The sequence below is a fragment of the Streptomyces sp. NPDC012888 genome (assembly GCF_042900645.1).
GTDB lineage: Bacteria > Actinomycetota > Actinomycetes > Streptomycetales > Streptomycetaceae > Streptomyces.
Genome location: NZ_JBIBBM010000009.1, coordinates 170,871 through 228,215, shown reverse-complemented (window position 1 = coordinate 228,215; position 57,345 = coordinate 170,871). Strand labels below are relative to the sequence as shown.

Here is a 57,345-nt window from a genome sequence, read left to right as displayed (position 1 = left end):
CTCGTGAGGGCCTTCACAAGGTGCCGGGATGCCTCTGCTACACTGCGCGGCCCACGTGACACAGGTCATGGCGCGCAACGGGAACCACGGTGTAACGGGAGTCGTTGTAGACCCGGCCTGAACTGGCCTGCAAGGCCGAAAGTGGACTGGACCACGGCCTTCGTCCTTACCTCCGACACGAAACCCGTGGCGTCCGCTATTCGCACAAGCGCGCGCCCGAGGGGGTTCCGGGGGCTCCGGAAGGGCCCCGCGGGCCCTCCGGAGACCCCCTTCCGAGGCTTTTCCTTGTGAAGAACTTCACGAACTTTCCTCGGGAGATGGCCGCCCCCACCCCCGGAATCCATGGTTCAGCCGGTCGTCAGGCGATCGACCAGGCGATTCCGTCCAGGATGTCGTGCTCGGAGACCACCACTTCACGGGCGCCGATGCGCTCCATCAGGGTCAGCAGGATGAGCGAACCGGCGCCGATCACGTCCACCCGGCCGGGGTGCATGACACCGATCGCCGCGCGCTCCTCGTGGCTGGAGGTCAGCATCCGCTCGGTGATCTCGCGGACCTGCTCGACGGAGATCCGGGCGTGGTGGATCCGCTCGGAGTCGTAGGCGTCCAGTCCCAGCGCGATCCCGGCCACCGTGGTGACCGAACCGGCCAGTCCCACCAGGGTCTTGGCCTCGCCCAGCGGCACCGTCTCCTGGGCGAGGTCGAGGGCGGCCTCGGCGTCCCGGTGCATGGCCGCCACCTCCTCCTCCGACGGCGGATCGCTGATGCCGCCGTCGTGGGCCAGGTGCCGTTCGGTGAGGCGTACGCAGCCGACGTCCACCGAGCGGGCGGCGACGACGTGCTCGTCGCCGAGGACCAGCTCGGTCGAGCCGCCGCCGATGTCGGCCACCAGGAACGGCTTGGCCAGGTGGTCGGTGCCCTTGAGCTCCCTGGTGGCACCGGTGAAGGAGAACTCCGCCTCCTGGTCGCCGGAGATCACCTCGGGCTCGACGCCGAGGATCTCCTTGACGCCCCGCACGAACTCCTCGCGGTTCTCGGCGTCCCGCGAGGCGGAGGTGGCGACGAAGCGGATCCGCTCCGCGCCCAGACCGGCGATGACCGCCGCGTAGTCCCGGCAGGCGGCGAAGGTGCGCTCCAGCGCCTCGGGCGCCAGCCGGCCCGTCCGGTCCACGCCCTGGCCGAGGCGGACCACCGTCATGCGGCGGTCCAGTTCGACCAGATCGCCCGTGGCCGGGTCGCAGTCGGCGACCAGCAGGCGGATGGAGTTCGTGCCGCAGTCGACGGCGGCGACCCGGGTCACGCGTTCCCCTCCACGTCCTCGGACGCCTCGTCACCGCAGACGGTGACGCAGGCTCCCTTGGCCCACCACTCGGGCAGCATGGCCAGTGCCTCGTCACCGAACGGGTTGACGCCCGGGCCGGCCGCTAGCGAGTGGCCGACCAGCACGTGCAGGCACTTCACCCGGTCCGGCATGCCGCCGGCGCTGGGGAAGCCCTGGAGCACCTCGATGGCGTCGCGGCGCCGGATGTAGTCCTCGTGCGCGGCCCGGTAGGCGGCGGCGAGTTCCGGGTCCTCGGCGAGCCGGGCCTGCATCTCCTTCATCACGCCGTTGGCCTCCAGCGTTCCGATCGCGGAGGCGGCGCGCGGGCAGGTCAGGTAGTAGAGGGTCGGGAAGGGCGTGCCGTCGGGGAGGCGGGGGGCCGTCTCGACCACGTCAGGCTGCCCGCAGGGGCAGCGGTGCGCGATGGCGCGCAGCCCGCGCGGGGGGCGGCCGAGCTGCTGCTCGAACGCCTCGATGTCCGCGGCGGTCGGCTCGGTCCGGTCGGTCTGGGGCGGGGGCGTCTGCATGCCTGGAAAGGTCTCTTCGTTCGGTCGGTGGTGTGTCGGTGGCGTGGCACTACTCGGTGTTCGGGCGGTCGGCCTTGTCCACGCCGTCCCAGACGTTCGAGTACCAGGGGCGGTCGGCCGCGCCCTGTTCGGTGCGGCGCCGTTCCTCGGCCTCGGCGTCCGGGTCGGCCATGGTGAAGCCGATCTCCCCGGGCTGCACGAAGTGCAGGTGTCTGCGGGCCTGCTGCCTGACGTAGGCCGGGTCCTGCCAGCGGGCCTTCTCGTCGCGCAGCTCCTCCAGGCGCTGGCGCGCCTCGTCGGCGGCCCGTTGCTGCTCGGTGATCTCCGAGCGCTGGGAGACGTACTGGCGCATGGGATAAGCGAGGGCGACGACCAGCGTACAGAGGACGAGCACCAGCAGGGCGGCCCGTCCGGTGAGCCGGCTGCGGCGCACCTGACGGCGCGACTGGGAGCGGTAGACGTGGGCCGCGGTGCGCTCGCCGAGCTGCCTGAGCCTGGTCGCGGTGGAGAACCGGTCCCGGTTCCCGGCCATGTCGCGCCTCCCCTTCATACGCAGTACGTCCCCGCCCACGGTACGGGACCGCGGGCGGGGACGTAGGGAGGCTCAGGCCGTGATCAGCCCTTGCTGTTTCTACTGGTTCGCAGGGCGGAAACGCGGGAAGGCGGAACGGCCCGCGTACACCGCGGCGTCGTCGAGGATCTCCTCGATGCGCAGCAGCTGGTTGTACTTGGCGACGCGCTCGGAGCGGGCCGGGGCGCCGGTCTTGATCTGGCCGCAGTTGGTGGCGACGGCGAGGTCGGCGATGGTGACGTCCTCGGTCTCGCCGGAGCGGTGCGACATCATGCACTTGAAGCCGTTGCGCTGGGCCAGCTCGACGGCGTCCAGGGTCTCGGTCAGCGAGCCGATCTGGTTGACCTTCACGAGCAGGGCGTTGGCGGTGCCCTCCTCGATGCCGCGGGCCAGGCGCTCCGGGTTGGTGACGAACAGGTCGTCGCCGACGAGCTGGACCTTGGCGCCGAGCTTCTCGGTGATGACCTTCCAGCCGGCCCAGTCGTCCTCGAACAGCGGGTCCTCGATGGAGACCAGCGGGTACGCGGAGACGAGCTCCTCGTAGTACTCGGTCATCTCGGCGGCCGAGCGGGACTGGCCCTCGAACTCGTACTTGCCGTCCTTGTAGAACTCGGACGCGGCGACGTCGAGCGCGAGCGCGATGTCCTTGCCGGGGGCGTAGCCGGCCTGCTTGATGGCCTCGAGGATGAGGTCCAGGGCCTCGCGGTTGGAGCCGAGGTTCGGGGCGAAGCCGCCCTCGTCGCCGAGGCCGGTGGAGAGGCCCTTGTCCTTCAGCACCTTCTTGAGGGTGTGGTAGACCTCGGTGCCCCAGCGCAGCGCCTCGGAGAAGGACTCCGCGCCGATCGGCGCGATCATGAACTCCTGGATGTCCACGTTGGAGTCGGCGTGCGAGCCGCCGTTGAGGATGTTCATCATCGGAACGGGCAGCAGGTGCGCGTTCGGTCCGCCGAGGTAGCGGAAGAGCGGCAGGTCCGAGGCCTCGGAGGCGGCGTGGGCCACGGCCAGGGAGACGCCGAGGATGGCGTTGGCGCCGAGGGAGCCCTTGTTGTCGGTGGCGTCCAGGTCGAACATGGCCTGGTCGATCAGGCGCTGCTCGGTGGCGTCGTAGCCGACCAGCTCGGGGCCGATCTGCTCGATGACGGCCAGGACGGCCTTCTCCACGCCCTTGCCCATGTAGCGGCTGGGGTCCCCGTCGCGGAGCTCAATGGCCTCGAAGGCACCCGTGGAGGCGCCGGAGGGAACTGCAGCACGGCCGGTGCTGCCGTCGTCGAGGCCTACCTCGACCTCGACCGTGGGATTGCCTCGGGAGTCCAGGATTTCCCGGGCTACGACGACGTCGATGGACGGCACGAGCATCTCCTTCTGGGATGTGACGCGAGATGTGCGGTGGCGCTCGGACCGTGGCACGGCCCTGCCGGACTAGAGCCTAACCGGCTTCGGGCGGTCGGCCAGCCGACCGCCCGGGTCCTGGGACGAAAAAGGGCCCGAATACCTGCCTTCCAGGACATACGACCCTTGCGGAGGGGTCCGCGGAGGGGTGCGGACGCACAGCCGCCCGGTGCGTCGGGGACGCACCGGGCGGGTGTGGGTGCCCGGAAGGGGCGGGGTCAGGAGAGGTTCAGCTTCTGGCCCGGGAAGATCAGGTCGGCGTCCGGCACGATGTCCTTGTTCAGGTCGTGCAGCTTCTCCCAGCCACCCTGGATCTGGTGGGCGTCGGCGATGGCACCGAGGGTGTCCCCGGCCTTCACCTCGTAGGACCCGTTGCCCGTCTTGGGGGCGGCCGGCTTGGCGGCGGGCTTCGACGGGGCCGGAGTCTGGGTGCGCTCGGACCGGGTGGTGGTCTCGGTGCGCTTGGTCTCCTTCTTGGACTCCGTCTTCCGGGTCTCGGTCTTGCCCTTGGAGGAGGACCCGTTCGAGGTGCCGGTGGAGCCGCCGCCGTTGTACGCGGCGTTGGTCAGGCCCTTGCCGCAGTGCGGCCAGGCGCCCTTGCCCTGGCCCTTGAGGACCTTCTCGGCGATGGCTATCTGCTGCGCCTTGCTGGCCTGGTTGGCCTGCGGGGCGTAGGACTTGCCGCCGAACGCGGCCCAGGTGGACGCGGAGAACTGGAGGCCGCCGTAGTAGCCGTTGCCGGTGTTGATGGACCAGTTGCCGCCGGACTCGCACTGGGCGACGGCGTCCCACTGCGAGGCCGTGGCGGCGTTGGCGGTGCCCGCGGCCATCAGCGGGGCGGCCGCGGCGGCGCCGACGACACCGGCGAGCGCGACGACGCGGGTGGCCTTGGAGGCGCGGCGGTGCTTGCCCTTGCCGGAAAGCAGCATGGAACTTCTCCTCACCGACGCCTGCGAGGTGAGCTGTCGGGTTCGGGCGAGTGAGTTGCCCGGTCACGCGTCCTAGCGCGTGGCTTAACCCCTAGCCGGTCGGTGACCGCCGGTCAGACGGCCGCCTTCCGGCGGAAACCTTGGTTCCCCCGCTCCTGCCTTCGGCGCTCGAAGCGACGACTGTTCCCTCCGTCCGCCGGCAGGATTCGGCGATGCGGTCGAAGGAGCCCACGGTGGCGGGCGATTCAGAAGGTAGACAGGTCCCGCCCGGATCTTCAACGTGCGTTTCGAGCGCGAAACGGCCCCTACTTGCGCTCCCCGGAGGGGTGTTTGCGCAGGTGAGGGGCCGGTTCCCGGAAGGTCACAGGTAGGACACGCCAGTTGGGCGGAAGAGACGCATGTCTCACTTACACGAAGCGGACATTAAGCGCTTTCCGGGGCACTGAACTCGCCCTATTCGTGGGTTACATCCAGATTCTGACCCGGCTTGATGAGGTCGGCGTCGCCACCGATGACCTGCTCGTTGGCCTTGTACAGGGCGCTCCAGCCGCCCTTGACCCCCTGCTGGTCCGCGATGCTCGACAGGTTGTCGCCCGGCTGGACCGTGTACTTCGACTCCGAAGTGGCGTCGGGGGCGGTCGGGGACTCCACCGCGGGCGCCCCGCGGTGCTTCCCGGTGCCCGACCCGGCGCCGGGGGCGGTGGGCTCCGTGGTGCCGCCGGGGGCGGTGGGCGCCGTGGGGTCGGCGGGGCCGATGGGTGCGGTGGGGTCAGCGGGGTTGCCGGGGGCGGAAGGTGACGTGGGATCGGTCGGTATGACCGGAGTGCCCGGCCCACCCGGAAGGCCCGGAGTGCCGGGTGTGGTCGGGTTGGTGGGAATGCCCGGGATGCCCGGGGCGTCCGTCACGGGCGGCGCGACCGGAGCGGTCGGGTCAGTCGGCGCGGTCGGCGTGGTGGGAGCCGTCGGCGTGGTCGGCGCCGTGGGCACCGTGGGCGCGGTCGGCGTCGTCGGCGCGGTCGGCGTCGTCGGTACGGTCGGCGCCGGCGTGACCGGGGCCGTCGGCCCGCTGGACGCCGGGGGCAGCGGTGCGGGCATGGTGCCGGGGGCGAACACCCCGCCGGGCGTGGCCGGGAGGTGGGTGTCCGGCCGGGCGAAGGTCTCCTCCGGGCGCTCCGGGGCCTTGGCGTCGGCCTCCGGCGCGCCCGGGTCCACCCCGGCGGACGGCCCGTTCAGGGTGAGCCCGGCGGACACGCCGCACTGGCCCCAGGCCGACGGGCCCTCGGCGGCCAGCACCCGTTCGGCCACGGTGATCTGCTGCGAGCGGCTGGCGAGGTCGGCGCGCGGGGCGTAGTCGAGCCCGCCGGCGTCCTTCCACTGCTCCTGGGTGAACTGGAGGCCGCCGTAAGCGCCGTTGCCGGTGTCGGCACTCCAACTGCCGCCGCTCTCGCACTCGGCGACCTTGTCCCAGGTACCCGCCTCGGCGGCGTTCGCGCCCGTGGCCGCGAGCAGCGGCAGGGCGAGCGCGGAGCCGGTGACTCCGGCGGTGACCACGATGGCGGGGGCCTGGCGGGGTCTTCTGTGACGGCCGTTCCCGGAACGCATGAGGGTGACCTTTCGCGTGACTGCGGGGAGGTGACGGAACCTAGCGCTCCTCGAACGTCTGTCACAAGTCGATGCAGCGCAGATCACGCGAAGGTCACATTGGCCGGTCAGGGGGCGACTGGTGGACTGACTCCGGGTCAGTGGGTTTGCTGGGTGTGAACCTCACCGGAAGGGTGCGCAGGCCACGCATGATCAGCCCGCCGCGCCAGCGCAGGTCCTCCGGGGGTACGGCCAGGGCCAGATCCGGAATCCGCGTCAGCAAAGTCGCGAGGGCGGTCTGGCCCTCCAGCCGGGCCAGCGGGGCACCCAGGCAGTAGTGGATCCCGTGGCCGTAGCCGAGGTGCTGGTTGTCACTCCGGGAGAGGTCCAGGGTGTCCGGTTCGGCGAACCGGGCGGGGTCGCGGTCGGCGGCGGCGAGGACCACGAGCACCGGGTCGCCGGCAGCGACGTCCTGGCCGCCGAGGGTCAGCGGGCGGGTGGCGAACCGCCAGGTGGCCAGCTCCACCGGGCCGTCGTAGCGGAGCAGTTCCTCCACCCCGGTGGCGAGCAGTCCGGTCTCTCCGGCGGCCAGGGAGGTCTGGAGGCGGGTCCGCTGGTCCGGGTTCATGAAGAGGGAGTGGATGCCGTTCCCGATGAGGTTCACGGTGGTCTCGAACCCGGCGAAGAGGAGGATGAAGGCCATGGCGGCGGCCTCGTTCTCGGTGAGGTGCTCGCCGTGGTCACTGGCCCGGATCAGACCCGAGATCAGGTCGTCGCCCAGGTCGTCCCTCTTGCGGTGGATCAGGTCGACGAGGTAGTTCCGCATCTGCTTCACGGAGCGGGCGACCCCGCCGCGCGGGCCGCCGCCGTGGCGGATCATCATGCCGGCCCAGTCGCGGAAGTCGTCCTGGTCCTCCCGCGGTACGCCGAGCATCTCGCAGATGGCGTAGATGGGGAGCGGGAACGCGAACTCGTGGATGAGGTCCGCCTCCCCCCGGCCGGCGAAGCCGTCGATCAGGTGGTCGGTGAGCTGCTGCACCCTCGGGGTGAACTCGGCGACCCGGCGCGGGGTGAACGCCTTCGACACCAGCCGGCGCAGCCGCGTGTGGTCCGGCGGGTCGATGTTGAGCAGGTGGGTCATCAGCTCGGCCTTGCGCTCGCCCGGGATCCCGGTCTTGCCCTTGGCGTGGGCCGGTTCGGCGTGGTGCGCCGGGTTCTTGCTCAGCCGCTGGTCGGCGAGGGCCTGCCGGGCGTCGGCGTAGCGGGTCACGAGCCATGCCTCCACCCCGCTGGGCAGCCGCGTGCGGTGCACCGGGGAGTGCTCGCGCAGCCAGGCGTACGCCGGGTAGGGGTCGGTCGCGAACTCCCAGTCGAAGAGAGTCGGCGCGGCGGGCGGGGTCGGGGCGCCGGGGGCGGTCGCGGGGTCCTCATGCACGGTCCGACCGTATCCCGGCGATCATCCCCCACCCCTTATGAGTGGTTCGCCGCGGCTGTCCGCAGATCGGACGGAGCTTGACCTCTGCCCCGCCGGTGTTCCTACTTTCCGTTCCGTGGACGTGAGGATCTTGAAGAGCAGTTTCGCGGTGGTGGAGAGACGGGCCGAGCACGCGGTCAAGTTCTTCTACTCCCACCTCTTCTGGCACGACCCGGCGCTCCGCGAGCTCTTCCCCACCTCCCACGAGGACATGGAACGACAGCGCGACCGGCTGTTCGCCGCCCTCACCCACGTGATCGCCCACCTGGAGGACGAGTCCGTCCTCCCCTACCTGCGGGACCTCGGGCGGGACCACCGCAAGTTCCTGGCCACGCCCGGGCAATACGCGGCGGTCGGCGCCAGCCTCCTCGCCGCCCTCGCCGAGGCCTCGGGCGAAGCGTGGACGCCCGCCGTGGAGAAGGCCTGGTCGGAGGCGTACCAGTGGATCGCCGACACCATGCAGGCGGGCGCGGCGCAGAGCGACCACCCGCCCTGGTGGGACGCGGAGATCGTCCGCCACCTCCAGTACGGGGAGGACATAGGGGTGCTCACCCTCCGGCCGCACGCCCCGCTCCCCCACCTCGCCGGCCAGTACGTCAGCGTGAGCAGCGAGCGGGTGCCGAGGACCTGGCGCACGTACTCCATAGGCAACGCCCCGCGCGCCGACCACACCCTGGACCTGCACGTCAGCCGGATCGACACGGGACGGCTGAGCACCGCCCTGGTCCGCGACGTCCAGCCCGGCGAGATCCTGCGGCTGGGTGCGGCGGGCGGGCGGATGACCCTGCGCCGGGACGGCCGCCCGATCAGCTTCGTCGCGGCCGGCACCGGCTGGGCGCCCGTGCTGGCGATGCTGGAGGAGCTGACCGGGCGTCCCCCCGACCAGGGCGTACGGCTGTTCGTCGCCGCCCGCGACCAGGCCCACCTCTACGACCGGCCGCTGATCGACGAGTACGCGGCGCGCTACCCCTGGCTGGCCGTCACCTACATCACGCCGGCCCCGGGCCGGCCCCGGGACGAGGCCACCGACCGGCTCGCCACCGCGCTCAGCGTCCGCGGCATGTGGCACGAGCAGGACGTGTACCTGAGCGGCCCTGCGATGTTCATCGCCGCGACCGCCCGGCTCGTGGAGGAGCTGGGCACCCCGCCCGACCGGATCTTCCACGACGCCGTGCCCGCCTCCGGCCGGGAGGAGGGCCGGCCCCTGGGCTTCGGCGAGTGGTTCCTGGGCCGCCCCGACCCGCACTGGCACGACCCCGCCGGCCGCGCACCGCGCCCGTAGCGGGATTCCGCCGCGCCGCGGTCTAGCCGGCGACGCCCTCGGCGGCGCGGATGGCGTCCCGGTAGGTGCGGGCCGCCGCGCGGAGCGCCGTCTCCGGGTCCACTCCCGCCGCCTCGGCGCGTGCGGCGAGCGCCAGCAGCTCGTACCCGATGCCCTCGCCCTCGGGCAGTGCCACGGCCACACCGCCCGCGCGGGCGCGGCCGGCGAGCTTCGCGGCCAGGGCGAGGCCCGGCTGGCCCAGCGGGATCCCGTCGGTGACCGACTCCCGCTGCTTCTCCTCGTCCTTGGTCCGCTGCCAGTGCTCGCGGACGTCCTCGGGGGTCTCGGCCTCGGCGTCGCCGAACACGTGCGGGTGGCGGTGGACCAGCTTCTCCACCAGGGCGCCGGCCACGTCGTCGACGGAGAACGGCTCCTCCTCGTCCTCCTCGGCGATCCGCGCGTGGAAGACCACCTGGAGCAGGACGTCGCCGAGTTCCTCCAGGAGCTCCGCGCGGTCGCCCGTCTCGATCGCCTCGACCAGCTCGTAGGCCTCCTCGATGGCGTACTTCGCGAGGCCCTCGTGGGTCTTGCGGGAGGTCCACGGGCACTCGCGGCGGACACGGTCCATGACCTGCACCAGGTCGAGCAGCCGGGCACCGGGCAGGTCGTACGAGCCGGGCAGCAGTTCCAGGTCCGGCATGGCGTACCGGCCGGAGCCGGCGAGCCGGGCCAGCCCGTCGGTCAGCCGCCGGTCGCCCTCACCGGTGGGCAGGACCACCACGGTGCGGCCGCCGGCGCACTCCTCGACCAGGGCGTGCGCGTCCGGGGCCTGGCGCACCACCTCGATCCCGGCCTCCCGCAGGTAGGGCAGCTGCGGGTGGTCCGGATCGGCGCACAGCACCTGGTCGGCTTCCCGCAGGACCTGCCAGGCCGACCAGGACAGCAGACCGGGGGCGACCCGGTGGCTGGTGGTCAGCAGCACGATGCGGCCGGTGGACTCCGCGGTGGCGGAGGGGCCGGCGGCGGGGGCGGAGTCCGGGGCGTGGTCGGTGCGGTCGGAGCGGTCGGTGTGCTCGGGGCGGTCGGTGTGCTCGGTCACCCCTCGAACCTACCCCTTCGGGGTCAGGCTCCGGCCGGGGCCTGCTCGGTGCGGGTGCGCTGGGTGATCCACGGGGTCTTGCCGTCCCCGACGGTGATCTGCTGGACGTCCCAGGAGCCGTAGCGGGGGTTCACCTCGATGTCGAGCTTCCGGGCGGCCGCGGCGAGCGGCTCCAGGACCTTCTCCTCGCCGAAGCGCTCGGAGAGCTTCGCGAAGAGCAGCTGGAAGCGGATCTCCTCGTCGAGCTGGCCGGGTGCGAGCGGCACCCGCTGCGCCAGCAGCAGTTCCTCCAGCTGCCGCTCGCCGCCGCTCTGCTCCAGCTGGCCCTTGCGGACGTCCTCGATCTCCTTGGGGGAGACGGTGATCCCGGCGTCCTCCGCGGCCCTCTCCAGCACCCGCAGCTGGATCATCTTGCTCAGCTTGACGCGTTCCAGCCTGCCGGAGTTGGCCACCAGCTGGGCGGCGTTGTCGGAGCGGCCCTGCGCTTCGCGCACGTCGTTCACCCGGGCCTGGAGCGCGGAGGTGGTGATGCGTTCGCCGCCGACGACGGCCGCGGTGCCGGGGCGCGTCTCGCCCGAGCAGGCGGAGAGCAGCGGTGCCGCGACGAGCAGGGCGGCGGAGACGGAGAGCGCAGTGCGACGGTGCAAAGGAGCCTCCAGGGCCGGGAGATTGTGCTTCGGTGCACAAGTCCGTGCGGTGATCGATGGTATGAGGTCAGAGTGGCGGCGGCCACCGGTTCGACCAACGATTCCCGCGCCGCCGGGGTGCGTGTTCACCCGGAGGACATCCCCGCGTCGTCCCGTGCTGCCAGGGTCGCGCCCACCATGGCCACACCGCTCCGTTCCGCGCGTCCCGCCCTCCGGCCCGCCGCGCGCAGCGCCCCGCGTCCCGCCGCGCACCGCCGCGCCTCGCTGTCCGGATCGGCGCTGGCCGCGCTGGTCGCCGCGGTGGCGGTGTGCGCCGGTGACGCGGTCGCGCGGGTCTTCCCGTACGGGGGCCGGCACCGCAGCGTCAACGATCTCGGCAACCAGTTCGTGCCCTTCCACGCGCACCTGTGGGACCTGCTCCACGGGCGGGCGGCGGGCGGGGTGCTGTTCAACTGGCAGTCCGGGTACGGCACGAGTTTCCTGCCGGACCTCGGGACCTACCTCGGCAGCCCGTTCTCGGTGCTGGTGGCGCTGTTCCCGCGGGAGGAGATCGACCTGGCGGTGTACGTGGTCACCGTGCTGCGGATCGCGGCGGCCGCGGCGGCGATGGCCTGGCTGCTGCGGACGGTGCGGCGCGGCCCGTGGTGGGCGGCCGGCCTGCTGGGGGCCTCGTACGCGCTGTGCGGCTGGTCGGTGATCGAGGCCTCGTACAACCCGATGTGGCTGGACGGGCTGATCGCCCTCCCGATGCTCTGCCTCACCGGGGAGTGGGCGCTGCGCGGCCGCCGGCCGGTGCTCGCGCCGCTGGTCGTCGCCGTGTGCTGGATGGCGAACTTCTACACCGCGTACATGGCGACGCTGGGCGCCGGGCTGGTCCTGCTGGTACGGGTGGTGCTGACGCGCCCGGAGTGGCGGGACCGGGTCCGGGTGCCGCTGCGGGCCGCCGGCCGCACCCTGCTCGGTGTCGCGCTGGCCGGGCCGGTGCTGCTGCCGGTGTTCCTGGGGTCCCGGCACGCCTACCCGGGGCTGGTGCGGGAGTTCGAACCGGTGGGCGCCGCCGATCTGCTGGCCCGGCTGCTCCCGGCCACGTACAGCTTCTCCTCGCCGGCGCTGTTCGTGGGCACCGGCACGCTGCTGCTCGCGGCCGCGCTGCCCTTCCACCGGGCGGTGCCGGCGCGTGCCCGGCTGTGGTGGACGGGGCTGGTCCTGGCCGTGCTGCTGTCGTTCCAGTGGACGCCGACCCATCTGGCCTGGCACGTGTTCGCGACGCCGAACGGCAGCCCGTACCGGCAGACCTTCGTGCTGGCCGGGGTGCTGGTGATCGCCGCCTGGACCGCGGTGGCGGCCGGGCGGCCGGGGCCGCGGGCGCTGGCCGCGGGGGCGGGGGTGCTGGCGGTGGCGGGGCTCGGCGCGGCCGGCAGCGCCCTGCCGACGGCCTGGTCGTACGGGCTGTTCCTGGGTGGGCTGGCGGTGGCCGGTACGGCCTGGGCGCTGCCGCACCACCGGCGCGGGGCCGCGGCCTGGGCGGCCGGGCTGCTCGCCCTGGTCCTGGCGGGGCAGGCGGCGGCCACCACGGCCTGGGGGCACCAGGGGAAGCTGGGCGGGCTGGACGACTACCCGTCGTGGGGGCCGGAGCACACCGCGCGGGCCCGTGCGCTGGCCGCGGCCGGCGGCTGGCCCGCGTACCGGACGGACCCGAGCCGGCCGGCGCTGTCCGGCAACGACCCGATGCTGCTGGGCGGGGAAGGCGGCGCGTACTACAGCAGCCACACCCCGGACGTGTTCACCCGGACCATGGTGGCGCTGGGCGCCGGGTGGACCTCGCGGGGCCGGAACGTGCAGAGCATCGACAACCCGGTGACCGACGCCCTGTTCGCGGTCGGCGCCCGGCTCCAGCCCGACGGTTCGGTGCTGCGCCGGGACGCCCTGCCGCTGGTCACGCTCCGCCCGTCGGCCGGGGAGCGGCCGGCCTACGGCGACTCCCCGTTCCGCAACCAGGAGCTGCTGCTGGGCGCCCGGGTGTACGAGGCGCCGGTGGCCCCGGGGGTGTGCCGGGCCGGGACGGAGGCGTACCTGTGGGCGCCGGAGTACAACGCCCGGGCGCGGCTGGCCGACGGCCGGTCCTTCCTGCTGCACGGCAACGCGCCGCGCAACCGGGCGGTGCTCCAGCCCCTGGGGGTGTCCCGCGGCCCGGCCTCGGCGCTGCTCCTCGAACGGCCGGCGCCGGCCCGCTGGGCGCTGGAGTGCCTGGACCGCGGCCGCCTGGCCGCGGCGGTCGCCGCGCTCCGGGCCACGGCGGCGGTCTCGGTGACGGTCACCTCGCACGGCGTCCGCGCGGAGCTCCCGCCGGGCAGTGCCGGTACGGCGGTACTGGCCGCGCCGCGCATCGCCGGCTGGACCTGCGGGGGCCGCCCCGCGGGGTCCTACCTGGGGCTGGTGGCCGCCCCCGTGTCCCCCGGCACCCCGGCCCTGTCCTGCGCGTTCCGGCCCCCGGGCCTCCGCGCGGGCCTCGGCCTGGCGGCCGCGTCCGCCCTCACCCTCGCGGCGCTCAGCCTCCGTGATGCCCGGCGATCCCGGCGACGTCCCTCAGCCACTGCCGGTAGGACACCCCGGCCGGAGGCGCGACCTGCCCCCCGAGCCTGATCACCGCCGCGCGCAGCTCGCCCCCGTCCCCGACCAGCGCCAGCAGTTCCACGATCTCCCGCACGAGCGCGGCCCGCCCGGCGGCGTCACTGTCCGCCAGGTAGTCGTCCACCGCCTCGCGGTGCGAGGAGTACTCCAGGTCGAAGTCCTGGTGGAAGTAGGCCCCGAGGAACTGCACGAGCACCGGGAACCGCGCCTCCCACTCCCAGGTCGTCTCCGGGACCTCGGCGGCCGTGCCCCGCGTATCCGCGGCGAACGCCCTCAGGTGGCCGAGCGCCACCTTCAGCGCTTCCTCCACGCTGCGCCCGCCGGTCGGCCGCACCTGGGGCAGCGTATCGACATCAGCGGCGATGCTCTCGGAGAACAGACCCACGGCGAGGAGTTCCTCGATCTCCGCGATCACCTTCTCCACCCGCTCTGGCGTGCGCGTCGCCTGCCGCAGATAGACCCTCAGCCCTTGGCCCGGCTGGTCCTCGGTGTCGTCGAACGTGTACCCGGCATCGGCGTAGGACCTGAGCAGGTCACGCAGTTCGGCGAACCTGTCTTCCGAATACGGCATGGTGGAACCTCCAAGAACTGTCAGGCCTGAGGGTATGCGGTGAGGATCCGGTAGCCGGCAGGAGCATCCGGATCCTTTTTGAGGATCACTTTCACTCCGTAGACCTCCTCGGCCGGTGTACCCCTCTTGAAGTTCTCGCGACTGAGGCTGAGGCCCGTGACGTCATCGAAGCGTTCGAGGGGCAACGCGAGCTTCTTGCCGCTGCCGTTCAACCACTCGGACACCGTCTTCTGGTTCCGCAGCAGGACGTCGTCGACGAAACGCTGGGCGGAGGACTCGTCCAGGAACCGTGAAGCGGCATCCATCCCGGGATTCGCCCGCAATCGGGCGCGCAGGTCTCGCGTGGTCATCTCGACGTGCCGGTCGAGGGTGTGGGAACCGTTCTTCCCCTCGTCGCCCTTCAGGTCGGCCCGGTGCTTGGGCTGCACCGCCCCCTTGCGCTTGGACCTCGGCCACGCGTTGTAGTCGCCCTGGCGGAGGAACACATGGGGGCCGACAGGAACCATGCCCCTCGGCAGGGCCAGAGGGGGCCCGGCGACGTGGAGGGGGATGCCCTGGAAGAGTTTCACGAAGCCGCCCGCGTCCGAGACGGCGCGCAGGGTCGACGCTCCGCCCCCGAGCAGCCCACCCGCGATTCCGCCGAACTTCGCCGCATCGTCGACCTGCGACAGGTCGAACCCGTCCTGAAGACCTGCGGCGATCTTCAGGGGCTGGGCGACGGCGAGTTCCACGGTGACGGATTCGATGCTGCCGAAGACCACTCCCGTGAGAGTGACGGCGGCGATGTTGGCCACCGTGGCCGAGACGGTGACACCGAGCCCCGCGGCGAGTTCGATGATCGCCGTGGCCGCGGCGGCGGAAGCCGCGGTGGAGAGGCCGAAGGTGAACACCGCGAGGCCGATTCCGGCCGCGATCGTCGCGGCCGCGATGCCTATCTGCGTCCAGAGCCTCTCGATGGCGTCGTCGACGACGTCGGCGAACTCCTCCAGGGCCGCCGCCATCTGCCGACTGCCGGCAGCGAGGTTGTCCAGCCAGCCCTTGCCACCGTCGGCGTGGTAGCGGCCCCAGAACACGGTGAACGCGTCAATCGCCTCGCCCGTGTTGTTCTTCATGAGCGTGCCGGCCGCACCGTTGGACGCACTGAGCACGTCGTCGACCGCGTCCGCGAAGGTACGCCAGTGTCCTGCCGCAGCCCGAAGACTGCCGGAGTTGGCGTCGGGCCACCACATCCCCATTTCGATGAGGACGTCCTTGACCTCGTCCTCGACGCTCACCGGGCGTTCTGTCCTCCGGCCGCTCCGTCACCGCCTTGAGGAGGGATCCTCGTGAACATCGATGCCACAAGTGCGTCGTTCTCTATGTGCCCGTCCGCCATGTCAGCCATCGCGACGTGGATGCTCGCCAGGCCCTCGACGAGGATGCCGGTCGACTTCTTGATCTTCTCCAGGGCCGGGGAGTAGACCGCGTCGAACTCCTCGCCCCGCTCGTCATCGCCCCAGGGCTTGCCGAGACCCTGCAGTGCCTTGTGGAGTTCGTCGGCCGCCTTGCGCAGTGCTTCGCTCTGCGCCGAGAAGGTCGGAGCCGAGGCCTTGAGATCCGCTGCCTTGATATCGAGGACCTTGTCGGTGCCGCCGCCCATTGCGGTTCCCCCTTGCGGTTGTCGATCTTCGAAGCCTATTTCAGCCCTCGATGTACGGGACAGCCGGGTTTGAGCCTCTTCGACACGACTTCGGGCGGGGCTAGTTGCGGACCTGGGTGAGCCAGTGGAGGGTGCGGCGGACTTCCGTGGGGAAGGGGTGGGCCGGGCCGTGGAGGCGTTCCGCGTCGAAGAGGAGCCGGGCCAGCGTCTCGTGCGCGGCCGGGCGGTCGCCCAGGGACAGCAGCAGGTGCGCGATGCGGCGGCGGACCTCCAGGGGGAGTTCCGGGTCCGGGTTGGCGTAGTGGTTCTCGAAGAGGGGCAGCAGCGAGCGGTACTCCGCCAGGGCGGCGGCCGGCTCGCCCAGCTGGTCCAGGCACTGGGCCGCGTCGTAGCGGAAGCGGAGCGACCGGGGGTCGCCGGGCGGGAGTTCGTCGGCGAGCCGGCGCAGTTCGGGCAGGGCGCGGCGGTACTGGCCGTCGTCCATCAGCGTGGCCGCGTACTGCTTGCGCAGGGAGCGGACGACGGGCGAGTTCTCCCCGTGCTGCGCGGCCGCGGCCGGCAGCAGGGAGCCGAGCATGTCCACGGCCTGGGTGAGCCGGCCCTGGTCGAGGAGGCGCTTGACCTCGTCCACGGAGGAGGCGATGTCCGGGCGCGGCGGGGACGCCGGCATCGGCGGGACCGCCGGTCCGGCCGTGGCGCGGTCCGGCCAGGGGGCCTGCGGGCGGAGGAACGGGCGGGTCGGGTCGAGCGGGCCGGCCGGCGTCCCGCGCGTGGGCAGGAGCGGGACGAGGCTCTCGTAGACCTCCTGCGCGGAGGCGGGGCGGTCCTGCGGGTCCTTGGCGAGGAGGTGCAGGAGCAGGGCCTCCAGCTGGGCGGGGATCTCCGGGCGCAGCTGGCGGACCGGCAGCGGCGGCTCGTACAGGTGCCGGTGGAGCACGCCGAGTGCGGTGGAGCCGGCGAACGGGACGCTGCCGCTGAGGAGTTCGTACAGCAGCACGCCGAGGGCGTAGAGGTCGGTGCGCGGGCCGACGGCCCCGCCCATGGCCTGCTCGGGCGCCATGTAGGCGGGGCTGCCGATGGGGGTGCCGGTGTTGGTGAGGCGGGTGGTGTCGGTGTCCATGACGGAGGCGACGCCGAGGTCGAGGACGAGGACGGTGCCGTCGGGGCGGACCATGACGTTCCGCGGCTTGAGGTCGCGGTGGACGATGGGCACGGCGTGCACGGCGGACAGCACCGAGCAGAGCTGCGCGGCGACGGACACCGCCCACGGCCACGGGTAGGGGTCGTGTTCGGCGAGGTGGTCGGCGAGGTCGGAGCCCTCGACGTACTGCATGACCAGGTAGAGGTCGTCGCCGTCGCTGCCGGCGTCGTGGACGGTGACCAGCCCGGGGTGGTCGACCTGGGCGGTGACCCGGCATTCGCGGACGAACCGGCGGCGCAGTTCCTCGGCGACGGTGCCGGGGCCGGCGACCTTGTCGGGGCGGAGCAGTTTGACGGCGACGCGGCGGTCGAGCCGCCGGTCGTACGCCGTCCAGACCTGGCCCATGCCGCCCTGGCCGAGGACGGTGGCGAGCTGGTACCGGTCCGCGATGACGCGTTCGGGTGCGGCCGCGGGCGCGGAGGTGGTGCTCAACGGTCCCGGTCCTGCCCTTCCTGCTTGCGCAGCAGCTCACTCAGCTCGTCGAGTTCGGCGCGGACCTGGCCGATCCGCTGGGCCGGCGGCGGGGTGTGGGCGGGCGGCTGGGTGTGGGCGGGCGGCTGGGCCGCCGCCTGGGGCGTTGCCTGCGGGGGCACGGCCGGGGTCTGCGGGGCCGCGGCCTGGTAGGGGTAGCCGGCGGGCTGCGGGTACCACGGGGCGGACGCGGAGGCCCGCAGGTCGGCGTAGTGCTGGATGTCGGCGTAGAGGTAGTACGCGACGACTCCGACGGCGAGGCCGAAGATGCCGACGGTGCCGGTGTTGCCCATCCAGGTGCTGGCGTCCTCCGTCGGGTCGGAGCCGATCAGCCACAGGAAGAACAGGCTCAGTACGAAACTGGCCACGCACAGCGCCCAGTCGCGGGCCCGCCGGGTGACGATCGCGAGCCGGATCATGGTGCCGAAGGCGAGCAGGCCGCAGGTGAGGACGGGCAGCAGGGAGAAGAGCACGCGCATGCCCGCCAGGTAGCCGTTGCTGGGCATCTGCTCCTGGTGGGGCGGCGGGTAGCCGGGGCCGTGCATCAATGCTCCTGACGGGCCGTACGGACGGAAGTTTTCGGTCTGAGCGTATAGGCGGACGGGGACGTCAGGTCAGGGGATGTACCCAACCGTTGCGGAGCCGTCTCACTCCGCGGAGACGGTGCCCTCGGTCAGGCCGTCGTAGAGGCCCTGGACGAGCTGCCCGCCGAGCCTTCCGGCCAGCGTCAGGGCGTCCTCGAACTCGGCGAGGGCGCGGAACCGGTCGCCGTGGCGGCGCTGCTCGGCGTGGGGCAGCCGGGGCAGCTGGAGGCGGCGCACGTCGAGCCGGGTCGCGGTGGACGCGTAGCTGCTGGCCTGCCGGGTGTTGGCCGTGCCGCGGAGGAATCCGGCCAGGAACCAGGGGTCGAGGGCGGCCGGGTCGGGGCGGAGCAGCTGGAGGTTGCGGCCGAGTACGGCGCCGGCGCTGCCGGGGCCGATGACGCGGGCGCGGGTGGTTCCGCCGAGGACGGGGACGACCACGTCGCCCTCCCGGGTGCGGACGGCGTCGTCGCCGGTGCCGGGGGCGAGTACGCCGGTGGGGCCGGTGCCGGCGCGGACGTCCTGTTCGGTGAGCACGGGCGGGGAGGGCGCCGCGGGCGTCGCGGCCGCCGCGGGGCGCGCGTCTGCTGCGGCGGTGCCGGTACGGAGCACCAGTGCGCCGGCGCGGGCGAGTTCGCCGACGGTGGTGAGGGGGAGGCGGACCGGGCCGGCGGCGGGGGCGGCGGGGGCCGGGGCCAGCCGGGCGGCGAGGTCGAGGGCGGCGTCGAGGCCCTCGCGCACGGCGGTCAGCCCGGCCGCGCCGCCGGCCGCGGCGGGGGCGGGCAGGTGCCGTGCGGGGGTGAGGTCGACGTCGTCGTCGAGGAGTTCGAGGACGGGCACGACCCGGGCGAGGCCGGGTACTTCCTCGGCGGCGCCGGTGCGCTCGTACGCGGTCCAGGTGTCGAGGACGGTGTCGTGCACGGCCTGCCAGGCGGAGCGGTCGCGGCCCTCGGGGGCGAGGGCGGCGGTGTCGAGGAGCAGCAGTCCGGGGACTGCGGCGGGGGTGGGCGCGGTGCCGGGCCTGCGCAGCACCCAGAGGTGGAGCGGGATGCCGTAGGGGGGTGCGGCTCCGGCGGGGAGGGCGACGACGGCCCGGAGGGCGCCGCGGCGCAGCAGGTCGGCGCGGATGCGGCGGCCGGAGCGGCGGGCGGCGGCGGCCGGCGGCATGAGGAGGACGGCGGTGCCGCCTTCGCGGAGGTGGGCGAGGGCGTGCTGGACCCAGGCGAGCTCGGACTCGGCGCGGGCGGGCAGGCCGTACTCCCAGCGGGGGTCGTAGGCCAGTTCGTCGTGGCCCCAGTTGCGTTCGTTGAACGGGGGGTGGCAGAGCACGGCGTCGGCGGCGAGGCCGGGAAAGCCGTCGGCGCGGAGGCTGTCGGCGGGGGCGGTGCGGACCTCGGCGTCGCCGTGCAGGGCGAGGCGGAGGGCGGTGAGTTCGGCGAGTTCGGGGCTGGCGTCCTGGCCGTGGAGGGCGGTGGCTCCGCGGACGGCCCGGAGCAGGGTGCCGGTGCCGCAGGCGGGGTCGAGGACGGTGCGGGCGGCGGGGCCGGCCAGGGCGGCCATCAGTTCGGCCGGGCCGGCGGGGGTGAGGGTGTACTGGCGGGGGTTGGCGTCCAGGTGGCGGCCGAGCAGGAACTCGAAGGCCTGGCGGGCGCCGAGTTCGGAGGCGAGTTCGGCGGCGGCGCGGGCCAGCGGCATGGTGGCGGGGTCCGGGCCGGAGGCGAGCACGGCGGCGGCCGCGGCGCCGATGCGGGCGGTGAGCACGTCGTGGGCCAGGGGGCCGAGCCGGTCGGCCATGCGGGCGTCGGAGACGGCGGCCAGGGCCAGCCAGTCGGTCGGCCGGTCGCGTACGACGAGCAGGGTGCGGCCGGCTTCGACGAGTCCGGCCACGGCTCCCCGGGGGTGGCCGGCGACCTGCTGCCAGACCCGTTCGCGCAGCGGTACCTCGGCGAGCTTGCCCTGGGCGCGGAGCCAGCGTTCGACCTGGGCGAGGGCGAAGGAGGGGCTGGTCTCGGTGCCGCCGACGGGCTTGGGGAAGTCGGGGTGGCGCCGGCGCCAGTTGCTGACGGCGGCGCGGCCGACGCCCGCCAGGCGCGCGATGCCGGCTGCGGTGACCTCGGCGGCCGCGCGGTCGGCGTGGGCGTCGTTCTCGTGGTCGTAGTCGTTCTGCGGCACTTGCTTCCCCCGGTGCACAGGCAAGGACGTGATCCGAGCATACACATCGTGAACCGATCCGACCGAGTTGACATGGTTGACTCGGTTCACAGGCTCTGCTCTGATTGCCCCCGTCGCCGGGCCGGCCGCTCGGCCGGAACGGCGAGCGGCCCACCCCGCCGCTCCTCCGGCTTTACGCCACCCCTACACTCACCCCGCACCGCTCGCCGGAATTACCCATTCCCCTTGGAGTCCCACGTGAGATCCACCGGCTCTGCCTCCGCCGCCGCCCTCGTCGCGGCGGCCCTGTTCACCCTCACGGCCTGCGGCGGTGCGTCCGGCGGAGGGGCGGAGTCCGGCGGCGGCGCCACCGCCGCCCCGGCGGCCGCCACCCCGAGCCCGAGCCCGAAGCACCGGTTCGACGGTCTGACCGGCGCGCAGATACTCCGGCAGTCGCTGACCGCCCAGCGGGCCGCCCGGTCCGTGACCGTCCAGGGCGAGATCGTGATGGACGGCAAGCCCATGTCCGTCAACCTGAGCATGGACAAGGGCGGCGACTGCACCGGCACCGTCGCCGGCCACGGCGAGGGCTCGGTCGAGCTCATCAAGAACGCCAAGTACCTCTACTTCAAGGCCGACGAGCAGTTCCTGCGGCACTCCATGAAGGACGAGTCCAAGGCCACCCGGAACGCGGCCGTCGAGCAGCTCGGCAACCGCTGGGTACGGACCAGGGCGTCCGGCCCCGAGGCCAGGGAGATGGCCGAGATCTGCGACCTGGACGAGGTGCTCACCGAGTTCGACGACACCCCGCCCGCCGTCATGGGCAAGGACACGCAGGTCGGCGGCGTCCCGGCCGTCATGCTCACGCACACCTCCGCCGAGGGCAACGAGACCTACTGGGTCGCCACCCAGGGCGAGCCCTACCTGCTCAAGACCACCGTCGTCGGCCAGGAGAACGGCAACCTCGCCTTCTCCCGGTTCAACGAGCCGGTCGTGGCCGAGGCGCCGAAGGCCTCCGACGTCTTCGACGCCGACGCCGCCTGACCGGCGACACCACGCGCCGGCCCGGGAAGCCGCCCCGCGAGGGGAGGGCGGGTTCCCGGGCCGGGGCGTCGTCATCCGTCGCACCCGGCGGGGTGCGTCAGCCGCCGCACTGGGCGAGCATCGCCGCCTTGTCCGGGGCCGTCACCGGCAGTTCGTACTTGAGCGCCACCTGGGCGAAGCGGACGGCGTAGGCGCAGCGGACGCCGCGGTGCGGCGGCAGCCAGGACGCCGGGCCGGAGTCGCCCTTGGCGGAGTTGGCCGGCCCGTCCACCGCCAGCAGGTTGAGGGTGTCGTTCGCGAGCCTGCGCCGCTTGGCCGCGTCCCAGCGGTCGGCGCCCAGCTGCCACGCGTAGGAGAGCGGGACGACGTGGTCTATCTGGACCTCCGCGGCCTTCTCCTTCTTCCAGGCGATGTCCTTGCCGGTGTACGGGTCGCGCAGGGTCATCGAGACCACCACGCAGTCGGAGCCGGCCCGGAAGCGGACCTGGCCGCCGTCGCGCCGCAGGACGTCGTTGCGGGTGTCGCAGCCGTTGCGGGCCATCGGCACCCCGTCGGCCGTGTCCGTCCAGGCCGGGCCGAACTCCTTCCGGTCGTAGCCGGTTCGGGGGCCGCGGCCGCGCGTGCCGAGCCGGTCGAGCAGCGCCCGCGCCGCCGCCCGGTCGGCGGCCGGGTCGATGGGCGCCAGCCCCGGGCGCACGCCTTCCGGGTTGGTGAGCGGACCCTGCACGGCTCCGTTCGGTCCACCGGTCCCGCCGCCCGCCGGGTCCGGGGCGGGGGTGCAGCCGGCGAGGGCGACGGCCGGGAGCAGCAGCAGGGCGGTGGGCACGGGGCGTGAGCGCATGGAGCCAGATCCTAAGCCGCCCCCGACGAGCGAACGGGTGAAAACCGGCGTACCGTCACATACGGGACACGGAAGGAGCCCTCGCATGGGGATTTTCGACAAGTTCAGGGACCAGGCCAAGACCAGGGGCAAGCAGATGTCCGATCGGGCCGAGCAAGAGGCCAACGAGCGGACCGGGAACAAGCACGCCGACAAGGTCGACCAGGCCCAGCAGCAGGCGGAACGCAGACTGGGCATCGACGAGGACCCGAACAAGTAGTCCGTGCGCGGGGACGGCGGCGGCCGGGGCGGAAGGCCCCGGCCGCCGCCGGTCCGTGCGTCACCGCGTCACCGCGTCACCGCGGCAACGCGTCAACGCACCACCGCGGCAACGCGTCACCGCGTCCGCGTCACGAGCCCAGGATCTGGGTGAGGAACTCCCCGGTCCAGGCGAGCAGTTCGCGGCCGACCAGCGGCTTGCCGCCGATCTTCCCGGTCTTCGGCCGGGGCACCAGCACCTGCGAGGTGGCCGGCTTGAGGACCGAACCCGGGTAGAGCCGCTTCAGCCGGAGCTCCTGCGACTCCCGCAACTCCACCGGCCCGAAGCGGATGTTGCCGCCCTGCAGGGTGATGTCCCCGACGCCGCAGGCCCGGGCCAGCATCCGCAGCCCGGCCACCAGCAGCAGGTTCTCCACCGGCTCCGGCAACTTGCCGTACCGGTCGGTGAGTTCCTCGCGGACCGCCCTGACGTCCTCCTCGGAGTTGGCGGCGGCGATGGCCCGGTACGCCTGGAGGCGCAGCCGCTCCCCCGGCGCGTAGTCGTGCGGGACGTGCGCGTCGACCGGCAGCTCGATCTTCACCTCCAGCGGCGGCTCCTCCTCCACCCCGCCGGACTCCAGCGACTTGCGGTAGTCGGCCACCGCCTCGCCGACCATCCGCACGTACAGGTCGAAGCCGACGCCCGCGATGTGGCCGGACTGCTCGCCGCCCAGCAGGTTGCCCGCGCCGCGGATCTCCAGGTCCTTCATGGCCACGTACATGCCCGCGCCCATCTCGGTGTGCTGGGCGATGGTGGCCAGGCGCTCGTGCGCGGTCTCCGTGAGCGGCTTCTCCGGCGGGTACAGGAAGTAGGCGTACCCGCGTTCCCGGCCGCGGCCGACCCGGCCGCGCAGCTGGTGCAGCTGGCTCAGGCCGAAGTTGTCGCCCCGCTCCACGATCAGGGTGTTGGCGTTGGAGATGTCGATGCCGGACTCCACGATCGTGGTGGAGACCAGCACGTCGAACTTCTTCTCCCAGAAGTCGACGACGACCTGCTCCAGCTGGCTCTCGCCCATCTGCCCGTGCGCGGTGGCGATCCGCGCCTCCGGCACGATCTCGCGGAGCTTGGCGGCCGCCCGGTCGATGGACTCGACCCGGTTGTGGATGTAGAAGACCTGGCCCTCGCGCAGCAGTTCGCGGCGGATGGCCGCGCCGATCTGCTTCTCCTCGTACGGGCCGACGAAGGTCAGCACCGGGTGGCGCTCCTCCGGCGGGGTGGTGATGGTGGACATCTCGCGGATGCCGGTGACCGCCATCTCCAGGGTGCGCGGGATCGGCGTCGCGGACATGGTCAGCACGTCGACGTTGGCGCGCAGCTTCTTCAGCTGCTCCTTGTGCTCGACGCCGAACCGCTGCTCCTCGTCGACGATGACCAGGCCGAGGTCCTTGAACTTGGTCTCCTGCGAGAACAGCCGGTGGGTGCCGATGACGACGTCGACCGACCCCTCCTTGAGGCCCTCCAGGGTGGCCTTGGCCTCGGTGTCCGTCTGGAACCTGGACAGCGCCCGCACGTTGACGGGGAACTGCGCGTACCGCTCGGAGAAGGTGCCGAAGTGCTGCTGGACGAGCAGGGTGGTCGGGACGAGGACGGCGACCTGCTTGCCGTCCTGCACCGCCTTGAAGGCCGCCCGGACCGCGATCTCGGTCTTGCCGTAGCCGACGTCGCCGCAGATCAGCCGGTCCATCGGGACCGACTTCTCCATGTCCTCCTTGACCTCGGCGATGGTGGTGAGCTGGTCGAGCGTCTCCGCGTACGGGAAGGCGTCCTCCAGCTCCCGCTGCCAGGGGGTGTCCGGGCCGAAGGTGTGGCCGGGGGCGGCCATCCGCGCGCTGTACAGCCTGATCAGGTCGGCGGCGATCTCCTTGACCGCCTTCTTCGCCCGCTGCTTGGTCTTGGTCCAGTCGGCGCCGCCCAGCCGGTGCAGGGTGGGGGCCTCTCCGCCGACGTACTTGGTGACCTGCTCCAGCTGGTCGGTGGGGATGTAGAGGCGGTCGCCGGGCTGGCCGCGCTTGGCGGGCGCGTACTCCACGAGCAGGTACTCGCGGGTGGCGCCCTGGACGGTGCGCTGCACCATCTCGATGTAGCGGCCCACGCCGTGCTGTTCGTGGACGATGTAGTCGCCCACCTCCAGGGTGAGCGGGTCGATCGTCTTGCGGCGCCGGGTGGGCATCCGCCCGAGGTCCTTGGTGGCGGTGCGCTGCCCGGTGAGGTCGGTCTCGGTCAGTACGGCGATCTTCAGGCCGGGGTGGACGAAGCCGTTGTCGAGTGAGCCGCAGGCCACGTGGACCAGCGCGGGCTCGATCCCGTCCAGGTCGGCCTCCAGGCGGGCCGGGATGCCCTCGCCGCCGAGCACCTCGACGGTGCGGGCGGCGGGGCCGTGGCCCTCGGTGACGAAGACCGTGCGCCAGCCGTCGGCCAGCCAGCCCTTGGTGTCGGCCAGGGCGCGGGCGGTGTCGCCGCGGTACGCCTCGGGGGCGTGCATGCCCAGGGTGAGGGTGTCGCCCCCGACCTCCTCGTCCACGGCGAAGGGCGAGACCGACCACCACATCATGCCGAGTTCGCGGGCCCGGTCCCGCACGTCGGCGATGCCCCAGAGGCTGGCGGCGCCGACGTCGATGGGCGCCTCGCCGCCGCCGGCGGTGGCGGCCCAGGAGGCCTGGAGGAACTCCTGGCTGGTGGCGACCAGGTCGGCGGCGCGGGTGCGGACCCGTTCCGGGTCGCAGACCACCGTCATGGCGCCGGCCGGGAGCACGTCCAGCAGCAGCTCCATGTCGTCGACCAGGACCGGCGCCAGGGACTCCATGCCCTCGACGGCGATCCCCTCGGCGATCTTGCCGAGGAGTTCTCCCAGCTCGGGGTGGCGTTCGGCGAGCTCGGCGGCGCGCGACCTGACGTCGTCGGTCAGCAGCAGCTCGCGGCAGGGCGGGGCCCACAGGCCGTGTTCGGCGATCTCCAGGGACCGCTGGTCGGCGACCTTGAAGAAGCGGATCTCCTCGACCTCGTCGCCCCAGAACTCGATGCGCAGGGGGTGTTCCTCGGTGGGCGGGAACACGTCGAGGATGCCGCCGCGGACGGCGAACTCGCCGCGCTTCTCCACCAGCTCGACCCGGGCGTACGCGGCGGCCGCGAGCGCTTCGGTGACCTCGCCGAGGTCGGCGCTCTGGCCCTGCCGCAGTGCCACCGGCACCAGGTCCCCGAGCCCCTTGACCTGCGGCTGGAGCACGGACCGGACCGGCGCGACGACGATGCTGACCGGGCCGGCCGCCGGGTCGTCCTTGCCGGGGTGGGTGAGCCTGCGGAGCACGGCCAGGCGCCGGCCCACGGTGTCGGAGCGGGGGGAGAGCCGCTCGTGCGGCAGGGTCTCCCAGGACGGGTAGTCCACGACCGCGTGCGCGAGCTCCGGCGGCATCAGCGACCGCAGGGCGGCGGCGAGGTCCTCGGCCTCCCGCCCGGTGGCGGTGACGGCGAGCACCGTGCGCTCCGTACGCCGGGCCAGCGCGGCGATCGCGAACGGCCGGGCGGCGGGCGGACCGACGAGGTCGACGTGCATCCGGTTACCGTCGGCGGCCGCCGTGACCGCCTCGCCGAGGGCTGGGTCCGCGGTGACGGCGTCGAGCAGTCCGTGCAGGCTCATGAGGAGGCTTTCCGTCCGTGGAGTCGTGGTTCGGGGCAACACGAGTGACCCGACACGTCTCACGGGCCGGGGGTTCCCAGATTACGCCCGCCCGTCGCCGCACCGCCGCCCCGGCGCCCCGGCACCCGGACGGGCCGGTGGCCCCGGTCCCTCCCCGAGGGGAACCGGGGCCACCGGCCCTGCCGCCGCCGCCCGCTACTCGCTGGCGATGGCGTTCAGGACGTTCATCCGGCCGGCCCGGAAGGCCGGGACCAGGGCGGCGAACAGGCCGACCAGCGCGGAGCCGGCGAACACCCCGAGGATCGTCGGCCAGGGGATCTCCAGCACCTTCATGCCCTCCAGGGCGAGCAGCTGCTGGGCGGTCGCCCCCCAGCCCATGCCGAGGCCCAGTCCGAGCAGGGCGCCGAAGAGGGCGATGACGACGGACTCCAGCCGGATCATGCGGCGCAGCTGGCGGCGGGAGAGGCCGATCGCGCGCATCAGGCCGATCTCGCGGGTCCGCTCGACCACCGAGAGGGCCAGGGTGTTCACCACGCCCAGGACCGCCACGATGATCGCGAGGGCGAGCAGGCCGTAGACCATGTTCAGCAGGGTGCCGACCTGGTCCTTGAGGGCCTGCTTGTAGTCGGTCTGGTTGCGCACCTTGTACTGCGGGTACTCGGCCATCGACGCCTTGAGCGCGGTGTACGCGGCTTCGGAGCGCCCCTCGTCGGCCTTGCCCAGCAGCATGAAGGGGCGCGGCATCAGTTCGGCGGGCAGGTTGGCCTCGGCGGTGGCGGTGCTGACGTACATCACGCCCTTGTCGAGGTTGCCCTCGTCGCTGGTGATGGCGGCGACCTTCAGCTTGACGGTCTTGCCGCCGGTGAAGGCGACGGTCATCTCGTCGCCGAGCTTGATGCCGTGCTCGTCGGCGTAGAGGGAGCCGACGGACATGCTGCCGGGCCGGTAGGCGTCCCGGTGGTCGCCGGCGACCATCTTGCGGCGGACGTCCTGGGCGTAGGTGGGGTCGGTGACGCTCAGGTCGGTCTCGGTGGTGGAGCCGTTCGGGGCGGTGAGCCTGGCCTTGACGCCCCGGTAGGCGGTGACGTGCGCGATGCCCTCGGTGCGGCGCATCACCTGCTCGGCCTGCGGCATGACCGGCTGGCCGTTCTCGGAGGCCACGATGTAGTCGGCGCCGACGGACCGGTCGAGCTCGTCAGTGGCGGAGGCGACCATGGAGGAGCCGACCACCGACAGGCAGGCGACCAGCGCCAGGCCGATCATCAGCGCGGCGGCGGTGGCTCCGGTGCGGCGCGGGTTGCGGAGCGCGTTCCGCTCGGCGAGCCGGCCGACCGGCCCGAAGGGGCGCAGGACGACGCCGGACAGGACGCGGACCACTCCGCCGGCGAGCAGCGGGCCGATGACGATGAAGCCGATCAGGCTGAGGACGATGCCCACGCCCAGCCACAGGGAGCCGGTGGCGGCCTTGTCGGCGCCGGCGGCGAGCAGCAGCCCGGCCGCGCCGGCGCCGGTCAGGAGCAGGCCGAGGACGGCACGGACGGCTCCGGCCTTGCGGTCGCCGGGCGTTCCGGCGTCGCGCAGGGCGGCCATCGGGGAGATCTTGCCGGCGCGGCGGGCCGGGACGTAGGCGGCGACGACGGTGACGACGATGCCGAGGACGAGACCGATGACGGGGGTGGTCCACAGGACGGTCAGGTCCTCGGTGGAGAGGTTCATGCCCATCTGGCCCATGAGCTTCATCAGCCCGACGGCCAGGCCGACGCCCGCGCCGATGCCGAGGACCGAACCGATGAGGCCGAGCAGGAACGCCTCGGTGAGCACGGAGCGGTTGATCTGGGAACGGTCGGAGCCGATGGCGCGCATCAGGCCGATCTCGCGGGTGCGCTGGGCGACCAGCATGGAGAAGGTGTTGAAGATCAGGAAGATGCCGACCAGGAAGGCGATGCCGGCGAAGCCGAGCATCACGTACTTCATGATGTCGAGGAAGGCGCCGACGTCCTTGCGGCCCTCGTCGGCGGCCTCGGCGGCGGTCTGCACCTTGTAGGTGCCCTCGCCGACGGCGGTGATGACGGAGCGCTTGAGCTGCTCGTGGGTCACGCCGTCCTTGGCGGTGACGCTGATGTTGGTGAACAGGCCCGGGGCGCCGAGCAGTTCGGCCTGCGCGGTGGCGGTGTCGAAGTAGACGACGGTGGCACCGGGGTTGGTGGCCTTGAAGGCGGCGATCCCGGAGACGCGGGCCCGGAAGTCTCCGTTGAAGGAGATGGTGCGCAGCTCGTCACCGAGCTTGATCTTGTGCTTCTTGGCGGTGTCGGCGTCGACCATCACGTCGGTGGGGCCGCGCGGTTCGTGGCCGGAGGCCACCTTCATCGACTTGAGCTCGTTGTCGTTCCAGCTGGCGGCGATGGTGGGCGCCCCGCTGGTCGGGCCGATGTTCTCGTTGCGGGCGTCGGTGACGGTGACGGACAGGGACACGACGTAGCCCTCGGCGGACCGGACGCCCTCGGCACCGGCCACCTTGCGGACGGCGTCGGCGGGCAGGGTGGCGGGCCGGCCGCGCTGCGGGGCGTCCCCGCCCTCCGCATCCTTGGCGCCGACGGTGACGTCGGCGGTGGTGCTGGCGAACAGCTTGTCGAAGGTGGTGTTCATGGTGTCGGTGAACACCAGCGTGCCGCAGACGAACGCGACGGAGAGCAGGACGGCGACGGCGGACAGCGCCATGCGCCCCTTGTGGGCGACGACGTTGCGCAGGGAGGTCTTCAGGACGGTCACGAGGTCCGCCCGCGCGCGTCGAAGTCCTTCATCCGGTCGAGCACCTGGTCGGCGGTCGGGCTGGTCATCTCGTCCACGATCCGGCCGTCGGCGAGGTACAGGACGCGGTCGGCGTAGCTGGCGGCCACCGGGTCGTGGGTGACCATCACGATGGTCTGGCCGAGCTCGTCCACGGAGCGGCGGAGGAAGCCGAGGACCTCGGCTCCGGCCCGGGAGTCCAGGTTCCCGGTGGGCTCGTCACCGAAGATGATCTCGGGACGGGCGGCCAGCGCCCGGGCAACGGCCACGCGCTGCTGCTGGCCGCCCGACAGCTGGGTGGGGCGGTGCTTCAGGCGCCCGGCCAGGCCGACCGTCTCGACGACCCGGTCCAGCCACGCGGCGTCGGGCTTGCGGCCGGCGATGTCCATGGGGAGGGTGATGTTCTCCAGCGCGTTGAGCGTGGGGAGCAGGTTGAAGGCCTGGAAGATGAAGCCGATCCGGTCGCGTCGCAGCTGGGTGAGCTTCTTGTCCTTCAGTCCGGTGATCTCGGTCTCGTCCAGGTAGATCTGACCGCCGGTCACCGTGTCCAGGCCGGCCAGGCAGTGCATCAGGGTGGACTTGCCGGAGCCCGAGGGTCCCATGATCGCGGTGAACCGGCCGCGGTGGATGTCCACGTCGACGTGGTCGAGGGCGACCACCCGGGTCTCCCCCGTGCCGTACGCCTTGACGACCTGCCGCGCTCGCGCCGCGACGGCCGTACGCCCTCCAGTACCCCCGTGCCTGGTTTCGGTCACAGCCGTTGTCACGCTCGTTCTCCTCGTTCGCGGTGTGTGTGGCGAGTCTGCGGCCCCGGGGCCTCCCGGCGCGCTGGTGCGGGTCGCCGTATGCGGCGGGGGGTTAACCCCACCCCCCGCCGCCCGCCGCCCCCGTATGGACCAGTTAAGGACCGGCCACCGCCTTCCTCGTCCTCCGCCGGGACGAAAGACCCCTGGACCCAAGTGAGGAGCTCCCCCTAGGGGTCCTCCCCCTCAGGGGGGAGGGGCGGTAGGGGATTCCGCCCGCCGGGAGCGGATGAGATGGTGTTCCGCACGATTGCGTGCACGGTGAAAGGACCTTCGTGGCAGCGGGTGGGACGACCGGGGACGGCCCCGGCGGCGGCGCGGGCTCCGGCGCGGGCCGGGGCCGCGAGTTGCCGGAGACCCCGCGGGCGGCGCCCCGTGCGGCGGCGGCCGGCGCCCTGCCGCCGGACGGCCGGCGCGGCGACGCGCTGCGAACCGGCGGGCGGGCGGACGGGCGGCCCGGACGGGCGGTGGTCGCCGCGCTGATGCTGGGCATGGCGCTCGTCGCCCTCGAAGGCACCATCGTCTCCACCGCCGTCCCCCAGATCGTCGGGGACCTCGGCGGCTTCTCCGTCTTCTCCTGGCTGTTCTCCGGCTACCTGCTGGCCGTCACCGTCACCCTTCCGGTGTACGGCAAGCTCGCCGACACCTTCGGCCGCAAACCCGTGCTGCTGGCCGGCACCACCCTGTTCCTGATCGGCTCGCTGCTCTGCGCCGGCGCCTGGGACATGGGGGCCCTGATCGCCTTCCGGGTCGTCCAGGGCCTGGGCGGCGGCGCCATCCAGGGCACCGTGCAGACGCTCGCCGCCGACCTCTATCCGCTCGAGGAGCGGCCCAGGATCCAGGCCCGCATGTCCACCGTGTGGGCGACCTCCTCCATCGCCGGACCCGCCCTCGGCGGGCTCCTCGCCGGCTACGCCGACTGGCGCCTGATCTTCCTGGTCAACCTGCCGGTCGGCGGACTGGCCCTCTGGCTGACCGCCCGCCACCTGGTCGAACCGTCCCGCTCGCCCGCCCCGCCCGGCCGCGGTACCGCGGCGGCCCGGCTGCGGAGCATCGACTGGGCCGGCGCGGCGGGCGTCTTCGCCTGCGGTGCGCTGCTGCTGTTCGCCCTGGTGCAGGGCGGGGTGGCCTGGCCCTGGCTGTCGGCGCCCTCGCTGGCGCTGCTGGCGGCGAGCGCCGTGCTCGCCGTACTCGTGGCGTACGTCGAGCGGCGCGCCGCCGAACCGATTCTGCCGGGGTGGGTGTGGCGCCGCCGCACCATCGCCTCCGTCAACCTGGCCATGGGCGCGCTGGGACTGCTGATGGTCGCGCCGATGGTCTTCCTGCCCACCTACGCGCAGTCCGCGCTGGGCCTCGGCCCGGTCGGCGCCGGCTTCGTGATGTCCGCGATGACCCTGAGCTGGCCGCTGTCCGCCGCGTTCAGCCAGCACGTCTACCGGCGCCTCGGGTTCCGCGACACCGCCGCCCTGGGCATGGCGCTGGCCGTGCTCTGCCTCGCCGCGTTCCCCCTGCTCCCCCACCCGGCCCGGCCCTGGCAGCCGGCCCTGCTGATGCTGGCCCTCGGCGCCGCCCTCGGCCTGTTCCAGCTGCCGCTGATCGTCGGGGTCCAGTCGACGGTGGGCTGGTCGGAACGGGGCGTCACCACGGCCTCCGTACTGTTCTGCCGGCAGGTCGGGCAGAGCGTGGGCGCCGCGCTGTTCGGGGCGGTCGCCAACGCCACGATCGCCGCCCGGCTGGCCGACGCGCCCGTGCCGGGGCTGCCGGGGCACCTCGACGAGGTCTCCCGGGCGCTGGAGGACCCGGCGTCGCTGCCCGCCGCCGCGGTGTCCTACCTGCGGGCGGCCGTCACCGCCGCGGTGGACCACGTCTACGCCGGCGCGGCCGTCGCGGCCGTCCTGGCGCTGACCGTGCTGCTGGTGGCAGCGCCGCGCCGCTTCCCGGTCCTGCCGGACCAGCGCGACGAGTAGCCGGGTACGGCCGTATCCCGCCGGGCGCGGCTTGGGCGGCTTGTCATGACCCCGGCCGCGCGGTACACCTGGCGCGGAGCACCTACCGGGGGGACCACATGCTTTCCGCCATCCTCGCGCTGCTGGCGCTGGCCGCGCTGGCCGGGCCGGTGGCCGTACGGCTGCGCAGGCGGCCCGCGACCGTCACCGGCCGCGACGGCCGGCTGTCCACCTCCACCACCCTCGCCCTGGCCTGGACGGTGGTGCTGGTGTGGCTGCTGCTGGTGGTCCTCGGCTACGGGGTGCTCAGCGGCGGCGGCCTCGCCTACTTCCAGGGCCCCGACGGCCCCCTGTCCGCCCTCACCACCGTCTACCTGCCCCTGCTCGGCGGCCCGTACGTCGCCCTGATCGCCGCCAAGGCGGTCGTCGGGACGCGGGTCCAGCACGGCACCCTGGCCAAGCCCGGCCCGGGCCCCGGTCCCGGGCCCGGCCCCGGCGCGGCTCCGGCGGGCGGCTCCCGCCCGGTCCGCGACCTGATCGCCAACGACAGCGGCCGCACGGACCTGGTCGACCTCCAGTACGTGGCGCTCAGCGGCGTGGCCATGGCCTACGTCGTGGTCCTCTTCCTGAGTGACGTCGGCGCGGGACTACCCCGGCTGCCCGGGGAGATCTGGGCGCTGACGGGGGCGCCGGCCGGCGCCTACCTGCTGAACAAGATGGCGGGCCGGGCCAACCCGGTCGTCACGGACGTCCGCCAGGACCGCGCCGGCGGCCCCGTCACGGTGACGGGGGGCGGTTTCCAGCCGACCTCGGCGGTGCTGTTCGACGAGGTGGAGGCGCCGGCGCGGTACGAGGGCGGCCGCCTGGTGGTGGACCACCTGCCGCCGGGGCCGGCGGGGCCCCGGCGGGTGGTGGTGACGACGACGAACCTCCGCAGCGACCCCCACGTCTTCACCCCGCCGGAGGCCGCGCCCCCCGCCCCGGCGGCGCCGGCCCCGTCGGTGACTCCGCCGGTGGACCTTCCGACGCCCGCGGCGGTGGTGGCTCCGACACCAGTCCCGGCGGTGGAGGCCCCGGCACCTGTCCCGGCGGTGGAGGCTCCGGCACCTGTCCCGGCGGTGGAGGCCCCGGCGCCGGTCCCGGCGGTGGAGGCCCCGACACCAGTCCCGGCGGTCGCCCCGGCGGAGGCACCCGTGCCGCTCCCGGTCGGCGCCTCAGCCGACGCCCCTGCCATCGCCCCGGAGCGGAAGGCGCCGAGCGCCGGCTGACGGTGCGGCCCTGGCTTCGTGCGGTAGCCCGGCATCTCCAGCCCCGCCGGCACCACCAGCCTCGCCGGCGATTGAGGCGCGGGGTGTGGGGCAGCGCCCCACGAGCCCGGGCGGAGCCCCCGCCGAGCCCGCTCAAACGCCGCTCGGGCTTGGGGCGCGCCCCCGGGGCCGGCGTGCAAAGCCGGGCCAGCCAGCCCCGCCGGCATCACCAGCCCCTCCGGCATCTCCAGCGTCGCCGGCATCTCCAGCCTCGCCGGCGATTGAGGCGCGGGGTGTGGGGCAGCGCCCCACGAGCCCGGGCGGAGCACCCGCCGAGCCCGCTCAAACGCCGCTCGGGCTTGGGGGCGCGCCCCCGGCCGGGGTGCGAAGCCGGGCCAGCCGGCCCCACCGGCACTTCCAGCCCCGCCGGCATCTCCAGCCCCGCCGGCATCTCCAGCCTCGCCGGCGATTGAGGCGCGGGGTGTGGGGCGGCGCCCCACGAGCCCGGGCGGAGTCCCCGCCGGACCCGCTCAAACGCCGCTCGGGCTTGGGGGCGCGCCCCGGCTGGGGTGCGAAGCCGACGCGCCGGCCCCGCCGGCACTCCAGCCCCGCCGGCGATTGAGGCGCGGGGTGTGGGGCAGCGCCCCACGAGCCCGGGCGGAACCCCGCCGGACCCGCTCAAACGCCGCCCAGGCTGCGGGGGTACCCCCGCACCGGGGTGCGGAGCCGGGTCGGCCGGCCCCGCCGGCGGTTGAGGGGCGGGGTCAGTTGGGTTCTTCCGCGGGGGCACGGCCCGTCAGGGCCGCCAGGCTGGAGCGGACGTGGTTCATGTGCGCCCGCATCTCGTCCTGCAACTCCGCGTGCTCCCGCAGGACCCGCTCCGTCTCCCGCCCGATCCGCTCCTCCCGCACCCGCGCCTCCGCGATCAGCCCCGCCGCCCGCGCCTCCGCGTCCTCCTGACCGTGCCGCGCCGACTCCTCCGCCTCCGCGTACGCCCGGCGCGCCTCCGCCAGCCGGGCCTGCGCGTACTCCTCCAGCTCGGCGTTCCGCGCCTCCGCCTCGGCCGTCCGGTGCGCCAGTTCGCGCTGTGCCGCCTCCCACCGCTCCGCCTGCTCCGCCTCGAGGTCGGCCAGCAGTCCCGCGCACCGCCGGTCCATCTCCGCCAGCGCCTCCCGCGCCTCCGCGCGCCACGTCCCGGCGTCGCCCCGCGCGGCCACGCGCAGCTCGTCCGCCTCCTGCTGGGCCCGGATGAGCCCCTGCCGGGCCCGGACCTCCGTCTGTTCGCGCACGGCCGCCGCGTCCTGCCGGGCCAGCGCGGACACCCGCTCCGCGTGCGCCTGCGCCGCGTCCATCGCGGCCGCCCCGTCGGCGTGCGCCTCCGCCCGCAGGGTCCGCGCCTCCTCCTCGGCCAGCGCCAGGATCCGCCGGGCCCGCTCGCTGAGGTCCTCGTACGTCTGCGGGGCGAGCTGCGCGACCACCTGACGGAGCCTCAGCGCCTCCGCCTCCATCTGCTTGGCCAGCAGGGTCAGCCGCGCCACCCGTTCCCACGCCTCGTCCCGCCCGGCCGACAGCCGGGCCAGGTAGCGGTCCACCTGCTCCACGCGGTAGCCGCGCCCCCGCACGATCGCGAAGCCCTGAGGCCGCGGTGACATCGGTGCACTCATCCTGAAAGCGCCTCTCTCCCGGTGGTCCCCCCAAGGATGCGCCATTTCCGGGCAGAAGCCCTCAATGGCCGGGCCGGGACCCCTCCTTATGGATCCCGTCCCGGCCATTCGGATCAGGTACGACCCGCCCGGCCGCCCCGCCGGCTCAGAGCAGGCCGTCCCACATCTGCTCCAGCAGCACCGACCACCAGCTCTCCGGCGATGCCAGCGCCGCGCTGTCCAGGCCGGCCAGGTTCACCTGGAAGTCGGCCGTCCAGCGCCCCGCCTGTTCCGGCGTCAGGTGCTGCCGCAGCCGCCACATGTGACCCAGCATCGCCAGCGACCGGACGAACTGCGGCAGGCTGGAGTTGACGAACTGCGGCGGCACCGGCTCGCCGCCGGGCCCGCCCTCCACCGGCACCGCCACGATGTGCGCGGTGCCGTACTGCACGCACAGCGCCTTCCCGAAGTCGCTGCCCACGACCAGGTACGAGCCCGCGTCCGACGCCGGCTGGACCTGCCGCTGCGCCGCCAGCTCCGCCAGCGTCGGCACCGGCTGGCCGGGCACCGCCTGCGCCCAGAAGAACGGCCCGAAGTCGACCGGCAGGCCCGCCCACATGAGGGTCTGCGCCACGATCTCGGGCACCCCCTGACGGGACACCGCGCGCTGGTCGAAGCGGAACACGCCCTGCGGCCCGAACGCGCCGAGGACCTCCTGCCCGATCGCCTCGATCGGGATGGCCGGCTGCAGCGGGACCTGCGGCAGCGGCGCACGGACCGGCGCCGGGCGGGCCGGACCGTCCGCGACCTGGTGCAGCTCGCCCTGGTGGGTGAGCAGGTGCCGCATGCCGGCCTGCCGGCCGGCGTGGTCCTTGCCGTACGGGGCCACGCTGGTGATCCGCACCTGCGGCCAGGTCTCGCGGATCATCCGGGCGCAGTAACCGCCGGGCAGCTCGCAGGACTCCAGCTCGGTGTGCAGCTCCAGCACCTGCTGCGGCGGCACGTTCATGGCGCGCAGCTCGTGCAGGATCTGCCACTCGGGGTGCGGGGTACCGGGCGCCGAGCGGCGGATCAGCTGCTGCTCGGAGCCGTCGGGCGCGCGGTAGCGCAGTACGGCCTGGTAGCCGGGGCCGACCGTGGGCACACCGCCGGGCACCGGCCCGGGCGCCGGGGCCTGCGGTACGGGACCGGCGTGCGGTGCGGGACCGGCGTGCGGCACGGGGCCGGGCGGCGCCGGGGGCCCGGGCGGGGCCGGCGGCCGGCCCACCGGCGGGGCGGCCAGCATGGTCGCGGCATGGTCGAGCCCGTCACCGGCGGAGCCCCCTCCGGGCACACCGGGCGGACCGGGCGGCGCGGGCGGCTGCCCCGCACCCGGAACACCGGGCGGACCCGGCGGCAGCGGCACACCCGGACCCGCCGGACCGGCGAGCATCGTCGGCGCGTGGTCGATCCCCGCACCCAGGGACCCACCACCGGGCACACCGGGCGGACCGGGGGGCGCGGGCGGCTGCCCCGCACCCGGAACACCGGGCGGACCCGGCGGCAGCGGCACACCCGGACCCGCCGGACCCGCGAGCATCGTCGGCGCGTGGTCGATCCCCGCACCCAGCGACCCACCACCGGGCACACCGGGCGGACCGGGGGGCGCGGGCGGAGCCGGCGGCTGGTGCCCGGCCCCTCCGCCGGCCGGACCGCCGGGCCCGCCGGGGCCGGGGTGCGCCAGCATGGTGGCGGCGTAATGCGGGTCGGGGCCGGACGCCGGGGCCTTGCCGGTCGGCGCTTCCGCGAGCTCCTCGGCGGTCGGACGACCGGACCCACCCGGCACACCGGACCCGCCGGACGCACCGGGCGTGCCCGGGCCGTCCAGCGCCCCGGGCAGGTCGAGGGCCGGCGCGACCGCGGTCCGCGGCAGCCGGCTGCCCCCGGGGATCAGCGCGGTGGCCGCCTCCGGGGCCACGCCCGAGGACGGCGCCGCGTCGTCCAGGTCGGACCCGGACAGCGGGGGCGCGAACACCGTCGCGGGCAGCGGCACGGACGCGTCGTCCGCCTGGGCGGTCACGTCCGTCCCGGCCCACGGCGTCGCGTCGGCCCGCACCCCGTCCGAGGCGGTCGGCTCGGGGTCCACCCCGCCCGGCCCGGGTGACGGCGACGCCGACGGCACCCCGGCGGGGGGCGTACCCGCGCCCGGCAGGTCCGCGCCGGGCAGGTCCGCGCCCGGCAGGTCCCGGCCCAGGGAACCGGAGCCCGGACCGGAGCCCGCACCCGCGCCCGCACCCGCGCCCGTATCCACATCCGTGCCCGCGCCCAGCGCCTCCGGCGCCTCCGGCGCGGGTACCGACGTGCCCGACCCCGGCGTACCCGACCCCGGCGTCGCCGACGCCTCCCGCAGCCACTCCGGCGGGCTCAGCATGAACGAGGTCTGCTCCGAGTCGATCCGCGGCGGCGGCACCGAGGCCTCGGCCCCCGCACCCCCCGCGGCCGCCCCGTACTCCTCCTCGTACCGGCGGATCACCTCACCCACCGGCAGCCCGGGCCACAGCGTGACCTCGCCGCTGTCCCGCGCGATCACCAGCCGCTGCCGGCCACCGCCCGATACCGGACCGGCCGGACGGTCCTCCGCCCACACCACGAAGCCCAGGCCGAACTCCCGCACCCGCACCTCCCGGTGCTGGTACGCGGGCACGTCCCCGTTGATCCACTCTTCGGCGCGCTCCTGCGCCTGCGCGAACGTCACCACGCCGCGATCACCCTTCCACCGACGGACCCGGCGGAACCGAACCCGCCACGGGAACCGAGCGTGCGAAACCGCCGTCCACCATCAGACCGGCCACCGTCTCCAACTCCGGCGGATTCCCCGCCAGCCGCTCCAGGAAGGAGTCGAAATCCGCACCGCACGGCAGCAACAGCCGCTCCACCCGCTCCTGGACCGACCAGCCGTCCCGGTCCCGGGCGTCGTCGTACGGCGAGAACCACACCGAACCCGGCGCCTCGCCCCGGACCTTCACCGCGAGCAGGCCGCCCTGCACGAAGCCCACGCACAGGTAGTCCTTCGTGAGGTGGTCGCGCAGGCACTTGTTGACGTACACCAGGTCGTTGACCGCCGCCTCCTCACGCACCGTGAGGAACGGCTGGTCCACCAGCATTCCCAGCTCCACGTCCAGGCCCGCGCCGACCGGCGCGCAACCGCCCGCCGCCTTCAGGAACGACCGGTACGCCTCCGGGAGCCGGTAGCCGAGGTCCTCCTCGACCCCCTGGACCTGCGCCTCCGACACCGACACCACCGACTTCGGCAGCCCCAGGTGCACCGGGCGCAGCTCCTGCAGCGGCCGGGTCCCCCGCTTTTCGTGGTCGACCGGCGCGGTCGCGAGGCCCGCGTGGTGCCGCAGCAGCGCCTTCACCTCGACGGGCACCAGCTCCAGCCGGCGCGTCCCGGCCACGTGGTGCCAGGTCCAGCCGTGCGGGGTCGACACCGGGCCGACGGTGTCCCACAGCTCGTGCCCGGCCGCGCGCATCGCCGCGTTCGCCGACACGTAGTCCGTCAGCCGCAGCTCGTCCACGCCGAAGCCGTCCGGCGGCTCGGCGATCTCCACGGCGGCCCGCGCGTACGGGGCGAAGTCCGGACGCCCGTCGCCGTCCATCCGGACGCCCTGGGGATGCCGGGCGGCCCGGACCGGGTCCGGGAAGTGCACGACCTGCTCGGCGTACGCGGCGTTGGGTGGCGCGGCCTGCTGCCCGAGCCGACCTGTCGTCATGGCGTTGGCCCCCTGCTGGATCTGGCTGGTTCAGCACAGCCTATGCGGTACCGCCACGGGCACACCCACCCCCGAGCCCCACCCTCCACGACCGCCCCGGAACATCCGAATTGATACGAATATTCGACCCCGCTTCCGCACCCATGAGGACATTTGGCAGGCTGTCCCCGCAGCACGGGGGCGTGCGCGAACGCGGCACCGGCCGCCGCCACGGGAGGGAAAAGCCACATGCAGAACACGGCAACACGCACCGGACCGCCGGACGGCACCACCGGCGACCCCCGCCTGCGCTGGAGCTCCGCCGACGGACCGGGAGCCCCCACCCTCCGTTTCCGCCGCGACGGCATCCTCCCCACCATCGCCGCGGCCCTCTCCGTCCGCGGCGAGACCCTCACCGGCACCGCCGGCAAGGGCGACCGGCCCCCCGCCCTCCACCCGCTCGTGCAGGACTTCCTCGACACCCTCACCAGCAGCCAGCGCGAACGGTTCACCGGACGCTGCCCCGAGGCGATCCTGCTCTCCCGGCACCTGACCACCGTCGAGGGCAGCCGCAGCAGGCGCGCCTCCCGCAAGCCGCTCACCCACGGCGAAGCCCGCCGCGCCCTCAAGCACGCCAAGATCACCGCCCGCCGCATCCGCGAGGACGGCGATCCCCTCCACGGCAGCTACGCCCCGCCCTGCCGCTCCTGCGACGCCCTCCTCGCCCACTTCGGCGTACGACCCGTCGACCTCAGCACCCCCGAGAAGCCATGACCACGACCACCGCCTCCGCCTCGTACGACCGCTCCTCGGCCGCCCGTTTCCCGGCCGCCGTGGACACCGCCCTGCGCACCGCCGGCTGGCACCCCGGCCGCTGGGACATCAAGCAGGCCGAGTACTGGGCCGACACCCTCCGCGACCACACCACCCCCGCGGGACACCGCCACACCGTCTTCCCGGCCGCCGTGGAGGCCTGGGCGGAGTTCGGGGGCCTCACCGTCACCGCCCCCGGACCCGGCCGCCAGACGGCGCCCACCCCCGTGCGCATCGACCCGCTCACCGGGCTGCACCTCGCCCGCACCTTCGCCGACCTCGGCCGGGCCCTGTCCACCCAGCTCTGCCCGCTCGGCACCGAGGGCCAGGACAGCTCCCACCTCGCCGTCGACGCCGAGGGCCGCGTCTACTCCGTCGACCACACCGGTGACTGGTACCTCGGCGGCAGCGTCGACGAAGCCCTCACCGTGCTCCTCACCGGCCTCCAGCCGGCCCGCCTCACCACCGGCCCCCACCCGGCCCACCCGTAGGCGGGGCCCGGCGCTCGTCAGGTGGCGTCCCCCAGGGACGCCGCCCGGCCCGCGCCGTCCGGCACCGCCGAGTGCGTCGCCGGGCCCGTCGCGGGGCGCGTCGTCGGGCGCGTCGCGGGACACGGCGCGCCCGGGAGGACCGCCGACACCCGCCAGCCGCCGGCCTCCGTGGCCCCCGACACGAACACCCCGCCCAGCGCCACGACCCGCTCCCGCATGCCGACCAGCCCGTTCCCGCCGCTCGGCAGCCCGGCGCCCTGGACCGCGCCGTCACTGGGGCCGTTCTCCACCTGCATGGCGACCTCCGCGTCCCGGTGGGCCAGCCGCACCACCACGCGCGCGCCCGGCGCGTGCTTGTGGCAGTTGGTCAGCGCCTCCTGCACCACCCGGTACGCCGTCTGCTCCACCTCGGCGGCGTACGCGCCACCGTCGCCCTGTACGAGCAGTTCCACGGCCATCCCGGCCGCCCGCGACTGCCCCACGAGCGCCTCCAGCTCGGCCAGGCAGGGCCCGTCCTCAGCCTGCGCCGCCACCGCGGCGGGCACCGCCGGGGGCGCCGCCGCGGGCCGCTCCTGCGCCCGCAGCACCCCGAGCATCTCCCGCAGCTCGGTCAGCGCCTGCCGGCCCATGTCCCCCACCAGCGCCGCGTTCCGCGCCGCCTTCTCCGGGTCCTTGCGGGCCACCGCCTGTACGGCCGCCGCGTGCACCACCATCAGCGACACCCGGTGCGCCACCACGTCGTGCATCTCCCGGGCGATCCGCGTCCGCTCCTCCTGGCGGGCCCACTCGGCCCGCTCCTCGGCACGGTCGGCGAGCAGCCCCAGCTCCCGCTCCAGCGAGTCGGCCCGCTCCCGCAGGCTCTCCATGAGCCGCCGCCGGGCCCCCATGTACAGGCCGAACAGCACGGGCGGCACGTTCAGCGCCACCGCGATGAACACGGCCAGCGCGGTGACGAAGCCGTTGCCGACGTCGGCCTCGACGTCGGCCCGGGTCCGCACGTAGATCACCGCGTAGGTAGCGGCCAGGGACATCGCCCCCAGGCCGACGGTGATCCGCCGCGGCACCTCCGAGGCGGCCAGGGTGTACAGCCCCACCACGCCGAGCAGCACTCCGACGGCCGTCGGCGACACGGCGATCCCGACCAGCACCACGGCGACCGGCCACCGCCGCCGCAGCACCAGCACGGACCCGACGACGACGCCGAACAGCACCCCCGCCCAAACCGGCAGGCCCGCCTCCCGGGCGAACGGCACCCCCTCGACCGCGCACTCCAGCGCCGACGCGGCCGCGAGTCCCACGTCGAAGGCGGCCTGCCCCCGCCGCCCCCACCACAGCGGCCCGTCGCGGCCCGCCCCGCCCTGCTCTTCCCCCGTACTGGTCATGGCACCCACCCTACGATCGCCCCCCTGGACCCCCACGACCGGAATTCCGCTCGAACCACCGCCGCGCGGTCCCCCCGGGATCCGCGGCGAGTGGGCTTTACCGTCGCATCGAGGGCACCTGGTGCGGCATAGTTGGGTCCGTCAGCTCGACCGAGTCGGCGGAATGTCCGTTTTAGTCGGGTTAACAATCCCCTGTGGTGTAATCGGCAGCACTGAGGCCTTTGGAGCCTTATGTCAAGGTTCGAATCCTTGCGGGGGAGCCAGTCGCACGCGGGTCCCGGCCGTCACGGTCGGGACCCGCGCTCGTTTCGCGGCCGTGACCCCCCGGTATCCTTCGTGCGTCCACCCCCGAAGCCGAAGGGCACACCCGTGAGCGCCAACCGCCCGGCAGCCGTCGTCGTACTCGCAGCGGGTGAGGGCACCCGCATGAAGTCGGCCACTCCCAAGGTCCTCCACGAGATCTGCGGGCGGTCGCTCGTCGGTCACGTCGTCGCCGCCTCCCGTGAGCTGGACCCCGAAAACCTCGTCGTGGTCGTCGGGCACGCCCGTGAGCAGGTCGTCGCGCACCTCGGTGCGATCGACGCCGAGGTGCGCACGGCCGTGCAGTACGAGCAGAACGGCACCGGGCACGCCGTCCGGATGGCCCTGGAGGAGCTCGGCGGGACGGTCGACGGGACCGTCGTCGTGGTCTGCGGTGACACGCCGCTGCTGACCGGCCACACCCTGGCGAAGCTGGTCGCCACCCACGCGGCGGACGGCAACGCCGTCACCGTGCTGACCGCCGAGGTGCCGGACTCCACCGGCTACGGCCGGATCGTGCGGGACGCCGAGTCCGGCGCGGTCAAGGCGATCGTGGAGCACAAGGACGCCACCGACGCCCAGCGCGCCATCCGGGAGATCAACTCCGGGGTGTTCGCGTTCGACGGCGCGCTGCTGGCCGACGCGCTGGGCAAGGTGCGCACGGACAACAGCCAGGGCGAGGAGTACCTCACCGACGTGCTCGGGATCCTGCGCGAGGCCGGACACCGCGTGGGGGCCTCGGTCGGCGGGGACCACCGGGAGATCCTGGGGATCAACAACCGGGCGCAACTGGCGGAGGCCCGGGCGCTGCTGAACGCGCGGCTGCTGGAGCGGGCCATGCTGGGCGGGGTGACGGTGGTCGATCCGGGCAGTACGTTCGTGGACGTGACGGTGACCTTCGGGCAGGACGCGACGGTGCACCCGGGTACGCAGCTGCTGGGCACCACGCACGTCGGCGAGGGCGCCGAGGTCGGCCCGAACTCGCGACTGAAGGACACCCGGGTGGGTGCGGGCGCGCGGGTGGACAACACGGTGGCGGACGGCGCCGTGGTCGGCGACGGGGCGAGCGTGGGTCCCTTCGCGTACCTGCGTCCGCTGACGGTGCTGGGCCCGAAGGCCAAGGCCGGCACGTACGTGGAGATGAAGAACGCGACGATCGGCGAGGGTACGAAGGTCCCGCACCTGTCGTACGTCGGGGACGCGACGATCGGCGAGTACACGAACATCGGCGCGGCGAGCGTGTTCGTGAACTACGACGGTGAGCACAAGCACCACACGACCGTCGGCTCGCACTGCAAGACGGGCTCGGACAACATGTTTGTGGCTCCCGTCACGATCGGGGACGGCGCCTACACGGCCGCCGGCTCCGTGATCACGAAGGACGTGCCGCCCGGCGCGCTGGCCGTGGCCCGTGGCCAGCAGCGGAATATCGAGGGTTGGGTGGCGCGGAAGCGCCCGGGAAGCGCGGCGGCGCAGGCCGCCCAGTCGGCTGCGGTTACGGACGCGTCCGACAACTGACCGGAAACAGGTACGTCTGGGACGGCGTACCGTGGTAGGTGCACGCAATTCGGCTGGCTCATCGTGTGCGGGACGGACGCACGCGGGGTCGAGTGCTTTCAACACGTCTGAGGAGACTGTGCTGTGACCGGGATCAAGACGACCGGCGAGAAGAAGCTGATGCTGTTCTCCGGCCGCGCCCACCCCGAGCTGGCCGAGGAGGTCGCGCACCAGCTGGGTGTCGACCTCGTGCCGACCAAGGCTTTCGACTTCGCGAACGGTGAGATCTACGTCCGTTTCGAGGAGTCCGCTCGCGGCGCCGACTGCTTCGTGATCCAGAGCCACACGGCTCCGATCAACAAGTGGGTCATGGAGCAGCTGATCATGATCGACGCGCTGAAGCGCGCGTCGGCCCGCTCCATCACGGTGATCGTGCCGTCGTACGGGTACGCGCGCCAGGACAAGAAGCACAAGGGTCGCGAGCCGATCTCGGCGCGCCTGGTGGCGGACCTGCTGAAGACGGCGGGTGCGGACCGGATCCTGACGGTGGACCTGCACACGGACCAGATCCAGGGCTTCTTCGACGGTCCGGTGGACCACCTGTCGGCGCTGAACGTCCTGGCCGACTACGTGGGCGCCAAGGTGGACCGCTCGAAGCTGACGGTCGTCTCCCCGGACGCCGGCCGCGTGCGGGTGGCGGACCGCTGGTGCGACCGCCTGGACGCGCCGCTGGCGATCGTGCACAAGCGCCGCGACAAGGACGTCGCCAACCAGGTGACCGTCCACGAGGTCGTCGGTGAGGTCAAGGGCCGCGTCTGCGTGCTGGTGGACGACATGATCGACACCGGTGGCACGATCTGCGCCGCGGCCGAGGCGCTGTTCGCGCACGGTGCGGAGGACGTGATCGTGACGGCGACGCACGGCATCCTGTCCGGGCCGGCGGCGGACCGCCTGAAGAACTCCAAGGTCAGCGAGTTCGTGTTCACGAACACGCTGCCGGACCCGTCGGACCTGGAGCTGGACAAGATCACGGTGCTGTCGATCGCCCCGATGATCGCCCGCGCGGTGCGGGAGGTCTTCGAGGACGGTTCGGTGACCTCGCTGTTCGAGGAGCAGCAGTAGGCACCGGCTGATCCTTTTGGGTGCGGCCTCCCGGCCGGGTAGACTCTTCGAGTTGCTCGGCGAGGGAGGCCGCACCTTTTTGGGTGCCGGTTCCTCCGTTATCGACGCGCTCTTCGTAGCAGGCCGTATCTGGCCGGGTGACCTCGTCCGTTCCCGTCACCCCACGAGGAGTGAGCATGTCCGAGATCAAGCTTTCCGCCGAGCTCCGCACCAGCTTCGGCAAGGGCTCCGCCCGCCAGGCCCGTCGTGCCGCCCAGACCCCCGCGGTCATCTACGGCCACGGCCAGGACCCGAAGCACGTCAACGTCGAGGCCCACGGCCTGATGATGGCGCTCAAGACCCCGAACGCCCTGATCTCCCTGGACATCGCGGGCGACGGCACCGAGCTGGTCCTCCCGAAGGCCGTGCAGCGCCACCCGCTGAAGCCGGTCATCAACCACGTCGACTTCCTGATCGTCAAGAAGGGCGAGAAGGTCACGGTCGAGGTTCCGGTCGTCGCCGAGGGCGAGCTGGCCGCGGGCGGCAACCTGCTGGAGCACGTCCTGAACACCCTGTCCGTCGAGGCCGAGGCCACCCACCTGCCCGAGTCCCTGACCGTGTCGGTCGAGGGCCTGGAGGCCGGTGCCTCGATCCACGCCAAGGACATCACCCTGCCGGCCGGCGTGACCCTGGCCGCCGACGCCGACGCCGTGGTGCTGCAGGTCCTGGCCGCGCAGGCCGAGGAGCCGGCCGCCGGTGGCGAGGAGTCCGCGGAGGCCTGAGCCTTCCCGGTTCCCGGTTTTGCCTGACGGACCGCCGTCCTGCTCCACTGGAGCGGGACGGCGGTCGTCTCATGTGGAGGAGTTCTTCTGATGGCGGATGACGCGGCGACGCCCTGGCTGGTCGTGGGCCTGGGCAACCCGGGTGGTGAGTACGCGGGCAACCGCCACAACATCGGGTTCATGGTGGTGGACCTGCTCGCGGAGCGGATGGGCGGGAAGTTCAAGGCGCACAAGGCCGGCCGGGCACACGTGCTGGAGGGCCGGATGGGTGCTCCCGGGCCGGCGAGCCGGCGGGTGGTGCTGGCGAAGCCGATGTCGTTCATGAACCTGTCCGGTGGCCCGGTGAACGCGCTGCGGGACTTCTACAAGGTCCCGCTGGAGCGGATCGTGGCCGTCCACGACGAGCTGGACATCGACTACGCGACGCTGCGGCTGAAGCTGGGCGGCGGGGACAACGGCCACAACGGCCTGAAGTCGATGACGAAGGCGATGGGCGCCGACTACCACCGGGTGCGGTGCGGGATCGGGCGTCCGCCGGGCCGCATGCAGGTGGCCGACTTCGTGTTGAAGGACTTCTCCTCGACGGAGCGCAAGGAGCTGGACTGGTTCGTGGACCGGTCGGCGGACGCGGTGGAGTGCCTGGTGCTGGAGGGCCTGGAGCGGGCCCAGTCGGCCTACAACTCCTGATCGTTACCGGGAACAATCGGAACGGTTGGTTCCAACTCCCTCCCAACGGTGACGAGTACCTCTTGACCGGGGTGGGCGGCACTCACGATGCTGGGCCGCCACCACCCCCCACGGCTCATTCCGCTCATCCGTGTCAGAGGTACCACCATGCCTTCTTCCCCTCAGCGATGGGCCGCCGCCGCGGCCTCCCTCCTCCTCGCCGCGAGCGCCGGGCCGGCGTTCGCCGCCGACGGTCCGGCCGTCGGCATCCATCAGCCGCTGCCCCTCACGGCGACGTCCCAGGGCGTGTCGAACGAGTCCAAGTGCGCGGACATACCCGCGACCAAGGACGGCTGGCACTTCGTGCTGCCGGGCAACGGGACGGTCTTCACCAGACTGACGGTCACCTTCGAGCCGGGCGGGCAGCAGGTGATCACGGACTTCGGTCCGCCGTCCGGCAAGCACGCGTACGCGGCCTCGGAGGTGGGCGCGAAGCTGGTGTCGGCGACCGCCGAGGTCGAGGGCGACCCGGTGAAGTGGTTCAACCTGTCCCACACCTGCCCGGGCAAGGCCCCTTCGGGTTCCCCGAGCGGCAGCCCGTCCGGCTCCCCGTCCGGCTCCCCCTCCGGTACGCCGAGCGGCACGCCGACCCGGGCCCCGTCCGGTTCCGCCTCGTCGTCCGGCAGCCCGTCGGCCTCCGTGTCCGGGTCGGCTTCGCCGGGCGCCGGTTCCTCCGTGGCCCCGACCGGTTCGCCGTCCTCCGCGGCGCCGGCGCCTTCCGGTTCGTCTGCTCCGGCGGACGGTGACCTGGCGGAGACCGGCTCCAGTGCGCCGGTCGGTCTGATCGCGACGCTGGCCGCGGGCCTGGTGGGTGCGGGCGCTCTGCTGGTGGTGCGCCGCCGTCGGGCGCAGTAGTCCGGCGGACCGCGGTACGACGAAGCCCCCTCGCCGTGCGGCGAGGGGGCTTTCCGCTGCCCGGGCGGCTGTTGCCGGAGGGCGTCAGCCGGTGTTGCGCAGGCCCGCCGCCACGCCGTTGACGGTGAGCAGCAGCGCCCGGGAGAGCACCGGGTCGGGGGCCTCGCCGCGGGCGGCGGCGGCGCGCTGGCGGGCCAGCAGGGAGACCTGGAGGTAGGAGATGGGGTCCAGGTAGGCGTCGCGGACGGCGAAGGTCTGCTGGAGGACCTTGTTGGAGTCCAGGAGCTTCTCGCCGCCGGTGATGCGCAGGACTTCGGCGACGGTGAGGGCGTGTTCGGCCTCGATGAGCTCGAAGACGTGCTTGAGCTCGTCGGGGACGAGGGTGTCGACGTAGTGGCGGGCGATCCGCAGGTCGGTTTTGGCCAGCGTCATCTCGACGTTGGAGAGGAAGTTGCGGAAGAAGTGCCAGCGCTCGCCCATCTCCACGAGCACGTCTTCCTGGCCGGCCTCGCGGAGGGCCTTGAGGCCGGAGCCGACGCCGTACCAGCCGGGGACGATCTGGCGGGACTGGGTCCAGCCGAACACCCAGGGGATGGCGCGCAGGCCGTCGAGGCCGGCTCCGGAGTCGGGGCGGCGGGAGGGCCGGGAGCCGAGGTGGAGGTCGGCGAGCTGGTCGACGGGGGTCGCGGCGAAGAAGTACGCGGGCAGGTCGGGGTCCTCGACGAGCCGGCGGTAGGCGGCGTGGGCGGCGTCGGAGACGGTGTCCATGGCCGCGTCCCAGCGGGCGAGGGCGTCGCTGGACTGGCGGGGCGCGGTGTGCAGGGCGGAGGCCTGCAGCGTGGCCGCGACGGTCAGTTCGAGGTTCTCGCGGGCCAGGGAGGGGACGAGGTACTTGTCGGAGATGACCTCGCCCTGCTCGGTGACCTTGATCTCGCCTTCGAGGGTGCCCCAGGGCTGGGCCAGGATGGCGTCGTGGGAGGGGCCGCCGCCGCGGCCGACGGTGCCGCCGCGGCCGTGGAAGAGGCGCAGGCGCACGCCGTGCCGGTGGGCGACGTCGCGGAGCCGGCGCTGGGCGCGGTGGATCTCCCACTGGCTGGTGGTGATGCCGCCGAACTTGGAGGAGTCGGAGTAGCCGAGCATGACCTCCTGGACGTCGCCGCGGAGGGAGACCAGGCGCCGGTAGGAGGGGTCGGACAGCATGTCGCCGAGGATGACGTCGGCGGCGCGGAGTTCGTCGGTGGTCTCCAGCAGCGGGACGATGCCGATCTTGGCCCAGCCCGCGTGGAGGTCGACGAGGCCGGCCTCGCGGGCGAGGACGGCGGCGGCGAAGACGTCGTCGGCGCCCTGGCACATCGAGATGATGTAGGACTCGATGACCTCGGGGCCGAACTTCTCGAAGGCGTCCTTGATGGTGAAGAAGACACCGAGGGTCTTGGCGCCGGCGGCGTCGAGGGGGGCGGGGGTCGGCGCCAGCGGCCGGCGGGAGCGGAGCTCCTTGGCGAGGAGCTTCTGCCGGTAGTCGCGGGGCATGTCCGCGTACCGCCAGGATTCCTCGCCGAGCCGGTCGAAGAGCTGGCCGAGGGCGTGGTGGTGGGCGTCGGCGTGCTCGCGCACGTCCATGGTGGCGAGCTGGAGGCCGAAGGCGGCGAGGGTGCGGATGGTGCGGTCCATCCGGCCGTCGGCGAGGAGGCCGCCGCGGTGCTCGCGCAGCGAGGTCTGGATGAGGGTGAGGTCGGCGAGGAGTTCGGCGGTGCCGAGGTAGTCGCGGCCTTCCTCGTGCGCGGTGCCCTTGGCGAGGCGCTCGCGGGTGTTGAGGAGCTTCTGCCGGATGCAGGTGACCTTGAGGCGGTAGGGCTCCTCGGCGTTCAGCCGCTTGTAGCGGGGGCTGATCTCGGGGAGGCGTTCGAGGTCGGCCTGGAGGGAGGCGAGGAGTTCCTCGGTGGCCCCGGCGTAGCGGATGGAGTTGGAGAGCAGCGAGCGCAGGAAGTCGACGAGTTCGAGGGCGTCGGTGATGCCGTGCTCGTGCTGGAGGATCAGGACGTCGCGGGTGACCTCGGGGGTGACGTTGGGGTTGCCGTCGCGGTCGCCGCCGATCCAGGTGCCGAAGGTGAGCGGGCGGGTGCCGGCGGGGATCTCGACGCCGACCCGGGCGAGTTCGGCGGCGAGGTCCTCCAGGACGTCGCCGACGGCGCCGGCGTGCAGCTCGTCGAGGTAGTAGATGGCGTTGCGGGCCTCGTCGGCGGGCTCGGGGCGGACCACGCGGAGTTCGTCGGTCTGCCAGACGAGGTCGATGTTCTCGGCGAGGCGGAGGTCCTGGCGACGGCGGTCGCCGGTGCCGGTGACCGGCTCCTCCAGCAGGGCGGCGATGCGGCGCAGCTTGTTCAGGACGCTGCGGCGTGCGGCCTCGGTGGGGTGGGCGGTGAAGACCGGGCGGACGTTGAGGTGGGCGACCGTCTCGCGGAGGTGCTCGGGGTCGGCGTCCTTGAGCATGTCCGCGGTGCGGGCGAGGAGGCCGCCTTCGGCTGCGCGGTGGGCGCGGAGCTCCTTGCCGCGGTGCACCTGCTCGGTGACGTTGGCGAGGTGGAAGTAGGTGGAGAAGGCGCGCACCAGCTTGGCGGCGGTCTCCAGGTCGGTGTCACCGAGGAGGGCGGCTGCGGCTTCGCCGTCGGTGCGCGTGAGGGCGCGTACCCGTTCGACGAGGTCGAGGAGTTCCTGGCCTTCCTGGCGGACCAGGGTCTCGCCGAGGAGGTCGCCGAGTCGGCGGATGTCCGCGCGCAGCTCCGCGTTGGGGGTGTTCTGGTCAGCACTGCTCACAGGTGCGGCTCCTTGCAGTGTTTCGTACGAGCTTCGCTACTGGGGCGGACCGCGCTGTCCGACGGACCAAGGATAGGTGGCGCGGCCCGGTGCCCCGGCAAGCGTCCGCGTAGCGGACTCGGCGTCGTGGGTCTTGTGGGGCGGCGGGGCCCTGTCATACTTACGTTGCCGTAGGTTACGGTCCCGTAGCCTTGAAGGTGTCCTGCCTCCCACCCCCAGGGGACCGAAATGACCCTCACGCCGGAACTGATCGAGGGCGCCCCTGGCGCCCCGCTGCCGTCGGCCACCCGCGGCGGCGAGAACAAACGTTCGATCGAGCAGATCGCCCTGCTGCTCTTCATCACCCTCCCGTTCGTCGCGCTGGTCGCGGCCGTCCCGCTGGCCTGGGGCTGGGGAGTGAGCTGGCTCGACCTCGGCCTGATGGTGTCCATGTACTTCGTGGCCTGCCACGGGATCACGGTCGGCTTCCACCGCTACTTCACCCACGGCTCCTTCAAGGCGAAGCGGCCGCTGCGGATCGCGCTGGCCATCGCCGGGTCGCTGGCGGTGGAGGGCCCGCTGGTGCGCTGGGTGGCCGACCACCGCAAGCACCACAAGTTCTCCGACGCGGAGGGCGACCCCCACTCGCCGTGGCGGTTCGGGGAGACGGTCCCGGCGCTGCTGAAGGGCCTGTGGTGGGCGCACATCGGCTGGCTGTTCGACGAGGAGCAGACCGACCAGCAGAAGTACGCCCCGGACCTGATCAAGGACCCGGCGATCCGCCGGATCAGCCGCGACTTCGTCTTCTGGACGCTGCTGTCGCTGGCGATCCCGCCGCTGGTCGGCGGGCTGGTGACGATGTCCTGGTGGGGCGCATTCACCGCCTTCTTCTGGGGCTCCCTGGTGCGCGTGGCGCTGCTGCACCACGTGACCTGGTCGATCAACTCCATCTGTCACGCCGTGGGCAAGCGGCCGTTCCGCTCGCGGGACCGGTCCGGGAACGTGTGGTGGCTGGCGGTGCTGTCGTGCGGCGAGTCCTGGCACAACCTGCACCACGCGGACCCGACCTCGGCCCGGCACGGCGTGCTGCGCGGTCAGGTGGACTCCAGCGCCCGGCTGATCCGCTGGTTCGAGGTGCTGGGATGGGCCACCGACGTGCGCTGGCCGACGGAGTCGCGCATCGACGCCCGGCGCAAGGAAAAGGCCGCGAACCCGGCATGATGGGGGACGTGGCGATCGACGGCGGTACTTCCAGCAGTGACAAGCCCAGGCGCGGGCGCCGGGTCCGGATGACGGGCGCCGAGCGGCGCCAGCAGCTGCTGGACATCGGCCGCGCCCTGTTCGCCGAGAAGGGCTTCGAGGGCACCTCGGTGGAGGAGATCGCGGCCAAGGCCGGGGTGTCCAAGCCGGTGGTGTACGAGCACTTCGGCGGCAAGGAGGGCCTGTACGCGGTCGTCGTCGACCGGGAGATGCGCCAGCTGCTGGAAGGGGTGACGGGCGCACTGACCGCCGGCCACCCGCGGGAGCTGCTGGAACAGGCGGCGTTCGCCCTGCTGGACTACATCGAGAACTACACCGACGGTTTCCGGATCCTGGTCCGCGACTCACCCGTGGCCCAGTCCACCGGTACCTTCGCCTCCCTGATCAGCGACATCGCCACCCAGGTGGAGGACATCCTCGGCCTGGAGTTCAAGGCCCGCGGGTTCGATCCGAAGCTCGCCCCCCTGTACGCGCAGGCGCTGGTCGGCATGGTGGCGCTGACCGGCCAGTGGTGGCTGGAGACCCGCCGCCCGAAGAAGGCCGAGGTGGCGGCCCACCTGGTCAACCTGGCCTGGCACGGGCTGGACGGACTGGAGGCCAAGCCCCGGCTGGTGGGCCACCGCAAGAGCTGAGCCGGCGGGCGCGGGTACGGCGCGCGGGCGCGGCGCGCGGCCTGCGGCTACCGCGCGCGGCCCGGCCGGCCGCAGACGTGCCAGCCGCCGAAAGGTTGTACGCGAATCCCCTAGGACCTCGGACGGCCCGCGGATAGCCTTCCGTTAGTTTCCCGGGGGGGAATGATCGATTCACCCGCGCCGGCGGCCCGTGTGCACCCAGCGCGCCCACGTCTTTCGACTTCCACCCGGTTTCACCTGCCACCCAGGGGGAACCCCTTTGTCTTCTTCGCGCTACCAGCGCCTGGGCCGCGTCGCGGCCTGCACCGCGCTCGCACTCGCGGCCGGCACCCTGCTCTCCGCGGGTCCCGCGGCCGCCGCGCCCGCACCCAAGCCCGTCGACAAGCCGCAGGTCCTGGCCGACCCGGCGCAGCGCACCTTCGAGCGACCCGCCGCGACCGACCGGAACGCCCCGCCGCGCGCGTCCGCGTTCGCCGGCGGCCGCCTGGCGCCGCGTACCGACTTCGACGGCAACGGCAACAGCGACCTGCTGTTCCGTTCCAACGGCGGCTACACCGGCGTCCTGCTGGACGGGGCCAGCCAGGTGCACGACTTCTCGCTGTACCTGCAGGAGGACGAGAGCGTCAAGGACGTCATCGGCCTCGGCAACGTCCGCGGCTCGGCGAGCCCGGAGATCCTGACGGTCTCCTTCAACGGCCGCCTCTCGCTCCACGAGGCCAACAGCTCCTCCGCGGCCCTCCCGACCTGGTCGGGCTGGGGCTGGCAGATCTACAACCGGATCATCGCGGCCGGCGACCTCACCAGGGACGGGCGCCAGGACCTGCTCGCCCGCACCCCGGGCGGCGACCTCTACCTGTACCGCGGCACGGGCAACGCCACCGGCGAGCCGTTCTCCGGACGGATCAAGGTCGGTTCCGGCTGGGGGGTCTACGACCAGATCGTCGGCGTCAACGACGTCGACGCGGACGGCATCGCCGACCTGCTGGGCCGCACCCCGGACGGCAACCTCTACTACTACAAGGGCACGGGCAGCGCCACGGCCCCGTTCAAGACCCGCACCTGGGTCGGCGGCGGCTGGAACGCGTACAACCAGATCATCGCCACGGACGACATCAACTACGACGGCAAGGCCGACCTGCTGGCCACCACCTCCGCCGGGAAGATGTACTGCTACGCCTCCCTGGGCGGCGGCAAGTTCACCGCCCGTCAGGAGTGCGGCTCCGGCTGGACCGACAACCCGCTGGTCGTCGGCGCCGGCGTCACCCCGGTCTACGGCAAGCACGGCGCCAGCGGCGTCGACGGCGCCGGCACGGTCTACACCCACGTCAGCCGCAGCAACGGCAGCCAGTACGACCGGTTCGTGCTCGGCAACGACTGGCCGGCGGGCACCCAGCTGGTCATGGCGGCGGGCCTGGACAAGACCAACTGGGAGACCGCCCTCGGCCTGTCCGGCGGCACCCTCACCAACATGAACGAGGGCGCGGCCGTCTCCGGCGACTTCGCCAACACCAACCTGGTGCTGGGCCCCGGCGACCTCAACGGCGACGGCAAGGGCGACCTGCTCAGCCGTGACGTCTGGGGCCAGTTGTGGCTGCGTGCCGGCTGGGGCAACGGCCTCGGCTTCAGCGCCCCGGTCAAGGTCGGGCCGGGCTGGAACGCGTTCAACTCCATCGCGGGCGCCGGTGACATGACCGGCGACGGGCGCACGGACGTCGTCGCCAAGGACGGCAACGGCAACCTGTACCTGTACGCGGGCACCGGCAACGCCGCGGCCCCGTTCGCCGCCCGCGTCTGGGTCGGCGGCGGCTGGAACATCTACAACGAGGTGGCCTCCCCGGGCGACATGACCGGCGACGGCCGGGCCGACCTGGTGGCGCGTGACGGCAAGGGCGACCTGTACCGCTACCAGGCCACGGGCCTCGGCGGCACGAAGACCTTCACCGCCCGCCAGTACGTGGGCTGGGGCTGGAACACCTACAGCCAGGTCGACTGAGCCGGGCCGCCCCGTGCGGCCCGGGCGGCGCCCCGTCACCGGTTCGTCCGGTGGCGGGGCGCCGCCGTTTCACAACGGGTGCGCGGTCAGTCCTCCCTGCGGGCGACGGCGAAGATCCGGCGGAACGGGAAGACCGTGCCGCGCGGGCCCGGGGGGTAGGCCTCGCGGAGCAGGTCTCGGTACTGGAGCAGGAACGCGTCCACCGCGTCGCGGTCGTCGCCGAGGGCGGTGAGGACCGGCCGCAGGGCGGTGCCCTTGACCCAGTCGAGGACCGGATCGGGACCGGTCAGCAGCTGGTGGTACGTGGTGTCCCAGATGTCGGCGGTGCAGCCGAGCTCGGTGAACCGGGCCAGGTACTCGCCGGGTTCGAGCAGGTGGACGTAGCGGGCGCCGTGGCCGGCGAGGCGGGAGCGCCAGCGCGGTGCGTCGCAGAGCGCGGCCAGCAGGGCGTGGCTGGGGGCGCCGAAGTTGCCGGGGATCTGGAAGGCGAAGGTGCCGCCGGGCCGCAGGCCGTTGATCCAGGCGGCGAACGAGCCGGCGTGGCCCGGGACCCACTGGAGGGCCGCGTTGGAGACGATCAGGTCGTAGGGCTCGTCGGGGACCCAGCCGGCGAGGTCGGCGCGGCGGAAGTCGAGGCTGCCGCCGCCCGGGGTGGGGCCGGCGTGGTCGCGGTCGGCGCGGTGGAGCATCTCCGGGGAGAGGTCGAAGCCGGTGATGTGCGCGTCGGGCCAGCGGTCGGCGAGCAGCGCCGTGACGTTGCCGGGCCCGCAGCCCAGGTCCGCGATCCGGGGGGCCTGCGCGGGGAGTGCCGGTATCCGGGCGAGCAGGTCCAGGAAGGGGCGGGTCCGGTGGCCGGCGTGGCGCAGGTACTGCTGGGGGTCCCAGGTGGGGGCGCCCGGCGCCGGGGCGGACACGGCCGGGTCTCCGCCGGCGTCGACGGTGGCCGTGTGGCACGGGCCATGGGCGATATCGGAATGCATGTTCGAGCCTCCCTGCTGGCGGTGCGTGTGGAAGCGGAAGCGGTCCCGGCCCCCTCCATGCCCAGGGTGGCGGAAACTATATCTTGACATCAAGAGACTTCATATCGACAGACCCCTTACAATGATCGGCATGGAGGACGAGGTCGACCGACTGGTCGCGGCATGGCGGCGGGAGCGCCCTGACCTCGACGTGGAACCGCTCGAAGTGCTCAGCCGGGTCTCCCGGCTCGCCCGCCACCTCGACCGGGCCCGCCGGATCGCCTTCGCCGAGCACGGGCTGGAGCCCTGGGAGTTCGACGTCCTCACCTCGCTGCGCCGCGCCGGCGCGCCCTACCAGCTCTCCCCCGGCCAGTTGCTGACCCAGACGCTGGTCACCTCGGGCACCATGACCAACCGCATCGACCGGCTCGCCAAGAAGGGCCTGGTGGAGCGGCTGCCGGACCCCAGCGACCGGCGCGGGGTCCTGGTACGCCTGACGCCCGGGGGGCGCGAGGCCGCAGACCAGGCGCTGGCCGGCCTGCTGGCCCAGGAGCGGGCGATCCTCTCCCAGCTCTCCCGCTCCCAGCGCGGGGACCTGGCCGCGCTGCTACGCCGGCTGACCGCTCCGTTCGACAACGTCCCCGGCTAGCCCGCCCGGCCCCAGGTCGGCGGGGCGCACACCGGCCCGGCGGGCCAGCGCCACGGCCGCCAGGGTGGAGTGCACGCCCAGCTTGCCCAGCACGTTCTGCATGTGGGTGCGGACGGTGTGCGGGGACAGGAACAGCCGCGCCGCCACGTCCTTGCGGCCGAGTCCGGCCACCATGCAGCGCAGCACCTCGTGCTCCCGCGGGGTCAGCGACTCCACCAGCCGCTCGCTGTCGGTGCGGTGCTTGCGCGCCGCCGTCAGCTCCCGCAGCACCCCGGTGAGCAGCGCGGGCGGCAGGTGCGTCTCCTCCCGGAGCACTCCGCGGATCACCGCGAGCAGCCGGGACAGGGAGCAGTCCTTGGCCACCCAGCCGGCCGCTCCGGCCTGCAACGCGAGGGCGGCCCGGCGGGCCTCGTCCCGCTCGGCCAGGACGACCGTGCGCACCGACGGATGGGCGGTGCGGACCCCCGCCACCAGGGCGATCCCGTCGCCGGAGGCGGCCGGCGGGGCGGGCGGCGGGCCCGAGCCCGACTCGCGCTGGGCCGGTACGGAGCCGGCGGAGGAGCCGAGGTCGGCGTCGACGAGCAGCACGTCGAAGCGGCGGCCCTCGGCCGCGCCCCGTTCGAGGCAGCGCAGCGCGGCGGGGCCGCTGCCGGCCGCGGACACGTCCACGTCCGGCTCGGCCGCGAGCGCGGCGGCGAGCGATTCGGCGAAGATTCGGTGATCGTCCACCACGAGAACCCTGATACGGACCACAGACACCCCCATGGGTCGGGGAACGGACGACGGCGGGTACGGCGCCCGGTATCCGGGTCCGCAAGGGCCCGGCCGCCGCCGTGACACCACTGCACTACCCCGGCCGGACGTCGTACCCGACGTGTCTCGACCCCTGAATCAACACCGGCCCCCACCGGTGTCACGCATCAGCGTAGGGGCGCCGGCCGCCCGCGGTTGGCCGAATAGCAGAAGTTCTCCCAGCTGTTTTCCGGGGCCGGGCCTTCCCGCGGGTACCGGGGGTGGCTGAAAAACGCCGGTTCCCGCGAGGTGGAACCCGGCTTTCCGGGCAGCCCGTGCCACGGGCAGTTGCACGGGGGGCATTTCACGCAGCGTGTGCGCGCCAGGCGCCCGCGCACCGGGCACGGGACCGGCGCACGCCCCGTCGCGTGCTCCCCCGGCGCTCCGCCGGAGGCCGGCTCAGTCCCGGTCGGCCGCGTGCCGCCGCGCGAACTCCCAGGCGTCGGAGATGATCCCCGCCAGGTCCGGCCGGCTCGGGGTCCAGCCGAGCTTCTCCCGGGCCGCGGCCGCGGAGGCGACCAGCACGGCCGGGTCGCCGGCCCGCCGGCCCTCGACGGTCTCGGGGATCTCGTGGCGGGTGACCTTGCGGGCGGTCTCGATCACCTCGCGCACCGAGAACCCGTTGCCGTTGCCCAGGTTGCAGATGAGGTGCTCGCCCGCGCGGGCCGCCCGCAGCGCCGCCAGGTGCGCCTCCGCCAGGTCGGCCACGTGGATGTAGTCGCGGACGCAGGTCCCGTCCGGCGTCGGGTAGTCCTCGCCGTACACCGAGATCGCGGCGCGCCGGCCGAGGGCGACCTGGAGGACCAGCGGGATCAGGTGGCTCTCGGGGTCGTGCCGCTCGCCGAACGGCCCGTAGGCGCCCGCCACGTTGAAGTACCGCAGGCTGACCGCGGCGAGGCCGTGCGCCCCGGCCTCGCCCGTGATCATGTGGTCCACGGCCAGCTTGGACGCGCCGTAGGGATTGGTGGGCGCGGTCGGGGTGGTCTCGGTGATCGGGACGGTCCGCGGCTCGCCGTACGTCGCGGCGGTCGAGGAGAACACCAGCCGTCGCACGCCCGCCCCGCGCATCGCGGCGAGCAGCGCCATGGTCCCGCCGACGTTGTTCTCCCAGTACTTGCCCGGGTCGGCCACGGACTCGCCGACCTGGGAGGAGGCCGCGAAGTGCAGGACGGCCTCGTAGGAGGGGTCCAGGTGGCGGGCGGCGTCGCGGATGTCGGCCTCGACGAACTCCGCGCCCGCCGGGACGCCCTCGCGGAAGCCGGTGGAGAGGTCGTCGAGGACGGTGACCTCGTGGCCGGCTTCCAGGAGGTGGGCGGCGACCACGCTGCCCACGTATCCGGCGCCGCCGGTTACCAGGTACTTGCTCACTCGTTCGCTGCCTCTCGCTGTCGCACCACCGCGCTCCGTATGGCACGGCATGTCCGCCTATGGCATACCCGATGCGGCGCTCCGCGAGGAAATCGGCTAGGCGCCCGGATGACCCGCCCGGTCGAGCAGTCCGGTACGGGCGGCCAGCGCGGCGGCCTCCAGCCGGGAGCCCACGCCCAGCTTCATCAGTACCCGCTGGACGTGGGTGCGGGCGGTGCTGGGGGCGATGGACATGCCGGCCGCGATCAGCCGGGTGTCCTCCCCCTCCGCGACCCGGACCAGCACCTCCACCTCGCGCGGGGTGAGCAGCCGCAGCAGCCGGCTGCCCTCGTCGTCGGGCTGGACGGCGGGGTTGAGCAGCTCCGCGAAGGCGCCCTGGAGGAGCTGGGGGGCGACGGCCGCCTCACCGGCGCGGGCCTTGGCCAGCGCCCGCTCCACGCCTTCGATGCGCTCGTCCTGGCGTACGTAGCCGGAGGCGCCGGCGGCGAAGGCGGCGGCTATCCCGCGCGGACTGGGCACCGGGCCCAGCACCACCACGGCGATCTGCGGCCGTTCCCGCTTGATCCGCACCACCGGCTCGAACACCCCCGGTTCGGCGGGGGTGGCGGTGCCCAGCAGGCACACCTCCGGGGACCGGCTGATCACCAGTTCCGCCGCGCCGGCGGCCGGAGCGGCCGCGGCCAGCACCCGGTGCCCGCGGAGCTTCAGCGCGGAGGCGAGCGCCTCGGCCAGCAGCCGGTGCTCGTCGACCACCATCACCCGTACGCCCATGTCCCGGCAAGCTACACGCTTGTTCGAGGGTGCGTCCGGGTAACCGCGCAGAAGCCCCCGGAAGGGCTGACCTTCCGGGGGCTTCCGGGACGCTCGCGGGCCTGCCGCGCGCCGTCAGTGCGTGGTGAACGAGACGAACAGGTAGTCCTTCTCCTCCACGTTC

The 57,345-nt window shown here is 73.4% G+C and carries 46 protein-coding genes, 1 tRNA gene and 1 riboswitch (1 of these 48 cut by a window edge); of the genes, 18 read left to right on the top strand and 29 right to left on the bottom strand.

Features of this window, described 5'->3' with window-relative positions; all coding sequences use genetic code 11:
- Positions 1-358: 358 nt before the first annotated feature.
- From ACFY61_RS18305 to ACFY61_RS18275, 7 genes are all read right to left on the bottom strand, one after another.
- Complete coding sequence (locus tag ACFY61_RS18305; protein ID WP_389473140.1) at positions 359-1,300, bottom strand: exopolyphosphatase; 942 nt, start codon at positions 1,298-1,300, stop codon at positions 359-361.
- Complete coding sequence (locus tag ACFY61_RS18300) at positions 1,297-1,848, bottom strand: DUF501 domain-containing protein (protein ID WP_389473139.1); 552 nt, start codon at positions 1,846-1,848, stop codon at positions 1,297-1,299. The genes ACFY61_RS18305 and ACFY61_RS18300 overlap by 4 nt, the downstream gene beginning before the upstream one ends.
- 49 nt (positions 1,849-1,897) lie before the next feature.
- Positions 1,898-2,380 (bottom strand): septum formation initiator family protein, encoded by a 483-nt coding sequence (locus ACFY61_RS18295; protein ID WP_389473138.1) that lies wholly within the window; start codon positions 2,378-2,380, stop codon positions 1,898-1,900.
- Positions 2,381-2,479: 99 nt separating this feature from the next.
- Entirely contained in the window at positions 2,480-3,775 is a 1,296-nt protein-coding gene (gene eno, locus ACFY61_RS18290) for a phosphopyruvate hydratase (RefSeq protein WP_389473136.1), read from the bottom strand.
- Positions 3,776-4,026: 251 nt separating this feature from the next.
- On the bottom strand, positions 4,027-4,737 hold the full coding sequence (locus ACFY61_RS18285) for a transglycosylase family protein (protein WP_389473134.1): 711 nt from the start codon (positions 4,735-4,737) through the stop codon (positions 4,027-4,029).
- 3 nt (positions 4,738-4,740) lie between these two features.
- Positions 4,741-4,914: riboswitch (cyclic di-AMP (ydaO/yuaA leader) on the bottom strand.
- A 276-nt stretch (positions 4,915-5,190) separates the two neighbouring features.
- Positions 5,191-6,339 carry a transglycosylase family protein gene (locus ACFY61_RS18280; RefSeq protein WP_389473132.1) on the bottom strand — a complete coding sequence of 383 codons (1,149 nt, stop codon included), beginning with the start codon at positions 6,337-6,339 and terminating at the stop codon, positions 5,191-5,193.
- A 94-nt stretch (positions 6,340-6,433) separates the two neighbouring features.
- Entirely contained in the window at positions 6,434-7,753 is a 1,320-nt protein-coding gene (locus ACFY61_RS18275; RefSeq protein ID WP_389473130.1) for a cytochrome P450, read from the bottom strand.
- A 115-nt stretch (positions 7,754-7,868) separates the two neighbouring features.
- Here ACFY61_RS18275 and ACFY61_RS18270 point away from each other — a divergent pair, with 115 nt between their 5' ends.
- The gene (locus ACFY61_RS18270) at positions 7,869-9,074 is read left to right on the top strand and encodes a globin domain-containing protein (protein WP_389473128.1); all 1,206 of its coding nucleotides are present in this window, start codon (positions 7,869-7,871) and stop codon (positions 9,072-9,074) included.
- Between the two features lie 22 nt (positions 9,075-9,096).
- On the opposite strand, the gene ACFY61_RS18265 is transcribed toward ACFY61_RS18270, so the two are convergent.
- Entirely contained in the window at positions 9,097-10,038 is a 942-nt protein-coding gene (locus ACFY61_RS18265; protein ID WP_389473248.1) for a nucleoside triphosphate pyrophosphohydrolase, read from the bottom strand.
- A 137-nt stretch (positions 10,039-10,175) separates the two neighbouring features.
- Positions 10,176-10,799: a SurA N-terminal domain-containing protein gene (locus ACFY61_RS18260; RefSeq protein WP_389473126.1), complete on the bottom strand. Its 624-nt coding sequence runs from the start codon at positions 10,797-10,799 to the stop codon at positions 10,176-10,178.
- 177 nt (positions 10,800-10,976) lie between these two features.
- Between ACFY61_RS18260 and ACFY61_RS18255 the strand changes: the two genes are divergently transcribed.
- The gene (locus tag ACFY61_RS18255; RefSeq protein ID WP_389473125.1) at positions 10,977-13,442 is read left to right on the top strand and encodes a YfhO family protein; all 2,466 of its coding nucleotides are present in this window, start codon (positions 10,977-10,979) and stop codon (positions 13,440-13,442) included.
- On the opposite strand, the gene ACFY61_RS18250 is transcribed toward ACFY61_RS18255, so the two are convergent.
- From ACFY61_RS18250 to ACFY61_RS18225, 6 genes are all read right to left on the bottom strand, one after another.
- On the bottom strand, positions 13,348-14,001 hold the full coding sequence (locus tag ACFY61_RS18250; protein ID WP_389473123.1) for a contact-dependent growth inhibition system immunity protein: 654 nt from the start codon (positions 13,999-14,001) through the stop codon (positions 13,348-13,350). The two genes, ACFY61_RS18255 and ACFY61_RS18250, sit on opposite strands and share 95 nt — an antisense overlap.
- Positions 14,002-14,021: 20 nt before the next feature.
- Entirely contained in the window at positions 14,022-15,275 is a 1,254-nt protein-coding gene (locus tag ACFY61_RS18245) for an RNase A-like domain-containing protein (protein WP_389473122.1), read from the bottom strand.
- Positions 15,272-15,640, bottom strand: coding sequence for a hypothetical protein (locus tag ACFY61_RS18240; protein WP_389473121.1), 369 nt, complete (start codon positions 15,638-15,640; stop codon positions 15,272-15,274). The genes ACFY61_RS18245 and ACFY61_RS18240 overlap by 4 nt, the downstream gene beginning before the upstream one ends.
- Positions 15,641-15,740: 100 nt before the next feature.
- Entirely contained in the window at positions 15,741-17,273 is a 1,533-nt protein-coding gene (locus ACFY61_RS18235) for a protein kinase (protein WP_389473119.1), read from the bottom strand.
- Positions 17,270-17,857, bottom strand: a complete 588-nt coding sequence (locus ACFY61_RS18230; protein WP_389473118.1) for a hypothetical protein — start codon at positions 17,855-17,857, stop codon at positions 17,270-17,272. Before ACFY61_RS18230 ends, ACFY61_RS18235 begins: the two co-directional genes overlap by 4 nt.
- Positions 17,858-17,959: 102 nt before the next feature.
- Positions 17,960-20,065 (bottom strand): N-6 DNA methylase, encoded by a 2,106-nt coding sequence (locus ACFY61_RS18225; protein ID WP_389473117.1) that lies wholly within the window; start codon positions 20,063-20,065, stop codon positions 17,960-17,962.
- Positions 20,066-20,302: 237 nt separating this feature from the next.
- Here ACFY61_RS18225 and ACFY61_RS18220 point away from each other — a divergent pair, with 237 nt between their 5' ends.
- Complete coding sequence (locus ACFY61_RS18220; protein WP_389473116.1) at positions 20,303-21,088, top strand: hypothetical protein; 786 nt, start codon at positions 20,303-20,305, stop codon at positions 21,086-21,088.
- A gap of 97 nt (positions 21,089-21,185) precedes the next feature.
- Here the strand turns inward: ACFY61_RS18220 and ACFY61_RS18215 are convergent, their stop codons facing one another.
- Positions 21,186-21,929 carry an HNH endonuclease family protein gene (locus tag ACFY61_RS18215; RefSeq protein ID WP_389473115.1) on the bottom strand — a complete coding sequence of 248 codons (744 nt, stop codon included), beginning with the start codon at positions 21,927-21,929 and terminating at the stop codon, positions 21,186-21,188.
- A gap of 85 nt (positions 21,930-22,014) precedes the next feature.
- Between ACFY61_RS18215 and ACFY61_RS18210 the strand changes: the two genes are divergently transcribed.
- Positions 22,015-22,188, top strand: a complete 174-nt coding sequence (locus ACFY61_RS18210; protein WP_389473114.1) for an antitoxin — start codon at positions 22,015-22,017, stop codon at positions 22,186-22,188.
- A gap of 130 nt (positions 22,189-22,318) precedes the next feature.
- Here the strand turns inward: ACFY61_RS18210 and mfd are convergent, their stop codons facing one another.
- The 3 genes from mfd to ACFY61_RS18195 all read right to left on the bottom strand — a co-directional run bounded on the left by mfd (position 22,319) and on the right by ACFY61_RS18195 (position 29,415).
- Positions 22,319-25,861 (bottom strand): transcription-repair coupling factor, encoded by a 3,543-nt coding sequence (gene mfd, locus ACFY61_RS18205; protein WP_389473112.1) that lies wholly within the window; start codon positions 25,859-25,861, stop codon positions 22,319-22,321.
- A 195-nt stretch (positions 25,862-26,056) separates the two neighbouring features.
- Complete coding sequence (locus ACFY61_RS18200; RefSeq protein ID WP_389473110.1) at positions 26,057-28,630, bottom strand: ABC transporter permease; 2,574 nt, start codon at positions 28,628-28,630, stop codon at positions 26,057-26,059.
- Positions 28,627-29,415, bottom strand: coding sequence for an ABC transporter ATP-binding protein (locus ACFY61_RS18195; protein WP_389473109.1), 789 nt, complete (start codon positions 29,413-29,415; stop codon positions 28,627-28,629). Before ACFY61_RS18195 ends, ACFY61_RS18200 begins: the two co-directional genes overlap by 4 nt.
- A gap of 461 nt (positions 29,416-29,876) precedes the next feature.
- On the opposite strand from ACFY61_RS18195, the gene ACFY61_RS18190 reads away from it, so the two are divergent.
- Positions 29,877-31,418 (top strand): MFS transporter, encoded by a 1,542-nt coding sequence (locus tag ACFY61_RS18190; protein ID WP_389473247.1) that lies wholly within the window; start codon positions 29,877-29,879, stop codon positions 31,416-31,418.
- Between the two features lie 98 nt (positions 31,419-31,516).
- Entirely contained in the window at positions 31,517-32,665 is a 1,149-nt protein-coding gene (locus tag ACFY61_RS18185; RefSeq protein ID WP_389473107.1) for a hypothetical protein, read from the top strand.
- A 743-nt stretch (positions 32,666-33,408) separates the two neighbouring features.
- Here the strand turns inward: ACFY61_RS18185 and ACFY61_RS18180 are convergent.
- From ACFY61_RS18180 to ACFY61_RS18170, 3 genes are all read right to left on the bottom strand, one after another.
- Positions 33,409-34,296, bottom strand: coding sequence for a cellulose-binding protein (locus ACFY61_RS18180; RefSeq protein WP_389473105.1), 888 nt, complete (start codon positions 34,294-34,296; stop codon positions 33,409-33,411).
- A gap of 157 nt (positions 34,297-34,453) precedes the next feature.
- Positions 34,454-37,024: an SUKH-4 family immunity protein gene (locus ACFY61_RS18175; protein ID WP_389473103.1), complete on the bottom strand. Its 2,571-nt coding sequence runs from the start codon at positions 37,022-37,024 to the stop codon at positions 34,454-34,456.
- Between the two features lie 7 nt (positions 37,025-37,031).
- Positions 37,032-38,039 carry an SMI1/KNR4 family protein gene (locus ACFY61_RS18170; protein WP_389473102.1) on the bottom strand — a complete coding sequence of 336 codons (1,008 nt, stop codon included), beginning with the start codon at positions 38,037-38,039 and terminating at the stop codon, positions 37,032-37,034.
- 228 nt (positions 38,040-38,267) lie between these two features.
- Here ACFY61_RS18170 and ACFY61_RS18165 point away from each other — a divergent pair, with 228 nt between their 5' ends.
- Together ACFY61_RS18165 and ACFY61_RS18160 are read left to right on the top strand one after the other, a co-directional pair.
- Complete coding sequence (locus ACFY61_RS18165) at positions 38,268-38,792, top strand: YwqJ-related putative deaminase (protein WP_389473100.1); 525 nt, start codon at positions 38,268-38,270, stop codon at positions 38,790-38,792.
- Positions 38,789-39,322, top strand: coding sequence for an SUKH-3 domain-containing protein (locus ACFY61_RS18160; RefSeq protein ID WP_389473098.1), 534 nt, complete (start codon positions 38,789-38,791; stop codon positions 39,320-39,322). Before ACFY61_RS18165 ends, ACFY61_RS18160 begins: the two co-directional genes overlap by 4 nt.
- A 17-nt stretch (positions 39,323-39,339) precedes the next feature.
- On the opposite strand, the gene ACFY61_RS18155 is transcribed toward ACFY61_RS18160, so the two are convergent.
- Entirely contained in the window at positions 39,340-40,704 is a 1,365-nt protein-coding gene (locus ACFY61_RS18155; RefSeq protein ID WP_389473096.1) for a sensor histidine kinase, read from the bottom strand.
- Positions 40,705-40,892: 188 nt separating this feature from the next.
- Between ACFY61_RS18155 and ACFY61_RS18150 the strand changes: the two genes are divergently transcribed.
- From ACFY61_RS18150 to ACFY61_RS18125, 6 genes are all read left to right on the top strand, one after another.
- A tRNA-Gln gene (locus tag ACFY61_RS18150) sits at positions 40,893-40,967 on the top strand.
- Positions 40,968-41,073: 106 nt separating this feature from the next.
- Positions 41,074-42,522 (top strand): bifunctional UDP-N-acetylglucosamine diphosphorylase/glucosamine-1-phosphate N-acetyltransferase GlmU, encoded by a 1,449-nt coding sequence (glmU, locus tag ACFY61_RS18145; protein WP_389473094.1) that lies wholly within the window; start codon positions 41,074-41,076, stop codon positions 42,520-42,522.
- Positions 42,523-42,645: 123 nt separating this feature from the next.
- Positions 42,646-43,623 carry a ribose-phosphate diphosphokinase gene (locus ACFY61_RS18140; protein WP_219667467.1) on the top strand — a complete coding sequence of 326 codons (978 nt, stop codon included), beginning with the start codon at positions 42,646-42,648 and terminating at the stop codon, positions 43,621-43,623.
- A 176-nt stretch (positions 43,624-43,799) separates the two neighbouring features.
- Complete coding sequence (locus ACFY61_RS18135) at positions 43,800-44,384, top strand: 50S ribosomal protein L25/general stress protein Ctc (protein ID WP_389473092.1); 585 nt, start codon at positions 43,800-43,802, stop codon at positions 44,382-44,384.
- Positions 44,385-44,474: 90 nt separating this feature from the next.
- Positions 44,475-45,071 carry an aminoacyl-tRNA hydrolase gene (gene pth, locus ACFY61_RS18130; RefSeq protein WP_389473090.1) on the top strand — a complete coding sequence of 199 codons (597 nt, stop codon included), beginning with the start codon at positions 44,475-44,477 and terminating at the stop codon, positions 45,069-45,071.
- A 147-nt stretch (positions 45,072-45,218) separates the two neighbouring features.
- Positions 45,219-45,965 carry an LPXTG cell wall anchor domain-containing protein gene (locus ACFY61_RS18125; protein WP_389473088.1) on the top strand — a complete coding sequence of 249 codons (747 nt, stop codon included), beginning with the start codon at positions 45,219-45,221 and terminating at the stop codon, positions 45,963-45,965.
- Positions 45,966-46,049: 84 nt separating this feature from the next.
- On the opposite strand, the gene ppc is transcribed toward ACFY61_RS18125, so the two are convergent.
- Positions 46,050-48,779, bottom strand: coding sequence for a phosphoenolpyruvate carboxylase (ppc, locus tag ACFY61_RS18120; RefSeq protein WP_389473086.1), 2,730 nt, complete (start codon positions 48,777-48,779; stop codon positions 46,050-46,052).
- A gap of 228 nt (positions 48,780-49,007) precedes the next feature.
- Here ppc and ACFY61_RS18115 point away from each other — a divergent pair, with 228 nt between their 5' ends.
- The 3 genes from ACFY61_RS18115 to ACFY61_RS18105 all read left to right on the top strand — a co-directional run bounded on the left by ACFY61_RS18115 (position 49,008) and on the right by ACFY61_RS18105 (position 52,643).
- Positions 49,008-49,979 (top strand): acyl-CoA desaturase, encoded by a 972-nt coding sequence (locus ACFY61_RS18115; protein ID WP_389473085.1) that lies wholly within the window; start codon positions 49,008-49,010, stop codon positions 49,977-49,979.
- Complete coding sequence (locus ACFY61_RS18110) at positions 49,979-50,650, top strand: TetR family transcriptional regulator (RefSeq protein WP_389473246.1); 672 nt, start codon at positions 49,979-49,981, stop codon at positions 50,648-50,650. Before ACFY61_RS18115 ends, ACFY61_RS18110 begins: the two co-directional genes overlap by 1 nt.
- A 259-nt stretch (positions 50,651-50,909) precedes the next feature.
- A complete protein-coding gene (locus tag ACFY61_RS18105) occupies positions 50,910-52,643 on the top strand; it encodes an FG-GAP repeat domain-containing protein (protein ID WP_389473083.1) in 1,734 nt (577 codons plus the stop codon).
- A gap of 86 nt (positions 52,644-52,729) precedes the next feature.
- Here the strand turns inward: ACFY61_RS18105 and ACFY61_RS18100 are convergent, their stop codons facing one another.
- On the bottom strand, positions 52,730-53,623 hold the full coding sequence (locus tag ACFY61_RS18100) for a trans-aconitate 2-methyltransferase (RefSeq protein ID WP_389473082.1): 894 nt from the start codon (positions 53,621-53,623) through the stop codon (positions 52,730-52,732).
- A 130-nt stretch (positions 53,624-53,753) separates the two neighbouring features.
- Between ACFY61_RS18100 and ACFY61_RS18095 the strand changes: the two genes are divergently transcribed.
- On the top strand, positions 53,754-54,251 hold the full coding sequence (locus ACFY61_RS18095; RefSeq protein WP_389473079.1) for a MarR family winged helix-turn-helix transcriptional regulator: 498 nt from the start codon (positions 53,754-53,756) through the stop codon (positions 54,249-54,251).
- Here the strand turns inward: ACFY61_RS18095 and ACFY61_RS18090 are convergent.
- The 4 genes from ACFY61_RS18090 to ACFY61_RS18075 all read right to left on the bottom strand — a co-directional run.
- On the bottom strand, positions 54,210-55,016 hold the full coding sequence (locus ACFY61_RS18090; protein WP_389473077.1) for a LuxR C-terminal-related transcriptional regulator: 807 nt from the start codon (positions 55,014-55,016) through the stop codon (positions 54,210-54,212). The two genes, ACFY61_RS18095 and ACFY61_RS18090, sit on opposite strands and share 42 nt — an antisense overlap.
- A 426-nt stretch (positions 55,017-55,442) precedes the next feature.
- Positions 55,443-56,411: a UDP-glucose 4-epimerase GalE gene (gene galE, locus ACFY61_RS18085; RefSeq protein WP_389473075.1), complete on the bottom strand. Its 969-nt coding sequence runs from the start codon at positions 56,409-56,411 to the stop codon at positions 55,443-55,445.
- Between the two features lie 96 nt (positions 56,412-56,507).
- On the bottom strand, positions 56,508-57,182 hold the full coding sequence (locus tag ACFY61_RS18080) for a response regulator transcription factor (RefSeq protein ID WP_389473073.1): 675 nt from the start codon (positions 57,180-57,182) through the stop codon (positions 56,508-56,510).
- A gap of 114 nt (positions 57,183-57,296) precedes the next feature.
- Positions 57,297-57,345, bottom strand: partial view of a PQQ-binding-like beta-propeller repeat protein gene (locus ACFY61_RS18075; RefSeq protein ID WP_389473071.1) — the final stretch only. The gene runs 1,847 nt beyond the window's last position; 49 of the gene's 1,896 nt are visible here — the last part of the coding sequence; the start codon falls outside the window, past its right edge; the stop codon is at positions 57,297-57,299.

Bases quoted from the DNA above. Each gene is read 5' to 3' on its own strand.
- ACFY61_RS18180 (WP_389473105.1), bottom strand. From the start codon at position 34,296: ATGTCACCGCGGCCTCAGGGCTTCGCGATCGTGCGGGGGCGCGGCTAC.
- ACFY61_RS18280 (WP_389473132.1), bottom strand. From the start codon at position 6,339: ATGCGTTCCGGGAACGGCCGTCACAGAAGACCCCGCCAGGCCCCCGCC.
- ACFY61_RS18170 (WP_389473102.1), bottom strand. From the start codon at position 38,039: ATGACGACAGGTCGGCTCGGGCAGCAGGCCGCGCCACCCAACGCCGCG.
- ACFY61_RS18125 (WP_389473088.1), top strand. From the start codon at position 45,219: ATGCCTTCTTCCCCTCAGCGATGGGCCGCCGCCGCGGCCTCCCTCCTC.
- mfd (WP_389473112.1), bottom strand. From the start codon at position 25,861: ATGAGCCTGCACGGACTGCTCGACGCCGTCACCGCGGACCCAGCCCTC.
- ACFY61_RS18300 (WP_389473139.1), bottom strand. From the start codon at position 1,848: ATGCAGACGCCCCCGCCCCAGACCGACCGGACCGAGCCGACCGCCGCG.
- pth (WP_389473090.1), top strand. From the start codon at position 44,475: ATGGCGGATGACGCGGCGACGCCCTGGCTGGTCGTGGGCCTGGGCAAC.
- ACFY61_RS18115 (WP_389473085.1), top strand. From the start codon at position 49,008: ATGACCCTCACGCCGGAACTGATCGAGGGCGCCCCTGGCGCCCCGCTG.
- ACFY61_RS18240 (WP_389473121.1), bottom strand. From the start codon at position 15,640: ATGGGCGGCGGCACCGACAAGGTCCTCGATATCAAGGCAGCGGATCTC.
- eno (WP_389473136.1), bottom strand. From the start codon at position 3,775: ATGCTCGTGCCGTCCATCGACGTCGTCGTAGCCCGGGAAATCCTGGAC.
- ACFY61_RS18155 (WP_389473096.1), bottom strand. From the start codon at position 40,704: ATGACCAGTACGGGGGAAGAGCAGGGCGGGGCGGGCCGCGACGGGCCG.
- ACFY61_RS18135 (WP_389473092.1), top strand. From the start codon at position 43,800: ATGTCCGAGATCAAGCTTTCCGCCGAGCTCCGCACCAGCTTCGGCAAG.
- ACFY61_RS18080 (WP_389473073.1), bottom strand. From the start codon at position 57,182: ATGGGCGTACGGGTGATGGTGGTCGACGAGCACCGGCTGCTGGCCGAG.
- ACFY61_RS18295 (WP_389473138.1), bottom strand. From the start codon at position 2,380: ATGGCCGGGAACCGGGACCGGTTCTCCACCGCGACCAGGCTCAGGCAG.
- ACFY61_RS18100 (WP_389473082.1), bottom strand. From the start codon at position 53,623: ATGCATTCCGATATCGCCCATGGCCCGTGCCACACGGCCACCGTCGAC.
- ACFY61_RS18230 (WP_389473118.1), bottom strand. From the start codon at position 17,857: ATGCACGGCCCCGGCTACCCGCCGCCCCACCAGGAGCAGATGCCCAGC.
- ACFY61_RS18160 (WP_389473098.1), top strand. From the start codon at position 38,789: ATGACCACGACCACCGCCTCCGCCTCGTACGACCGCTCCTCGGCCGCC.
- ACFY61_RS18090 (WP_389473077.1), bottom strand. From the start codon at position 55,016: ATGGGGGTGTCTGTGGTCCGTATCAGGGTTCTCGTGGTGGACGATCAC.
- ACFY61_RS18250 (WP_389473123.1), bottom strand. From the start codon at position 14,001: ATGCCGTATTCGGAAGACAGGTTCGCCGAACTGCGTGACCTGCTCAGG.
- ACFY61_RS18185 (WP_389473107.1), top strand. From the start codon at position 31,517: ATGCTTTCCGCCATCCTCGCGCTGCTGGCGCTGGCCGCGCTGGCCGGG.
- ACFY61_RS18095 (WP_389473079.1), top strand. From the start codon at position 53,754: ATGGAGGACGAGGTCGACCGACTGGTCGCGGCATGGCGGCGGGAGCGC.
- ACFY61_RS18165 (WP_389473100.1), top strand. From the start codon at position 38,268: ATGCAGAACACGGCAACACGCACCGGACCGCCGGACGGCACCACCGGC.
- ACFY61_RS18110 (WP_389473246.1), top strand. From the start codon at position 49,979: ATGGGGGACGTGGCGATCGACGGCGGTACTTCCAGCAGTGACAAGCCC.
- ACFY61_RS18285 (WP_389473134.1), bottom strand. From the start codon at position 4,737: ATGCTGCTTTCCGGCAAGGGCAAGCACCGCCGCGCCTCCAAGGCCACC.
- ACFY61_RS18215 (WP_389473115.1), bottom strand. From the start codon at position 21,929: ATGCGCTCACGCCCCGTGCCCACCGCCCTGCTGCTGCTCCCGGCCGTC.
- ACFY61_RS18255 (WP_389473125.1), top strand. From the start codon at position 10,977: ATGGCCACACCGCTCCGTTCCGCGCGTCCCGCCCTCCGGCCCGCCGCG.
- ACFY61_RS18210 (WP_389473114.1), top strand. From the start codon at position 22,015: ATGGGGATTTTCGACAAGTTCAGGGACCAGGCCAAGACCAGGGGCAAG.